Consider the following 57671-nt stretch of genomic DNA (forward strand, 5'->3'; position numbering starts at 1 on the left):
GTCAGGGATACCGACGTTGTTGCAGGCTATCCGGTATCGGTTCGCCCGCTCAAGTTCCGCGTTGGGCGGTCGAACTGACCAAACGCGGCACCAAGCGCTTCGACTTCGGCGACCCCTATCATCTCGCTATCGCCATGAGTTAGTGGGCGTTCTTCGCCAGCTGCCTCGCAGTTGATCTCGCCCTTATTCGACGAGGCAGGAGGAAGCGAGATGCAAGTGCCCTACTAGTTAGGCGATTCGTCGGTGAGGCGAAAGCTCACCCTGGGCGACTTGCGTCGGTGCCGAGCCCAAGGGGTGGGTTGCTGTTCAATCGAGAGCCTCCCTGCAGTCCGGGGACGCGGTCAGTTTCGCCAACGATCGTTATGATCACTCTGAGTCTACAACTTGAGGGCTAACGTCAACACGCGGGAAGCACAATTATCGCGTGTTGAGGTTTTGCTGGCGCGGTTCCGAAAGCTTCGCGCTGAGCCCTGCGTCTCACCTTCTAGGCGGTGTTGCCCTGTTTCCTCATTTCGTCATTTCCCAGCCAGGTGTGCTCGATGTCTCAATCTCTCCGCAAGTTCTTCCGGAGTCTTCAAGGAGGCTAAAGCTTTCTGAAATGCGGTAGCTGCTTACTGTTGCGAGAAGCCGTCAGGTTGGACCTGAAGACCCTAGTCGAGGTCCTCAGCGTTCTGAGAGGCCCGCAGTCGATAGCCGCTCAATTATATGGACCGGAACGATCTTAAGTAAGCCGCCTTCACCGGGACTGGACAGACTTCCTTCGAGTATGTCCAATGCCTCAGAGACCATTCTGTCGCCATTAGGCCGGATCGACGTCAGATTGATACTAGGCCAAGATGCAGATGGGATATCATCGAATCCGGCGATAAGCAGGCTCGCCGGAACATCGATTTTAAACTCCGATCTGGCTATTTCCAGCGCACCAATGGCCATGAGATCATTGGCGCAGAAGATAGCATTCGGACGCCTGTCCCTCGCAAGCAGTTTCCGCATCGCTTGGCTTCCGCCTTCGAAACTGTAGTTGCCGTATTCGATCACTAAATCAGATATGCCTTCCTCAACTAGCCTGCCAACGAAACCTGCGAGCCGATCCTCGCTTGACATGTTTCCTTTCCTGCCGGCGATAAAACCGAATCGCGTGGCACCCTTGCGGATAAAGAGCGACGCAACGTCTCGCCCACCAGCCACGTTGTCGCTGTTTACTGAGTTTACCCATGTATTTCTGAGCCGACTGTTGAATAAAACGACAGGCACGTTCATCTTGGCGCAGCTCTCTGCTACCGCAGGTGAAGAAATGGATGACGCTGAAATTATTCCATCCACCTGATAACCTCGAATGCGGGGTATAATTTCATCCATATATTCACGGTCCTGTACGGAAAAAAGCAAAACCGTATTGCCGCGCTTCTGGATTTCTACTGAGAATCTATCTACGATCGCTGCGTAAAACGGGTGGTTCAATCCGCTGCTGACAACCGCTATCAAGGACGATCGGTTCGTCAGCATGATCCGAGGAATGATGCTAGGTCGATAGCCAAGTTCATCCGCTGCAACCATAACCTTGGCGCGCATCTTCAGGGATACACTTGCCCCGTCTGTGAAAGCACGTGACACAGCGGCCTGGGAGACCCCAGCTTTTCTTGCAACGTCAGTCGCCGACACGTAGCGCTTACTTGCAACGCGTCGCGACTGGCTGCCGGCGCTCTCGTCCTTCATGGCATCCAAAACACCTTCTACCCCAGTCTAAGGTTACCCGATGCTGTCCAAAACAGAAGAGCATGCACAGGCGAGTTGCGTGTGGACAACATAATCTGCAGTATGTATAGCTATGCAAACGCCGGGGCAATCGACAATGTCCTGGAGGCCGACGAAGCGAAGCGGCACGGAACATGAGGGAGCACTCGATGCGGTCAAACAAAGTTCGTGATTGCTGGGCAAAAGGATCAGCCGCCGTCTCTGGGTGGTTGTCAATTGGCAACAGCTACAGCGCAGAAATCGTCGGTATGAGCGGATTCGATGCCGTCACCATTGATCTCCAGCATGCAATGACCGACATCCAGACGATGATCACTATGCTGCAGGCACTCTCGGCTACGCCCGCTGTTCCATTTGTGCGTGTACCCGGTCTGGAACCGAGCGTTATTATGAAGGCGCTCGACGCGGGAAGCTACGGCATCATCTGCCCGCTCATCAATTCGGCGGCGGAGGCGCAGGCGCTGGTAGCGGCGTCAAGTTACCCGCCTCTGGGTGGACGCAGCTTCGGACCTGCGCGAGCGCTCCTTTATGGTGGTGAGGACTATGCTGAACATGCGAATGCAACCGTCGTTCGCTTCGCAATGATCGAGACTCGCGAAGGCCTAGCCGCTGTGGAAGCGATTTGCGCGGTGGAGGGACTTGACGGCATTTATGTCGGACCAAGCGATCTCGGTCTCAGCTTTGGCAAAGGGACATCGACCGATCCAACGGATCCAGAGGTCTGCGAAGCCATGCTTCACTGCCTGCGCGTGGCCAAGGCAGCGGGAAAGCACGCCGGCCTCTTCTGTCCTTCAGGTGCGGTCGCTGCGCGGAGGGCTCGCGAAGGCTTCGATTTCGTGGTGCCAGGCAGCGATGTGAATCTGCTAAAGCGGGTGCTGGCGGAGGAGTTGGCTCAGGCCCGCGCCAACCCCTCCTGAAACCATCATCTGGCAGGACGGAGGTAGTCATCCCAGTCCGGCATCCACCGACGTCCGTAATCGCCGAACGCTTCCCAACCTTCTGCCGTCACCGCGACCGTGTCCTCAAGCTTGATGAACCCACCGCGAGGTGGGCGAGCGTCGCCTCGATGGAGATGACCATCCCGGCATCGAGTGGCTTACCGGCATGGTGGTTCGGAAAGTCACGGGATTTCGATCGCTTAACCAGGGCGCTTCATGCCCGCACCTGGAGATAAACGCTGAGACCATGCGCGTCGGCGAAGCTGAAGAAGAAGAAGCGATAGCCACCGAGCATGTATTGGACGTCGTATTTCGACGTGACCGGACTGCTTCCAGACCGGCCTCCTCCATCAGCGGATCCAGGCGCACGGTGTCGATGGGCATTGCACACATGCTGCCTGCTTCCATGACGACCTCAATTTGGCGCCGCATAGCGCCTTTTCTCAGAGCGTGATCCAGGACGAGCCGGCGGCTTGCGACCGCGCCGCGGCATCGATCATCTGGATGCCGAGCAAGCCGTCCTCAATCCCCGGTAGGTTTTTTAGCCAAGGCTCCGGAGATTTGCCCTCCTTCAAGGCGCCGATAGCAAAAGCCGTCTCGGTGTAGAGGTTGGCGAAGGCGAGGATATAACCTTCCGGATGGCCGGGGCGAAAACGCGCCGACCTGCTCACGAACTCCGAAGTTCCGTCTTGTCCCGTGCGATAGAGGATTTCGGGCCCACCAAGCGGGCGAAAGCGGAGATACTCTCCATCCTCCTCGCGCCATTCAACGGCAGCCTTCTCGCCATAAATCCGCAACGATAGTCCGTGCTGATTGCCGGTCGCGACATAGCTCGACCAGATGCGGCCGACTGCCCCGCCGGTATAGTCCAAGTCCATATACGCATTGTCGAAGACCTCGCGGCCTTCGACAAAGGTCTGCATGCGTGCCGACAGGCGGGTCGGCGTCTGGCCCGTTACATAGCGCGTCAGATGGTAGGTATGGGTGCCAACTTCGCCCAAGATGCCTTCGCGGCCAGCGATGCCTGGTCGGAAGCGCCAATGGCGTTGAGAAATGTCGCCGGGTTCCAGCGCAACCCCGGCCGCGCCGCCAGCGAATTCCGCATCGATCATGCGCAAACGGCCGAGTTCTCCCTTGGCCACGAGATCGCGCGCCAGCCGGGGCATCGGGAAGCCCGAATAGCAATGAGTGAGCACAAAGATAAGCTTGCTGGCATCGACTGCCCTCTTAAGCTGCAGCGCCTGCTCCAATGTTCGGGTGAGGGGTTTTTCACAGATTACATGTATGCCGCGTTCCAGGAAGGCGATCGCGACATCGCTGTGAATATGCGGCGGGGTAGCGATCACCACAGCATCGATCGGATCGGGCCGTGATGCCTCGCGCGACGCCATCTCGCGATAGTCGAGGTAATTTCGGTCGTCGGCCACAAGCAGGGCCTTCCCAGTCGCCGTCGAGACTTCAGGGTTGATCGAGAAGGCACCGGCCACGAGCTCGAACAGCCCATCGGCCTGGAGCGCGATCCTATGCGTCTCGCCGATGATCGAGTCGAAGCCGCCGCCGACCATGCCGACCCGAAGCCGCCGTCCAAAATCTTGCAGGAACTTGGCATTCTCATTGGCCATAGTCATTACTCCGATGATGCATTGCTATGCGTCGCCTGCGGCGAGCACTGATTGATGGGATTGTTCGCTAGTCCATGAACCGTACCGGCTCGACTTGCCGGCTCGTGGCCGAGCGCAGGATGGCGTCGACCGTCTCGGCAACCCGATAGCCATCACGGAAGGTCGCGGCATCCGGATCGAGCGCCGTGTCATGCTCAATGGCCGACAGCATATGATAGGCCTGGAAGGTAAAGGCGTCGTGCCAGCCGATAGGATGTGCACCCTGGATTCCCACGGGCAGAAAAAACTGCCCGTAAGGATGTAAATTGTTGGTCACCGAAACCGTGCGCGGTCCCTGGCGCGGCTCAGTAAAGACGAGTTCGTTCATCCGTTCCATAGAGAAGGCGAGGGTACCCTTGGTGCCGTCGATCTCGATCCGCCCCGTCAGGGCGTGGCCAGCTTGAATACGCGAAGCCTCGAACGTCGCCATCGCGCCTTGTTCCATCACAGCGACAGCGCTAAAGGCGTCATCATTCAATGCCCTGTCGTCACCGTTTGAGTTTTTCAGGCGGGTTTGCGTCCTGCCCGACACCTCCACCACCTCGCCAACGATGAAGCGCGCCACGTCGATATGGTGCGAGCCAAGGTCACCAGTGGCGCCACCCCCGGCAAGGTCGCGGATGAAGCGCCAAGTCAGCTTGCCTTCCGGCTCCCGCATATCGAGCAGCATCTGGCTGCGATAGGCCAGGATCTCGCCAAGTTCGCCACCCTTGACCATATTCCGCGCAAGCCGCAACGCCGGGATAAAGCGGTGCACGAAGGCGCACATGTGTTTCACGCCCGTTGCATCGACCGCTTTCCAGAGTCTGTGCGCTTCCTGAGCCGTTGCGGCTAACGGCTTCTCACTGAAGACATGGGCGCCGCCTTGCGCTGCGACGATCGAAGGATCAACATGGACGGAGTTCGGCCCAGCGTTGACGAAGAGGTCGCAACTTCCCTTGGCGACGGCGCTGCGCCAATCGTCGAGTACCGTGTGTGACCAGCCATAGCGCTGCGCCACGTCTTCGGCCAAGGCACGGTTTGCCTGCGTTTCAATCAAAGTCGTAAGCTCGGGCTTGACCACCCGGTCTCGCGTCATCTGCGCCGTCTTAAACGACAGAGCGTGCATTTGCCCAATGAAGCCGGCCCCTAGCATAGCAATTCTGGTCACGTGCAATGCTCCTTGCGCCGCCGCCTTTGCGGCTCGCGCGTTTTAAACCGAAGAAGACAGCCGCTATTTCACGATCGGCAGCTTGCTGCGGTCGATCGTGGCCGCGGCAGCGACGATGATGAGAACTCCAAAGACGATCTGCTGGGCTAAGATATCCACATTCATGAAGGTCATGCCGAAGCGGACTACCGAGATGATGAGCGCACCGATCATTGTGTAGACGACGGAACCCCGACCCCCCGTGATCGCGGTGCCCCCCACGACGATGGCGGCGATGGAAGGTAGGAGAAATTCGTTGGCGAGCGTGGGCGAGCCGCTCGCAAAGCGCGCGCCGAGGACGGTGCCTGCGAGGCCGGCCATGCCACCCGAAACCGCCATGGCGGTGATCTTGACCCGGTTGACTGGAACACCCGCCACAAGGGCTGCCGGCTCGCCGCTTCCGATCGCGCGGCTCCAATGCCCAAAGAGCGTGTATCGCTCGAGAAAGACACTGAAGATGAGGACCGCTAGCCCAACCAGGATTTGGTTGGGGATCGGACCTGTAGCGCCGACCAGCCAGAAGAAGGTCGTTTCACGCAATTCGGGAGGAAACGGCACCCGCTGCATGCCTGAAACGAGCAGTGCCGCGCTTGCGGCCACGCTGCCGATGGCCAAGGTCGCGATGAAGCTGGGTAGGCGGAAGTAGACATGCACGAGACCGTTGAGCAGTCCGAAGACGACCCCGATGCCAATGGCAAAAGGTATGGAGGCGTGCCCGAGCGACAGTGCCGTCGACGCAACGGCGATGCTGGCGAGTGAGGCCACCGATTGGCCGGACAAATCGATGCCGCCGAGAATAACGACGAAGGTGATGCCCGCCGCGAGGATGAAGAGCGTAGCGGTGTCGGTAGCAAGCGTTACGAGCGTATCGATCCTCAGGAAGGCGGGCGAATTCGTGCCCACAATCAGGACAAGCACAACCAGTGTGGCGAGCGGTATGAAGCGCCGGAATCTTTCGACATGGGTCAGGATCATCAGACCATCGCCTCGATGATGTCGAGTTGCGTTGGCTTCTCTATCCGGGCGTCGAAGCGGGCCGTCGTTTGCCGATCGCGCATCACCAGCACCGTGTCGCAGAGGCCGAGCGTCTCCTCGAGAGAGTCGGCGGTGAGGAGTATAGCCATGCCGCGAGAGGCCAAATCGCGGATCAGCGCGTAGACCTCCTGTTTGGCGCCAACGTCGATCCCGCGGGTCGGGTGATCGAGCAGTAGAATCTTCACGCCCGACTCAATCCACTTCGCCAGCACTACCTTCTGCTGATTGCCACCCGAGAGGCTTGTCGTGGGAAGACGGTAGTCCGGAGGGCGGATCGACAGCCGCTTCACCCAGTCGGCCGCCACCTCGCGTTGTCGCCGCTCCGAAACGAGCCCGCGCCAGCGAAAAGCCCTGAGCGATGGCAGCGAAATATTGTCCATCACCGGCAATGGCATCACCAGCCCCTCGACCCGGCGTTCTTGCGGCACATAGCCAATGCCCCGCGCCACCGCTGTGACGGGGCTATTCAGAGTCAGCCGCTCGCCCGAGACGGTCACTTCACCAAAATGCGGCCGGCCGAGACCTGCGAGCGAGCGCATGACCTCTTCCCGGCCGGAACCGATCACGCCACAGATCCCGAGAATTTCCCCCTTGTGGAGGTCGAAGCTCAGATTCCTATATTCGTTCGTGCGGCTGATGCCTTTGACAGACAGGGCTACGTCCGGCGTGTACGAAGTCCGCTTGCCCTCGCCGTAATAATCATGGTCCAGCGCGCGGCCAACCATCATGCCGTGGATCCTGGATGGCGATGCCTCGCTCTTCCCCAAGTGCCCGACGACCTGGCCATCGCGCAGAATATAAATCCGGTCTGACAGCTCAATCACCTCGTCAAGCCGGTGCGAGACGAAGACGAAGGAGGCGCGGCTGCGCAGCGCGCGTACTCTTTCGAATAGTGTCGCAATTTCGGAGCTCTCGAGCACAGAGGTCGGCTCGTCAAGAAGGACGACGACGCTGTCGGTGGACTGCTCTTCCAGGATCAAGGCCTTAGCCAGTTCCACCATCTGCCGCTCGGCAAAGCTAAGAAGTTCGGTGCGGGCCGCCGGATCGACATCTAGCTTCACCTTCCTGAGCTGGCGTCGCGCCGCCGTATGCATCGCTTTCCAGCCTATTTTCCCGAAGCGTACGAACTGCTTTTCGCGGCCAAGGTAGAGGTTCTCCGCAACTGAAATGTTGAGCAGCAACGACTGTTCCTGATGCACCATGCCGATCCCGGCGGCCTCCGCCTCCAAAGGCGAATGAAGCTTTAGCAACCCCTGTCTATTGGTAAGTGATCCGGTATCCGGCATGTAGACACCGCTTAAAACCTTCAGAAGTGTCGATTTGCCGGCGCCGTTTTCGCCGATCAGTCCGACGACCTCGTTAGGACGAATCTCGAAACTGACATTGCTTAGGGCACGAACGGCGCCGAATGTCTTACATATGCTGTCAACAGTTAAAACATTGCTCATTTGACGGATACGAGCCTCTTGCGATCCAGCGAGATCGCAACGGCTGCGATCGTGAGCAGCCCCTGCACACCGAGTTGCGCCGCAATCGGCGTTCCGGTCAGGATCATGCCGTTGCCGAGCACCGCGATGACGAAGACCCCGACGATGCTATTCTGGATGCCGCCGACTCCGCCGGTCAGTGCGGTGCCGCCGACGACGACGGCGGTGATCGTCGAGAAGAGATACCCTGTCGTGATCTGAATCTGCCCGAGGCCCAGTTGAGCCGCGAGTACGCCACCGGCGAGACCATAAAAAGCGCCAGCAAGAGTATAGAGGGCGATGCGGACACGGCCGACCGAAATGCCTGAGAGCCGAGCGATGTCTTCTCCACCGCCAAGTACAAAGGCCCAGCGGCCGAGGCGGGTAAACTCTTGGATGTAGAAGGCTACGATCAGGGCGCCGATGGCGATCCAGACAGACATATTCAGGCCGAGGATACGCGTGAAGGCGGCACTGAGGATGGTCGGATCTGAAATCGTGATGGAGCCGCCCGCGACGAAGAGGGTGGCGAAGCCGAGACCGACGAAACCGAACCCGAGGCTCGTCAGCAGAGAGGGCACCCGCAGAACCACGTGGACGCTGCCGTTCAGGAAGCCGATTAGCGCACCGGCCAGTATGACGGCCGGGAAGGCGAAAACCACCCAGCGATTGCCGCCAAAATGCAATGCGATTTGGCCAATCGTAACAGCGGCAATCGCCAGGGTGCCCTCAAGCGACAGGTCGATCGAACCGATCAAGATGATGAAAGTCATGCCGCAGACCAGTATCAGCGGCACTGAAGCACTTGAAGCCAACCGAACAAAGTTCTCGATTGTCAGGAAGCGCGGGGCGACAATACCAATGGCGATGCACAGCACGACCAGCATCAGAAGAGGGATGTAGGCTTTCGATCTTGCCAGCATATTCAGTGTGATCACCCAGCGAGAAGACCTGAAGGCAGGCGCCGCGTGAGCGGCGCTCTAAGCTACGGATATACAGCCGGCCGACTCAGCCAGATCAGGTCTGCAAATAATCCCACACCGTCGCGTAATCGACCGTGGGGCTGTTAGCCACCGCCGCCCTCGCAGCTTTAACGTTGCTTGCATCCACGAGAGTGGTCTTGCCGAAGAACTCCCGATGGCCTTTCGGCGCCGTCGTCGGATCGTATTGGCCGGTTGCCGCCTTGTAGGCGAGAGATAGACCCAGGCCGCCCCAAAGATAGGGATGCCAGTCCAGGGTGCAAACCATATCGCCGGCCTGTACAGCATCAAACCCAGGAGGGGTCCCATCGATGGCGCAGACCTTGATCTTGCCATTGAGTCCCTCGCTCTTCAGGGCCTGAATGGCGCCCAGCGCCATTTCGTCGTTCGCCGCCCAAATACCGTTGATGTCGTCACCGTAGCGCGTCAGCCAAGCCTGGGTGATTGAGAAGGCTCGGGAGGACGCCCAGTCTCCCACCTGAAAATCGAGCAACTTCACCTTGCCGGAACTGGCGTCCACTGCTTTCTGCATGCCGGTCTTACGGTCGATCGCCGTCTGGTTACTGGCCATGCCGCCGAGTGCCACAATCTTGCCCTGCCCGCCCATCGCGGCGAAAAGGGATTCAGCTGTCACCTTGCCTGATCTGACGCCATCGAACGAGATGTGCGCCACGTAGGTGCCAGGCGAATCCCAAACATGAATATCGTCCGGCTTATTCCAGATCGTGACCAGATGCGCCCCAGCTTTTTCGCAGGCTTCGATGACAATGCGGGCGTCGGGCGTATCGAGCGGGTCGATCATCAAGGCTACTTTGCCATTGTATTTCGCGAGAATGGCCTGGACGTCACCGATGCCTTTATCGCTATTGCCCCCCGTCAGAAGAGTATTGAGGCTTTTGCCGACAGATCTTGCGAAGACGACGCCACCCTTGACTTGCTGAGATTGTGAAGGACTCGAAAGAGTATTAACACTATAAGCAAGTGCCAAGGTTTCATCAGCGAACGCTCTTCGGGTCGAGATGGCAGGTAGTAGACTTGCCGAACCGACGGCAGCGGCTGCCCGCAGGAATGTGCGGCGGCTTGCATTACCACCCGATACAGCGTCACCCATGATATCTCCTCCCAGGAATTTATTTTCTTCGTTAAACAGCGCCGTTGGCACGTCCCGCTCTGCCGGACGACTGTGACCCTCTACGGCACGTCAACGATGCAACTAAGCTGCCTGGAAATGGATTGCTATGCAAGCCGGCTTTTTTGGCTCGCCCTCGCTAATCCAAACATGTTGTTACGTAAGCCGCGGCCGCATTGCATCTATCGCAGCCTGGAGGGATCTGCATAGCGTTGCAGAATTGGGTTGGCTCGCCGCGGTCCTGCGAACGGGGGCAGCCAATGAACAACGTTCACCGCCCTCACGAACGACTAATATACAAGTCGGGTTTCTCAACCTCGTGCACGAGCACGCGACTCATCGGGTTAGTCCAGGGCTCCTTTTCGCGTGTTGCGAACCAAGCACCCCAATTTGATGGAGTTCGTCGACGATCCCAGACGTTCGATTGCTTTTTCAAGCGCGATTTTGTCAAACAATCTAATTTGACAATTTTAATGTACTATCTTAGGCACTGTCGTACGCGGAGCTCGGGAGGATGGGAATGCCGCACCAGCTCTTGCAACACCTTGGTTCTCCTGACGGGCGCGGGATACGTGCGACCTGGCTGCACAGCGCCTCGCCATTGTCTGCCGAGATGATCGCGCGGCTGGGCTGGGATTGCCTTGTGGCGGACATGCAGCACAGCATGACCGGCTTCGACGAGATGGTGGCCTTGCTGCAAGTGACGACCAATCTCGGCGCAGTTATGCTAGTGCGTCCGCCCACTCTTGACGTCGCCCTCATCGGGCGATTACTTGACGCTGGAGCGAGCGGCATAATTTGCCCTATGGTGAGTTCCGCGGCCGAGGCCCAGATGCTGGTCACCGCCTGCCGCTATCCGCCGCTCGGCTCGCGCAGCTTCGGCCCGATACGCGCGCGCCTACTATTTGGCGACGACTATGTCAGCAAGGCGAACGTCCAGGTATTGGCCATCGCTATGATCGAAACCTTGGGCGGACTGGAGGCTCTAGACGCCATCGCCCGAACCCCGGGCCTTGACGGTATCTTCGCAGGTCCCGGCGACATAGCCTCCAGCCTCGGCCGGCCGCCACGCATGGATACCGACGACAGCATCGTTCTCGACGCTCTTCGTCGGATCGCGCAAGGCGCTGTGAAGGCCAACATTATGGCCGGTCTTGCTTGCGAGACGACTGCCTATGCTAAACGCATGCAGACAGAGGGTTATCGCCTATTTGTCACTGGTTCAGATCTGCGACTCATGACCGCCGCGTCTAAGCGGCTCCTAGCCGAATTCACTACGTGACTAAGAACCCGAACTCGTCGCTGTCCGCATCAGGCCTGGAAATCGTTGAAGCTCTGCGAGACGATATTGTCTTCGGCCGCCTCCATCCCCGCGAACGTTTGGTCGAAGCCGATCTGGTGCTGCGCTTTCGCTCTCATCGGGCCGCCGTGCGCGAGGCTTTGTTGGCGCTAGAGCAGGCCGGCCTCGTGGACCGACAACGCAATAAGGGCGCCTCCGTGCGTGACCTGCAGCCCGAGCGCGTCGAGCAGATCTATGCCGTCCGGCTGCTTTTGGAGACGGCGGCGGTCGAGGGTATTCCCTTGCCTCTGCGGCCCGAGGCATTAGCCAAACTCGTCGCTATCCAGCACGACCACGAAAGGTCGGTTGTGCATCGGGATCTCCGCTGCATCTTCGAGCACAACAACCGTTTTCACCGACATCTCTACGCCCAGCTTGGAAACCCTGTGCTCATTGAGATGATTGATCTCTGCGCAGTAAGCGCACTCACCGTGCGATTTCATCCCTATATGGACCCACACTTTCTTGCCAAGGTCTGCAGCGATCACTGGGCGATGATCGAGGCCTGCCGTCAATGCGATCGCCCGCGTCTCGTCGCACTCGTGCGCGAACATCTGCCCTTGGCGAAGGACCGGTACCTTAAAACTTACTATGCTTCTTTGAGCCAAGACCTCGTTCTAGCCAAGCGCGCGTGAGAAGATGAATGCGAAGGCGGTCGAATTTAGAAGGCAAGCAATGTAAACCAACCTCCAGAACATGGAGTTACCGGCCCGCTGAATTCAACGGGAGCGTGGACGGCCCTCGTGCGCGATTGCACAAATCGGCGAGCGCCGACGTCCTGCGATGCGTTCTACCTGCTCCGCAGGCGCGCGGTCGATGCGAGTAGTAACCTCTTGACGCTTGAAACAGCTACAGCCTAAGGTCTGTCGACAACCGACCGGCGACCGAAGACCGGCGGCGAAATCAAGACGGGGGAATCGTTTCTATGCAGAAGCCATTCGAAGGCTCTTCCGGACAGGACAACAAGAGTCGCTACGCGCGGCGGACGGTCTTGAACGCCGCGATCGTCGGCGGGGGCGCGGCTACCCTGCCCGAGCTCATACGGGCGGCGTGGGGCGCCGGTGCCGCTTCAACTGCGTTTGGCAATCCTCGATGGACCTTCACCTTCATTTCGCAAGCGGCGACGAACCCTTTCTTTGTGCCGACCCGTTACGGACTTGCCGACGCGGCGAATCTCCTGGGGTGCGATTATCAGTGGCTCGGGACATCAACGGAATCGGTCGTTCCAGCCATGGTTCAAACCATGAACAGCGCCATAGCAGCCGACGTTGACGGGATAGCGGTTGCCATGGTTGACGACAATGCGTTCAATGATCCCACTACACGCGCGCTTGAAGCAGGCATACCGGTGATTTCATTCAACTCCGATGTCACGCCAGCCTCTGCCAATCGAAGGCTAAGCTACGTCGGCCAGAACCAGTACACGCTTGGTGTCGCGATCGGCCAGCAGATTTTGAAGTACATCGACTCCGGTCGAATCGCGATCATGATATCGACGCCCGGGGCGTTGAGCCTTCAGCCCAGAGTAGACGGAGCCGTTCACGCCATAAAGGCGTCTGGCCGAGATATAAAGTACGATATTGTCGCGACGGGCACCACCTTCGCCAGTCAGGTCGCTAATGCGAAGGCATATTACCTAGGTCATCCCGAGGTGCGCGGAATGTTCGGTGTCGACCTTGGCTCCGGCGTCGGGGTCGCGGAAGCGATACGAAAATATGACCTCCGCAAGAAAGGGATCTTCGGCTCTACGACCGATATATACTCTGTCACAAACCAGGCGATAGCCGACGATATTCTACAGTTCACGTTCGATCAGCAACCTTATTTCGAAGGCTTTTACGCTTTCATGCAGCTGTTTTTCATCAAGCTTTCGGGCGCGATGGAGGGAGCCGCCCCCATCGGGACGGGTCCGCTTCTCGTAACGAAAGCTAATATAGCTAAATATCTAGACCGTCCATCTAGGTTCATTGGTAACACGGCGGCTGAGGCAGTACTGCCCATGAGTAAGCCCGTTATCGGTCGTTCTTTTCCACCTCAGCCGGAATGACGCAGGGCCTTCGGATTTGTATCATGAAGCAACGTTACGGCTGCCATCAAGACAGAAATTCCAAAAGTGTCGTTGAGCTTATCATCGAAAGCACTGGTATAGTCGCGGTGCGTCTGCTGCCGGCAGGCCACCTCTTACCCCTTGTCCAAGGATAATAGGATCTGTGGCCAACGACCCTCGGGCAGGTATATTGGCACATCAGCCAACGGTGGGGGCACGCCGTATCAAGAACCCTCACAGAAGAAGCTTCGGTGAGTTTCTGTTCCGATATCGCGAACTGAGTCTTTTGCTCGTCGCTCTTTGTCTCGGTGCCTATTTTCAGATTGTGACAGGAAAGCTCCTGTCGGGTGCCAACCTGCTCAACTTGTCGCAGATCATGGCACCGATCGCTATGCTAGCCTGCCCCATGGTCTTACTGATCGCCGGTGGCGAGATTGATCTGTCGGTCGGCCAGACATTTGCTCTGGCACCTTTCCTCGTACATTTTGGTCAACAGGCTGGCATACCGCTTATACTGGCCGATGTGCTCGCCGTAGCTATGGTGAGCATGGTTGGCGTTATTAATGGCGTGGTGACCGTATATATCGGAGTGCCTTCCTTCGTGACCACCCTCGGCACCTTTTTCGGCATCAATGGGTTGACTTTGATCATATCTAACGCGGAGCCCGTGCCTACCCCTGGGACGGGTATGTATGCCATGGTATTCGGCCAGAACTGGTCGCTCATCCTCTGGGCAGTAGCAGCACTAGCAATATTTCACTTCATACTCAGGCATATGCGGTGGGGTCTGTATTGCGTCGCGATCGGCGGCAATTACGAGACCTCGAAGGAAGCGGGGATCAAAGTAGCGCGAATAAAAATTGGGAATTTCATAATGCCAGCGGCGGTTGCAGGCTTCGCCGGAATTCTTGACTCTGTTACGGTTAACATCACTGATCCACTAGCTGGTGGTTCTGCAATCATGTTCTCCGCAATTTCTGCAGTCGTCATAGGCGGGACCGCCCTCGCGGGCGGTTTCGGCACCGTAATCGGCGCTTTCATCGGCGCAGCCGTACTCGCGTTGCTTCAGGATGGGCTCAGCCTGCAGGGGGTAAACGCGAACGCGTTCTCCCTCATTCTTGGTATCGCAGTTCTCTCTGTGATGATCCTAAACGTAACCTTGAGCAGGCAACTACTTGGAAGGAAGCGAGGGTGACCGGTTTATTGCCAGACCCGACTCCGCTCCTTAGGGCAGAGGGGATCGTCAAGCAATTTGGTCCGGTCGTCGCGCTTAACGGGCTCTCGATGGAGCTTCGCTCGGGCGAAGTACTTGGACTCCTGGGCGACAACGGAGCCGGCAAATCAACTCTGCTCAAGATCCTTACGGGTTTTATGCAGCCTGACTCAGGGACCGTGCGATTGGACGGCGAAGTTGTCCGCTTCCGGGATGTCCAGCACGCTCGGTCACTCGGAATCGACATCATTTACCAGGACCTCGCACTTGTCGACCAATTGTCGATCGTTCAGAATATATTTCTAAACAGGGAGTCCACAACCAACGGTCCGCTTAAAGTGCTCCGACGAAGAGCCATGCGCCGGGAGGCTGAAAGCCTCATCGAGCGGGTCGGCGTAAGGCTTCCAAGTCTAGATCAGCCGGTGGGCTCGCTGTCAGGCGGCCAGCGTGCGGCCGTCGCAATTGCACGGGTCGTCCAAACTAACGCGCGGGTGTTGCTGTTGGACGAGCCGCTTGCTGCCGTCGGAGTGCGCGAAGCGCGGATCGTCATCGACGTGGTAAGGAACCTTCGCGCCGCGGGCGTGTCAGTAATCGTCATACTTCACAACTATGGCCACGTTATTGATCTTTGCGAACGCTTCTACATTGTGCGTGGTGGTGAGATAGCGGAGGAAGGCCGAATTGCAGGACACACGTCCGAGTCTCTAATCGCGGCGGTGCTGGCGACTCGCCTCTGAAAGGTCGGGTTGCCTTTCCTAATGAGATCGACGACACCGCCAGCGGCGCCATCAACCGGGACGAATTGAAGAATATTAGCACCGGTTTGCGGCAGCTACTGCTGGCGCAAACCGCTAAGCGCATCCGGCAGGTTACCAATTGAGCAAGGAGTCCTCGGCCTGGCCTTCGAGCCGAAATCGTCGATCGGGCGGCCACCAGTGAGACCAAGGAATCGACTCTAAGACTTCAATAGACTTCCTCGTCGGGCTTCCGTGGACTTATCGCTAACTTCCTCTACAAAACCAGTAACCCGCTTTCCAACCGCGAGGATATGCCTAGTGACCTCTGCCTGTAGGCGGCTCGCCTTACCCGAGCGGATCGCCGCCAGTATGTCGAGATGTTCCTCGTACGAGAGTTTAGTGTGGTCGAGATGAGACCCGGCGAAGTGCCATATTCTAACAAGATGATCACGCAGCCCGACTAGCTGCGCTGCGAGCGTCGCGTTTCCATAACGCCGAACGTAAAGATCGTGGAACTCAAAATCTGCATCGTTGAACGATTGAACCTTTCCTCGCGCAAGATCCTTCGCAATGAGCTTCAACTTCGCCTCCACCATCTGTATGAGGCGCGGATCGATATCCTCGGCTCGACCTGCAGCAAACGCCTCGAGCGCGCATCGAACATCGTAAAGCTCCGATACGCCCCGCGGCGTTATGTTGGCGACTCGTAGCGCGCGCCCACCAGATGTCTCCATAAAAGCCTCTTCTTCAAGGCGACGGAACGCCTCCCTCAACGGCGAGCGGCTTATTCCGAGCCTTCGTGAGATGTCGATCTCATTAACGCCGGTGCCCGGCGCGAGCTCGCACGAGATGATCATCTGCTTTATGCGCAGATATGTCTGTGTCGATACGGTCGCGCTGCGTGTGATGTGCGCCCAGGTCGGCTGCCGCTCCCTGAGCTCGGGCAACCCCGAAGGCTCTTTGTGAACGATCGGCATAGGTTTAGTCATATGGGCTCCGCTCCGTCTTGTGCTATGATACTGACTATTAACTTTGATATGCGGCGCGCCAATCGGTCTGACAGGCGCTGAGCAGGCCACCGCAGCTCCGGCCCGACGGGAACTCATGCAACGATTCCGACAACGTGCCATCAGTGAGCCACTGCGCTCGACGCTCAAAAGTCCTGTCTGAAGAACGAAAACGGCACGGGCTCGCGCAATGCGAGCAATTTGCTCAATAAGACGCCGGAAGTTCCCCATCACCATCAGCGCCGCACGAAGGCGTCCTCAAAACACTCCCACGGCTCCCAACCAAGTAAGCGAACCAGTTGAGTTCTATGCCCTAGGATTTGCCTCCTGTCGACAGTGGACGTGGTGAGCCCCTGCGCCCAATCTCGACCGGCCGCGAGAGAGAAAGGAAGCGGTACGTGGGCAGATGTCCATTGAGGCTGCTCGACTTCGGAGGCGGGGTAGCACCGTCAGTCACTCGACCCTGAGGGAGTAGGCCTCATTACGTGTATGAGGCAGGATTAGGCCAGGCGTTTCATGCGGCCGATCTGTGTCTAGCGAGCCATCGGTTCGCGAAAAAGGTAGCAGCGAAGTTTACTCTTGTGAAATCAAAGTCGAATGCACTTGCACCGATTTCTGCCCTCAGATAGCATGACCGATACTCGATAAGTGGGGAAGTCGGCGGAGAAGTCTTCCCGATTCTCTTGATGGAGCATATCATCTATCATTTCGCGGGCCAGATTACGGTATGAAATGGGAGCGGTCCATATGAAGGCTGTCGTTCTTTCGAACGAAAGAAAACCTGAGCTTCGTGATATCCCCTACCCCTCTCCAAAGGAGGGTGAGGTCTTACTTGAGGTGGATCATTGCGGAATCTGCGGCAGCGATCTCCATGCCGCTACCTCAAGCATATACCGCACCGGCATTGTTATGGGACACGAGTTCTCAGGTAAGATTGTCCAGGCAGCGCATGACGTAGCCGGGTGGAAGATCGGCGATCGTGTGTGTGTAAATCCGAATGGCGCGTATTGCGGGCACTGCTTCAGCTGTCGCAATGGGCAGGTCAATCTTTGCCCTCAAATACTCACCAACTCGGTAGGCGCGGCAACGCCCGGAGGAATGGCAGAGTTCGTAGCGGTTAATGCCCGGACCATTCACCTGTTACCTGCGGGAATGAGCGGGAAACAGGGCAGCTGGGTAGAGCCCATGGCAGTCGCAATGAGAGCTGTCAGGCGATCCCTCATCCAAATCGGCGACGATGCCATCGTCTACGGCGCAGGACCAATTGGCTTGCTGGTCATAGCTGTCCTCCGCAAAGCTGGTGCAGGTTTAATAACGGTTATAGAACCAAGCGCATTTAGACGGAACGTCGCAGTGATCGCTGGCGCCGACCGAGCCCTCAGCCCGGATGATATCGGTCTTTCTGAAGCGTTTCGAGAGCCGGTAGATGGACCTGGGTTCGCTTTCGATTGTGTTGGTTCCCCGACGGTCGTGGATGCCGCAGTGAGAGTTCTTCGGCCACACGGGCGACTTACAATCATCGGCCTCGCGCAGACGCCGAATAGCTTTCGCGCCACTGACCTTATTTTTAAAGAGATCGATATTTGTGGATCCTTTATATACGCAGACGAATTCCAACAGGCAATCCGTCTGATCGCAAGCGGAGGAATGGCAGTCGACAGGTTTACCACGGCGGTGCGCCCGTTAGACGAGGCCATTAATGCTTTCTCAGACCTTTCCAACGCGGCTCAATCCGTCAAGATTCTCCTTACACCCCATGCTCGGGCTTGATTCTTTTGTAGATATGACCGCCGTCACGAGCTTAAGGGGAATCAGCGCGACGAGTATATCGCTGCAGCGAGCCAGGTTGGGCGGATGGCACACGCGCCGGCGAAAGCCGCCCGCCGCAAACTCGCTCTTAGTCATATAAGTCGGCAATTTAGCTGATGACAGGGAAGGTATAGCAGGTCGCGGAAAATTTCGGCTCAGACCCGCCAGAGAGTTGACTTTACGAACAAAGCAGAGCAATTTTGCTTGTTGACAGACGACGGACTACTGGCAGCCTAGACGAAAGGAGCGCATAACAGCGGCCGCGCATAGGGTGTCGCCACTGGATATCAGAGTCATCGATTGGACCGGTAGAGTGCGACGTCGAAAGTGCCGGAGCCGCGGCGCACAAAATGAGAACCGCTTAATTCCGCGCCGTCGCTAATGATGTGCCAAGTCTTAGATAATCCTTCCGCTTGAACCTCAAATCTCGGCGCGCTTCTGTTTCCTGCTAGCTGTAAAGTAATTCAACGCCCAATTGCTCTCGCATAGACTTCTCTAACACCTTCTTCCTATCCCTCGAATAGCTGATGGTAAAAAAGATGATCGGGATAAGCATGCTCGGGGCTGGATTTATGGGCGAGATGCACTCGCTTAGCTATGGCACCGTGCATCGCGCAAAAACTAAGCCCCAGAGAAAGGCTCGACTAATCACGCTCGCCGATACCAACACGGGCCTTGCGGAAGAGTTGCGGCGCCGATACGATTGGGAAGAAGTTGCGGAAGATTGGAACGCTGCTATCGAACATCCGGACGTGCAGTTGTTCATAAACGCTGGGCCTAACGACATTCACGCCGCACCTACTATTGCCGCAGCGAAGCGGGGAAAACACCTGTTCTCGGAAAAGCCATTGGGCCGCAACGCCAATGAGGCACACCAAATCTGGGCGGCTGCAGAGGAGGCGGGGGTTGTACACATGTGCGCCTTCGTCCATCGTTTCGTCCCTGCGCTGCAATTGATGCGCCAGATGATCGCGAGCGGCGAGGTCGGAACGGTCCGTCATTTTCGCAGTAACTTCCTGATGGACATGCAGCATTCCGACCAAAGTATATCGTGGCGCTATAGCACGGGTCGTGCGGGCGGCGGGGCCACCGGTGACCTCGGTTCACATCACATTGATCAAGCTCGCTTCCTCGTCGGTGAGGTGCGCCGGGTTCAAGCTATCACCAGAACCTGGAGCAAGGACAAAAATGGACTGCTTCAGGACGTTAATGACGATTGGTTTCTCGCCGGCGCGGAGCTCGAGAACGGCGCGACCGCAAGCTTTGAGGCTTCAAGAGTAGCCGAAGGCCATCAACTGACGGGCCGCATTGAGGTTGATGGTACACGCGGCACGCTTCGGTGGGAAATGGAGCGGCTAAGTGAACTCTATTTATCTGAACCCGGAAAGGGTCCGCGCCGGATTATGGTCGTTTCCCCAGAACATCCGTACAGCGACTTCTGGCTCCCGGTCGGAATTCAGGGTTCCTTCGCCATTGGCTGGCGCGACTGTTTTTCTCACCAAGCCTACCATATGCTCGCAGCAATAGACGGCGCGCAGTGCGCCCCACTGGGCGCAACTTTCGAAGACGGTTACAGGGTCGCCGAAATTGTCGATGCAATTATCCGTTCGGGTGAAAATGGGCGCAATGAAGATGTGCTGTTCCGATCGGCAGAAGAACCAGGATGAGATCCCGCCGCAATTTACCGCCGGGAAGAGCTGACGAGCGAATGGGCCCCAGGCTCGTGTTCGCTCAGGACCACGCGGTCATTACGTCACCTTCAGAAAAGCTTCTGCAGATGATCGAGAGGGTCGCGGGCTCCAATCTATTGGCCGATTTTGGGTCGCGCTCAAGATGTAATCTTTTGCTCAAGAACCCCTAAGCTTCAGGGGACCAAGCTTCAAGCATCAGACCTAATGCTACAACGATTCTCAGGAAGCCATAATGTCGAAGTCTACTATCCCAATTGGAGTGCCGTTCGACACCAAACGTCTCGATTCCTTGATGGAGGAAGATAACCTCGATGCGGTGCTTATTACCTCAAAGCACAACATCCAGTACATGCTCGGCGGCTATCGCTTCTTCTTTTATAGCTTCGCGGACGCACACGGACTGAGTCGCTATTTGCCAATTCTGATATATGTAAAAGGTCGCCCAGAGGATGCCTCCTATGTCGGCAGTCCAATGGAGAAGTATGAGGAGGAGCTCGGCAAGTTCTGGATGCCCGAACTCCATTTCGGGAACATGACGGTGGAGCAATACGCTGCAACCGCTGTTACTCATCTCAAACGTCTCGGCCAGTCCGTTCGACGTTTAGGCGTCGAAATGGACTTCCTGCCTCATACAGCTTTTGCCACGCTGAAAGACGGCCTGCCCGAATCGCAAATTGTCAATGCGAATCTGACGCTTGAAATGCTCCGCGCAGTCAAGACGCCTATTGAGCTTGCAATCCTTCGCGACGCGTCTGAGAAGGTCGTCGACGCGATGATTGCTACCTTCGCCCAGCACCGGGTAGGCTCAACGAAAGGTGAGATCATCGCGACCTTGAAGAAAGAAGAGACCGCTCGCGGGTTGCACTTCGAATATGGTCTCGTAAACATTGGAAGGTCCTTCAATCGGGCCCCTTCGGCGCAGATATGGCAAAAAGGGGAAGTACTTGCGCTTGATTCTGGAGGGAATGACAGGGGCTATATCGGCGATCTCTGCCGAATGGGGTTTCCCGGTGTACCGGACGAGGAGCTTGTCGACCTGCTCGCCCATGTCGATGAGGTCCAGCAAGCCGCCCGAAGACCGATTCGGCCCGGCGTAAAAGGAGGCGACATTTATGCCGGGCCAGAGGCGATCCTCGCGCGTTCACCATACCGCGATCAGCTCGATTTTGTAGCACATGGCATGGGAATCGTCGGGCACGAGGCGCCGTGGCTCAGTGATCGGAGCCCAGTGCCATACCCCGCTCACCACGCCAACAAGCCGCTCGTCGCTGGGATGGTGATCTCTATTGAGACCACGCTGTCGCATCCCCGTCGAGGATTTATAAAACTGGAGGACACAGTGGCGGTAACAAACGAAGGATGGGAGGCCTTTGGCGACTACGGTCGGGAGTGGAACCGCGCGTTGCCATGACGGGCTCCGCCTCCGATCTGGATGCCCGTGAAATGTTACGCCCAACGGTGAGAAGGTTGAGTTACGCTGGATCAGCGGAACTCGTGCCAGCCTAAGGTAACCTTCGAGAGATGAGGGGCTGAGATTTCATCGATCACCCAGCTCAAGATTAGACATTGAAATTTGAAACTAAGCTGGGCCCGTGAAGGTCCAACGAGCCGAGGATGCATGGGCGTGGGGTCGCGGCAACTTCTCGAGTAGGGGACCGAGCAGACTGATTGTCTCACTCCTACGAGGCTACAGATCGAATTTGGCCTTCTGACGCTATCCAATGGCGCCGCGTAAACCCGACGACGGTGCGGGCGGAAAGTGATGATGTTTCGCCCGGCGCAGCGCGGCTCAAATCGCCTTGAGCCGAACTTTCGGCGCCATCCAGTTGATTTTGAAATCATCGACATAAAACCGTTGGCCGCTTAAGCGTCGGATCGCGATATTCAAGAGATGAATCACGGTGGTTAGCGGTAACTAAAGCAATCTTCCGCAGGCGCATGGCTTTTGCAGTCAGCTACGCCTTGACGGGTCAGATCGCCTAAGCGTAGCGTTGTCGACACACGACCGGCGAACGACAACCGGCGACAAGAGCAATTTGGGGGCTATATTTCCGGACACGATCAGTACTGCAGCGTTGAAGATTCCCCTAAGCCGCTATCGATGGCGAGTGGTTCTGTGAGCTGCGGCGGAATTTGGTTGCTAAGCCGCCCCCCGAACTCTACGGGCGGTGTCGGGTACCGGGATGGCATTAGATCCCGCGTCAGCGACGTCCGCCTGTCTAGGGGAGAACCTTACGATGATCTTCTTCAAAATGCGCGAAGCTTGGCGGCGGTGTCGCCAACACCTCGACGCAGGTGGGCGCAACCTTTGAACTATGCAAATCAGTATAGCCGGACACATTGGCTTGGCTCGCCACGTTCCCCAATCTGGCCCACCAGGCCGTGGTCTTGGCGGAAAGCAGACAACACAGTGAACGAATGCCAGAAAAAGGCGTGCGACGACTTAGATCCAATTAAGGAATGCGAGAATGAAGGCGGTGCGGTTTCACGGGAAAGAAGACATCCGAGTAGAGGAGGCCCCTCCCCCGGGAGCGCCAGGAAGGAAGCAAGTGGTTGTCAAACCACTGGTTTGCGGAATATGTGGCACGGACCTTCACGAATACACGGCTGGCCCTATACATACTCCGCTTCATAAGCATCCCTTCACCGGCGCAGTCTTGCCTCAAATTCTCGGCCACGAGTTTTCGGCGACGGTGACGGAGGTCGGGCGGGAGGTGACCCACGTTCGCGAAGGCGATCGCGTCTCAATTCAGCCCTTGATCATGCCCATGGATGACTACTACAGCCGACGCGGTCTCAACCACTTGAGCCCAAGGATGGCCACCGCAGGCCTAAATTATCCGTGGGGTGGCTTGGGCGAGTATGCAATCGTGAATGACTACAACGTCAATAAATTGCCTGACTCGGTAAACGATCAACAGGGAGCGCTTGTTGAGCCGGCAGCAGTAGCATTGAACGCTGTCGAGCGCGCGAAAGTACATGGGGGCAGCTCCGTCCTCATTACCGGTGGCGGCCCGATTGGCGCACTATCCGCACTGGCGTCTGCAGCACTTGGCGCTTCGAAGATCTTTGTAAGCGAGCCCAACCAACAGCGACGCAAGCAAATTGAGGCGCTTGGAGTGACAACGATGGTGATTGACCCCAAAAGCGATGACATGGTTGAACTGCTACGTGAGCAAACCGAAGATGGGGTCGGTGTAGACTCTGCCGTCGAATGCTCGGGCACTGAAGCCGGCCTGAACGCCTGTTGCGGGGCCGTTCGCAATCATGGAACGGTCGCCCAGGTGGGTCTTCACGTGAGGAAGGCGCTTGTCGACCCCGCCTTATGGGCACAAAAAGATCTCTCGATTGAGGCCACGTGGGGATACCCAATTACGATCTGGCCTCGAATCATTGGAATGATTGAGCGCGGTGTCTTCCCCATTCAGAAAATTGTCACGAGCCAGATTCCCGCTGACCTGATCGTGGAACACGGCTTCAAGAGGCTGCTCGATCCAGCCGGCAATGAAATGAAGGTCCTTGTGAGGATGAGTTAGATGCGGGGCAATGCCGCCTCTGAGGGAACGCACGGTCACGGTGCCGCGGTTCTTCTTCGATTAATGGCGGGGCGAAACCGGGTGGGTCACTAAGTGACTTCCATCCAGACCAATGAAGAGCATGGCAAACACTGCCGGAGTGCTCAACGAGGAGATTACGAGATGCAACTTGGCCTCTTCATGATGCCCCTTCACAGCCCCGATCGAGATTTCACCGCAATCTTGAAAGAAGACCGCGACGCAATCGTACTAGCTGACCGTCTCGGCTACGACGAGGCCTGGGTCGGAGAGCATTACTCCTGCAAGACCGAGCCGATAGCAGATCCACTCCAGTTTATGGCTATGGCGGCGGCTATGACGAACCGCATAAAGTTCGGCAGCGGCGTGATAAATCTGCCGCAACACCATCCCGCCCAGGTTGCAGGGAATGTCGCGCAGTTCGATCATCTCGTTGAGGGTCGGTTCATCATGGGAATTGGGCCGGGGGGGCTCGGCTCAGACTATGAGCTATTCGAGACATCTGAAAAAGATCGCGGAGAAATGATGGTGGAGAGTATCGATATGATCCACGCAATCTGGCGATCTGATCCCCCCTACAGGATCCACGGGAAATACTGGAAAGTGGTAATTGAGAAGCAGGTGCATGATCATCTCGGCATAGGTCCGATGCATAAACCCTATCAGAAGCCATTTCCGCCCATTGCAGTGTCGGCGATGAGCCCGAATTCCAGCACGGCGCGACTGGCCGGCCAGCGCGGCTGGGGCCTAGTTTCTGCGCACTTCACGCCAGGTAGCCAGGTGCGATCCCATTGGAGAGCCTATACCGAAGGTGCTGCGGAGGCCGGGGTCCGTTCGGAGCGGGCTAATTGGCGCGTCGTTCGGAGCATTATTTGTACTCGGACCGACGCCGATGCTGCCGCTTATCTCTCCAATGAGACCTGTAGTCCCGGCTGGCACTACAAATATCTTCGAGACAACCTAGCGACTTTCAACATGACAAAGATCCTGAAGTCGGCCGGCACGATGACCGATGATGGGCTGACGGTCCCTAATATGTTGAAGGACCTTGTAATCTCAGGGAGCCCTCGCCGGGTGCTGGAAGGGCTGATCACGCTGGTGGACGAAATTGGTGTATTCGGCACTTTACTCGTGGCGCACAAGGATTGGGACGACGCGACGCTTCACCGCGAGTCAATGCGGTTGATCTCTGAAGAGGTGATGCCGCGATTGAACCAGCATATTGCAACAATGGCCGCGGAGTGATTCCCGGCAGCGGCAGGGGAGAACAAGCATCCAGCTGCCTCCGAACGGCGCCTTACACGGAAGCTTGAGCGGCGCCCTCCCCTCTTTCGGAAGAAACCTTTCAGAGCAGATGGCCGCGCTATTGAAGAAGCCCGTCGTCAATCGGTTGATCGGGCAACACATCCATGCTTTCACCAACGTGATCAAGCTCGACCGCGCCTTGCAAGAAGCGGTTTCTCGGACTTTTACAACGGGCGACGGCGTGTCCAGTAAAAGACGCGAGGAGGTCTCGGCAGCCGCAGATGAGCTTGGTTATCGGCCTAGTATCATTCAACGCATAATGTTGACAAACGAGTCCTCGCCGGTGCCGTTGTGAGCGGAGGGCTCACTCGCCCGTTCTATAGATCAAACATCGATAAGTTTTCAACAAAGATTCAAAACGCGACAAGACCGTCCTGCCGGCTTCCGTGCGCGATCGTGAGTATAGGCTAATCCGGCTATATCGGAACGCTAGCCGAAGAAGGGTACATCGACCCCGCAATTGAGTTCGGAAACTAAACCTTCGACGGCGGAAGACAGGTAGTGCAAACCTTGCTTTCGAGTGGCGATCGGTCGAATGCGAGTTTCTGTGCGAACGATCTTATGGTGATCGGCGGGCTCGAGACTGCAAATTCGAAGTTCAAGCTTAAAGTGCCATGTGACCTGCTCATTGGCTCATTGCCGGTTTCGACGACATTTCCTCGGCGTCATGCCCGGGCATCAATTTAACGACTGTTCAGTCGTATGGTGACAGAATGGCACTTCAAGCATTGCACACCTCGACAACAACCTCTCGGCTTCTGGAGGCCAAGGTGGGCTACTGAAGATCGTCCCGGCCCAACTTGTCGAACGGGAAACGACGAACAGTCTTGTGTAAGTCACAGGATGATACGTGCTACTCATGGGGACGACCTAAATCGTGGGTCTTCTACTTCAGGATCTGCTTCGACTTTTGAAAGCTCTACCCAGCCTGATTGGGGAAGAAAGCGACGGCAGGGGATGAACTATCAAGCGCTTCCGGATTGTCAATTCGGACGTCAGGATTATTCTAACAAGGAGGATGCGATGCTGGGTATAGGACTAATTGGTGCGGGGCGCATCGGTTCGCTGCACGCTGAGAATATTCGCCGAAGTCGAGCATGCAGGCTAGTTACTGTGTTCGATGCGAATCAGAACAGTGGACAGGCGCTCGCATCTTTGCACGGAGCGAGTGCCGTCCCTTTGATCGAAGATGTGCTGCTGAATACAGATGTCTCAGCCGTCTTTGTCTGCTCGCCAACGGACACCCATGTCGACATTTTGAGACGAATCGCGCCAACCGGCAAAGCGATTTTCTGCGAGAAGCCCATCGATTTGAACATCAGCCACGTCAGGAATTGTCTGTCAGTTCTCGAGGAGCGCTCAGTCCCCTTCACGATTGGGTTCCACAGGAGATTTGACCCCCACCATCGTGCCCTTCGTGATGCCGTCCACAATGGAGCTGTCGGTGAGGTCGAGCAAATACGTATCGTGAGTCGCGATCCTGCTCCCCCGCCGATCAGCTACATCAAGCGTTCCGGCGGAATATTTCGTGACATGATGATCCATGACCTCGACCAGTGCAGATTTCTGCTGCCCGAACCATTAATTGGCGTCTTTGCCAAAGGCAGCTCGCTAATTGACCCGGAAATCGAAAAGGCGGGCGATTACGATGCAGCCACCGCTACGTTTTGGACCACACGCGGAGTAACCTGCAGCATACAAAATAGTCGCAGATGTGCGGCTGGCTTCGATCAGCGAATCGAGGTGTTCGGCAGCAAGGGGACTCTTTCCTTAGAAAACGTTGCAGTCAACAGCCTAAGTCTAGGCGATGGATCCGGCTTCTTATCATCGAAACTCCCGGAGCATTTTCCCCAACGATACAATGAGGCTTATCGCCTTCAACTCGAGGCTTTCGTTGATGCCGTTTCGTCTGGCCGGCAGCCGGATACTCGCGGGTATGATGGCCTCATGTCTTTAGTGCTAGCCGATGCGGCTGAACAGTCGGCCCGAACAGGATCTTCCGTCGTTATACCCTCTTGAAGTAGTTATGAAGCACTTGAGCAAAGCGAGTTCACCAACTGGATTGTAAGCCCACCGGCGTTGGCGGTTGCGAGCCCCTTCCGCTTGCCGGCCACACCAAATTTGGCAGTTTGGCGATCAGAGTGACAAGCCTTTCCGCGGCAACGTACAACTTCTATAACCGCTCTCCCGAGCCGACACCACCAGATATCTCTTTCAACATCGGAAATACCACCGGCCGAACATCATAGGTAGCGCATCTACGCATCCCGCATCGAACCTCCGCCGGCCAACCTCGTGAGGATGAGTGAGATGAGGATGATCGCTCCATACGCAGCGTCGATCCAGAAAGCCGCTATTTGCGCTAGAGTAAGAACGTTCTGAAGAACACCGAGCAGCACGACGCCAGTTAGAGCACCGATTAGGCTACCGCGGCCGCCGTTGAGGCTAATTCCGCCGATCACGGCAGCGGCAAAAACGTAGAAGATCATATTTTGGCCTTGGCTAGCGACCACCGACTGTATCCGACCCGTCAGCATGAGGCCGGCCAAAGCCGCCAGAGCACCGCCCACAATATAAACGCCAAACGTCACACGCTCCACTTGGATTCCCGCAACACGAGCCGCTTCAGCATTGCCTCCGATGGCGTAGAGCGCTCGTCCCAAACGGTGGTAGCGCAAGAACATGGCGAACACGACGTATAGGACCCCCGCGATCCATATCGAAAGAGGAATGCTAAACAGAGTTGCCGATCCTATGTAATTGAATTCATCGGGTAGATCGAAAAGGGTCTTCCCGCTGGTCAAGCCGAGCGTCACTCCTCGCAGCAAGATCAGCATAGCTAGTGTAACAATGAAGGCATTGAGCTTTAGCTTCGCAATCAAGAGTCCGTTCACGATACCCACGACGATACCCACGCCAATTACGACAACGATCGCGAGATACCCGTTCAGTCCTAGGCCGGATCCACCTATCCCTGTGTCCTTTACAATCAGCCAAGCGCCAAACATCGGCGCCAGACCTACTGTCGATTCTAGCGACAGATCAAATTTACCCGTGAGCAAAATCAAAGACTCTGCGATCACCAAGACCGAGAGTTCCGAGGATTGTTGCAGGACGTTGAGAAGGTTTTCCGACGTCAAGAAGGCGTTACTTACTGTTGAGCCGATGATTACAAGCACCAGGATGGCGGGCAGTAGAGTCAGTTCTCGGATATGACGCACTAACGTGTTATGCCCTCGCTTTCTGTCAGCCGATCGTATTACGAATTCATCAAGGACTTCGTTATTCATTTCCTCCGAGTCCCTCCATAGCCGCAACGATCTGGGTATTCTGCCGTTCGGCACCAAATTCAGCGACGATCCGGCCCCTGAACATGGTCAACACCCTGTCGCAAATGACCAGCTCGTCAAGATCATCCGTGACGACTAAGATGGCAGTACCTTTTGCCCGTACGCCTTCGACTATCTCGAAAAGCGCTGCCTTCGAGGCAATGTCCACACCCTGGGTCGGATGGCTCAGAACCAAGACTTTCGGGTCGGATGCTAGTGCGCGCCCCGTTATCGCCTTTTGCTGATTTCCCCCACTGAGCTCTCCAATTGGCTGCTCACAGGAGGAAGAAACAACGCCAAAGGCATCAATGATACTCCTAGCCAGGCGATCGCGCCTCTTTCTTGATACCAGACCCCACGACCCCAGCTTCTGCTGTACGGTTATGGTCAAATTCTCCGATAGCGCCATTTGGGGTAGGATCCCGCGGGCGTGTCTGTCGCGAGGCACATACCCCACCCCTTTATCGCGCGCGCTGATGACGCCGCCGCTGCCTATTACTTCGCCGTCGATCAAGATCTTGCCGGATCGAAGCTTGGTCAGCCCTGCGATTGCATCGGCCACTTCCTCCTTTCCTGAGCTTGCGAGACCAGTCAGCCCGACGCACTCCCCTTTGACCAGATCGAAACTGACTTCTTCTGCCGCACCGGCAATCGTGAGGTTTTGGACCTCAAGGACTGCTGGCTCCACAGGACCCTCACAACCTCGCTTGCCATCTCGGATTCTAACAGTATTCGCCTGAGCTACCATAGATCGTCCAACCATGGAGATGATTACATCATCCCTGGACATCTCGGATATCGGTGCGTCTGCGACCACCGCCCCGTCTCGGAGTACGGTGACACTGTTGCAAATTTCGTAAATCTCTTCGAGATGATGGGAAATATATAGGAACGCCACTCCACTCTTCTGAAGGCGGACGATCCGTTCGAATAGCCGCGCAACCTCGCGACCCTCAAGTTCGGCCGTTGGCTCATCGAGAATGATAAAGCGAGTCCCTTGCAGTAGCGCACGGGCTATTTCAACGACCTGTCGTTGTTCAACGTTTAACCGTGATGCCTCGACTTCGACATCAATCTCAAGTCCCCAGTCCTCGAGCGCGCGCCGTGCCGCGCGATTAGTAGCTGACCAACTTAGCCAGTTGCCTACTATGGAGGGCTGCATGTTTAACATCAAATTTTCTGCAACAGTAAGCCCCGGCACAACCGTAGACCGCTGATAGACGCATGCAACCCCGGAGCGCCATCCGGCACGGTCGGCAAGCTTTGGCGCGTCGTTACCACCGAGGCGAACCCGTCCCGAGTCAGGTGAGACCAGTCCTGTCAGAATACTCACAAGCGTGGACTTTCCCGCGCCGTTACGTCCAACAAGGGCGCGTGATTCCGTCGATGCAAGATTAAGTGAGACGTCTCTCAGGACCCGGTTGGCTCCAAATTGCTTCGACACCCGTATAGCCTCAGCCACCGGTGTATCCGGCCCTCGCTCGGCGGGTTGACCGATATTCTGCCGTGCCATTACGATCACCCGCTACACGTGTAAGCCTTACTCCTTTACCTCATTTCCCCACAGACTTTTACTGTCAACGTTTCCCTTGGTCACAACGGTCGCTGGAAGCAAATCCATTAAATTGCCGTTGAAGTCAACGATATGGCTATCGTGGTCGGTCGGCCCAGCCGAGAAGGTTTTGCCGTCAACAGCAGCCTGCAAGTATTGGAGGCCATATTTGACATATAGCTCCAGCGGTTGTGACACAGTTGCATCAACCCAACCCTCGCGGATCTTTGTGAGAGCGAAGGGCGAGCCATCAATGCCATACAGGTAGATGTGCCCGGGCACTCCGGCCTTCTTGAGCTTGCCAGCGCTCTTGAGTACGTTCAGCACGCCCGCGAGGCAGACGACGTCGGAGCTCATGTAGATTGCGCCGAGGCCCGGGGTCGTCGAGACCACAGTTTGAGCTGCGGATGTACATTTGTCCGACTTCCAATACATTGGCTGAGCATTTATTTTGATTGCCCCAAAGTCCTTCTTGACACAATCCCTGAAACCGTTCGCGCGATCGCGGCCATTCAAGGATGCTTGGTCACCCATCAGCAGCAGCACTGAACCCCTGCCGCCAAGTGCCTTCCCCAAGAGTTCGCAGTCCTCCGCTGCCATCCGATAGTTATCGGCACGAACAATCATGGCGACCTTGCCTCCCGACGGACCGGTGTCGATCGCAACCACGGGCACCTTACGCTTAGCGGCGAATTTTACGGCTGGGATAATTGCCTCACTATCAGTAGGCACGACGATCAGACCTTGCGCACCTTCGGAAATCAAGTTGTGAACGTCCGCTATCTGTTTGCCGGCGTCGCCATTCGCATTCGTCAAAGGTAACGTCTTGATCCCCGCCACCTTCGCAGACTGCATCATAAAATTGACTAACAGAGCCTGAAAAGGGTCGGTGAGGAAACCGGCGGAATAGCCCAATATGAAGGGTTTGTGAGCACCGTCGGTTGATGAAGCGCCTGCCTGGCAACAGAGACCAGAAGCTATTATTGCTGTGGCGCCGACAATGCGGAGCCACGACGAAGGCCAAATCTTCATTGTCCCCTCCCTTGGGAAGATTCTCTTCCCGCACCGCTCTCTCGACAGTCTCAAGCTTAGCCGTGTATCGCCAAGCCAAGGTTATTACACAGCGACAACGCTGCCTTGATCTCCGAGAGGTATACGGTAGCGCCTCAACACCATGCGGTAAACCGCCAATGTTCTGACTTTGCCAAGGGCAGTGGGACGCAGTTCATCCCTGGCAAGCCCCGCGGTCGGGATCGTGTCCTGGACTTCTGGGCCCAATGGCCATTGGCCGGCCCAACGCCCACATCAGGAACCGCGGACCCTCCGTGCAGACAGTTTGGGGCAGACCAGGATGCGACGGCCGTCAACGAACTGGCGCGTTGTCGGCTCATCACAGTTACCCGGTGGTCGCGCGCTGCTCGTCTCCCGCGCGCATTCCATAGGCAGCAAGCGTTAGCCTTTCCGCGATCGCAGTCAGCGTGCGAGTCGTTCGGTTAACAATGCGCGCCGGCTCGCATTTCAGGCAAAGACAGGCGCCCGCTTAGACTGCGAGTTCTTCATAGCGATCAGTTCGCCAGCAGCGGGTTCTTAAGTATATCAGCCACACCCGAAAGAAGCGCAAAGAAAGTGGCACGTTCCCTCAAAGGGCGGTTCATGCTCGGAACAAATCACGTTGTTCGATCGGCTCACGGAACACGTTGACGGTATCCGGGCGACGGTGCCGGCAGTCCGCTCGAACGAGACGCCGCTACATCTGCGGATTAGGCACCTTCAGTTTCTCTCACACGGGGTTTGTCAATCCGCCGAAGTGAGGCATGAAGAGGGGATTGGAAGCAATGATATGGCCCGGACATGCCCCATGTCCTGCGGCAAAGGTCGCAACCCTCAAAAGCGTCTCCCCACATTAGTTAGCGATCGCCCATTTCTAAACCAGCGATTCGGACCCATGCCCCTCCTAAGTCGTTCGATTGTACTGCGGCTTGGACAAACTCGACGCCGCGCATTCCGTCGAGAACCGTCGGCATTTCGATCAGTCCCTCCGGGAGGATGCGTCCGCTGCGTCTTGCATCTACTGCCACCGCAAACTCCGTATAAATGTTCGCCCAGGCGTCCGTCAGCGCCTCTGGGTGGCCCCGCGGCATCCTAATGAGGCGCCCGGCCGCCCGACCGACGTCAGCGCCTTCTCCACGCATGATTGTCTGGGCCGGAGCCTGCACGGGAGTGAAGTGCACATACTCAGGCGTTTCCTGGTTCCACTCGATTCCAGCAACCTCACCGAAAATGCGCAGACGTAGGCCGCAGTGGGTTCCGGCGGCAGCCTGGGAGACCATCAAGGTGCCGGGCACCCCGCCTTGGAACCGCACCTGCATGAAGGCCGTGTCTTCGAGTGGCTTCGGCGCGCCCGTGACGTGAAATTCGGCTCGAAGCTCTGTCATCTCAAGACCCGAGGCGAAGCAGGCAAGATGATGCGCGTGCGTCCCGATGTCGCCGGTTGTAAAGGTCTCGCCGGCTTTCGCAGGGTCAAGACGCCACTCGGCGCCCTTGCTAAATTGGGCAGGTGGCTGAAGTGCCCATTCTTGGAAGTATTCGACATGAATCTGCTTGATTTGTCCGACACGACCTGCCCGCACCATCTCACGGATTTGCCGCACCATGGGATGCGACGCATAGGCATAGGTCACGGCAAAGACGAGACCGCTGCGTTTCTGCTGCTCGACCAGATCGCGCGCCTGCTCAACTGTGTTGCACAGCGGCTTGTCGCAGATGACGTCAATGCCCCGCTCCATGAAAGCAGAGGCTATCGCGTGGTGCGAGTTGTTCGGCGTGGTGATCGCCACCGCATCAATGCCATCGAGGCGCTTTTGCTCGGCCGCTGCCATATCGCGATAGTCCGTATAGATCCGGTCGCTCGGCAATAACCAGTCAGCGCCCGACTGCCGCGCGGTCTCCGGATCGGAAGACAATGCCCCTGCCACGACCTCCCATCGGTTTGACAGCCGCGCCCCCATCGCATGAACCTCGCCGATAAATGCGCCCCGGCCTCCGCCCACGAAACCTAGGCGCAGACGGCGGGTGGCGCGCGGCAATCTCTTGGGGAGCTCCTCCTGGTTGGGCTGGCCCACATCGACTGACATAATTGATCCTTCAGAGGCCGCGAGGTGATCGAGCTGCGTCGCAAGTGCTGAGTCGTCTCACGCTGATCCTACGAAACTTGGGAAGATCAACAGCCCACTTCCAGACGAGTGCTCTCAAGAGTGCTAATGCAAAACTGAAGCACTGCGTTCGAGGAAAGAATGGCCTCCTCAGCCGGAATAAGATAATCCTCATTCTCTATACTTATGACGTCATCGTACCCGACGGACTTAAGTGTCTCGGCAATGCGGAGCCAAGATCTCACCGATTCGCCGTGGCCAAGTGTCACATAGTTCCAAGCACGCGCCCCGACTGGAGTCACGGGGCTTGTATCGATAAGCCCGTTAGCCTTTGCTTTGGGCTCAATACGTGTATCTTTGCCATGCACGTGATAGACGCACTCCCCAAGAGCCTCGATAGCTCGAACCGGATCGCCTCCCATCCAAAGTAGATGGCTTGGATCGAAGTTAACCCCAATCGTAGGCCCGACTGCTTCCCTAAGACGGAAGAAGCTTGCATTGTTGTATACGCATTGCATTCCGTGCTGCTCCAAGCACAATTTGATGCCTCTACGGGAGGCTAACAGGACTAAATCCTGCCAATAGGGGATTACCCGCTCCTTCCACTGCCACTCGAGAACCGAGGTGGTCTCGGGTGGCCACGAGGTGGTGATCCAATTTGGTGTGCTATCACCTGGCGCCGCCGGGAGACCCGACATCATCACCACTCGATCGACCCTGAGCAGCGTCGCGAGCTCGATAGTTTTGCGGGTGACCTGCTGGTGAGACATTCCGCTCTCTCCAGGGTGAAGCGGGTTGCCTGAGCAGTTAAGCGCTGAAATCTCGAGGTCACGATCCCTTATCTCGCCGAGAAGCTTATCTCGCTCAGTTGCGATCACAAGTAGCTCATCAAGACGAAGATGCGGTGCTGAAGACCAACATCCCGTACCGAATTCAACACACGCCATTTTCATCTCTGCGATGCGGTCAAGGCAAGCGGTTCGGGACAACTTGGCGAGGCCGTCGGCGACGAGACCAATCTTCATGTTGAGGCCCCAGATCCGGTGTGCGCGGCTCGCTCAACTTCCGTGAGCATGATGGGCCTCCCCTCCTCAGCAGATAACTGGATGGCTTCGAGAGCATTGACGGCTTGCACCCCGTCAAAAAGAGTTCCCCCTTTTATTGGTTTACCAGTTGCGATCGATTCCAAGAATTCCGCGATCATGAAGCCGAAGACCTCTGCATATCCGACGGCGACCCCGTCATGTGGAACGGGCAGATACTCGGAGATGAACGGTGAGGCAGGGCGATTGCCAACGACTGAAAACGAGCCGGGGCGCACCCCGTCACGTTTAGCAATATGATACTCCCCAGGCACGGCAGAGTTGAACCGAACAGTGCCCTCTGTACCGCTTACCATGAAAGAAAGCGTATTGCCTAAACCAACGGCCACACGACTCGCCGAGAAAGTGCCCTGACAGCCGTTCTGAAACAATAGAAGTGCTGATGTAACATCATCATTATCGACCGCGCGCATTTCGCCGGAGAGAGGCGCGTGGCTATGCCCAGCTGTCGCCGCGAGGGCGACCCCTCGGCTGGAAATCGTGGTGGTCTTCAAAGCGCCGACCACTTTCTCGATGTCGCCGCACAAATAGCGCGCGACATCTATGGCGTGCGTCCCTACATCTAGAAGCGCCCCTGGACCCGCCAGAGCTTTCACGTAGCGCCAGCTGTGGGGCAGCAAAGGATCAGCCGCGTAATCTGACTGATACTGAATTGCCAGATGAACGGGTCGACCAATCTCTCCGCCTTCTATGAGCCGCTTCACCTCTGTTACCGCCGGAAAGCGGCGGTAATTAAAGACCGTCGCGGCGGACACGCCTGCGTGCTCAGCCTGTAGATATAGACGTCGGGCTTCAGCTGCTGAGAGGGCAAGAGGCTTCTCGCAGATCACGTGCTTTCTCGCCGCAAGAGCAGCGGCGACGACTTCGGCGTGTAAAAAATTCGGAACGCAGACGCTCACGATCTTGATTCGCTCGTCCGACATGACTGTCGTCCAATCGGCCGCGGTCTCCGGCACGCCGTAGGTCTTTGCCAACCCCCTCGCGAGTTCCTCTCGTGCATCGCAAACGATCTGTAGCTGGAGGCCGGGGCATACGCCTAGAAACCGAGGGATATGGCTGCGGTAACCAGATGCGTGCGCAGCACCGATCATACCTGCGCCGATAATAGCGATACCATGGTCAGTCATGGCCGAGCTCCTGGAGCGCTCCAGTTCATCGGAGCGCTGTTTCAAACTTCCTAGCCGCTGCGGATGAACGCAGCAAGGCCTGCGTAAACTTTACTGTCTTTTCAAGGGGAGTCGTCAGTCAATGCGGCGCCCGATGCGCTCGTCGTTCAACCTGCTCAAGAGGTAGATTAAGACCAGAGGAGTTTCGGGAAATCAGCTGCGGCGGGATCAGAACACGTTGTATTGGGCCATTTGGTTTCTGGATGCGCCTTATCAAGGCTTGCAGCGCTTGTCGCGCGATTGCAGCTACAGGCTGGCGCACCGTCGTCAGTGAAAGAACAGCGGTCCCCGCAATTGGCATGTCATCGTAGCCGACGACGGCAACGTCGTCAGGCACCTTTATATCGTTGCGTATAAGCCGACTGATGACGCCTACCGCCGACAGGTCGTTGGAGGCGAAGATTGCCGTTGGCAGAGGCGGGTTGCCGAGCAGAATTCCTACGCCGGTGTCCCCTGCATCTACGCTGTGGCTCCCTGGCACGATGTTCGGCTTTAAGCCATGTTGCTTCATCGCAAGAATATAGCCCTCTCGACGGCGATCCACCCCCGCTTCCTCTCCTCCGTCAACGTGCGAAATGCGCTTGTGACCTCTACTCACCAAATGCTCGACGACGAGAAATGCTCCTTCACTATCGTCAGTACACACACTGTCGACTTCTATGTCTGTGATGTGCTCCCCGAGATATACACTAGGCAGCAGCTCAGCCACGGCCTTCGTAACCGAGCGATCCCTTGGCGTTCCAATTAGCACAACGCCCGCCACACGATGCGTCCGAAGCACGTCTACGGTCTCGCGGACGGCCTCGTCACTCATTGAGTTGATGGAAAAAAGAACGTCATACCCTTGAGCGCGAGCCATTATGTCGACCTGCTGCGACAGCAAAGCATGGAAGGGGTTCAGAATGTTGCCAACAACTACGCCAATGGATCGGCTGCTGCCGGAAGCAAGGTTTCGGGCTAGAGCATTCGGCCTGTAGGAGACGTCCTCCGCCGCCTTCTGGATTCTCTTTCGTGTTTCTTCTGAGACGCCACCCTCTCCACGCATGGCAAGGGAAACAAGCGACCTCGACACTCCGGCCCGTTGAGCCACATCTGACAGAGTCGGCGACCGTCCGTGCCATTTCTCAGCCATACAAGCCCCTCATTCGCCCTGCTTCAAATGTATTCGGAATCAGCTTGGCACGCGAGAACAAGCTTGACAGCACCTTAGTCACCAATTATCGATACTGGAGCGCTCCAGTGCAGAGGCTACGACGCACAGCGTGTTCTGACAAGCATGAACATAGGCGGATGGGTCCGAGGGTCGATCCTCGCCCCAAAAGAGCCGCATAAGGGAGAGTTAGATGGTCCTAAAGAGAAACGTGGCGGCTTTGGCAAGCGGCATCATTCTCGGCTCGTTAGCATATCAATCAACGAGTCTAGCCGCCGAGAAGCCACACTATGTCTTTGCCATGGTCAGCCACGGACAGGCAGGAGACTCATTTTGGGACATTATTCGAAAAGGCGCGGAGGCGGCCGCAGCGAAGGATAATGTCAAACTGGTATACCTCACCGATTCGACGGCGTCGGGCGAATCCAAACTGCTGGTCAACGTCACTCAGCAGCATGTTGATGGAGTGGCACTGACGCTCGCATTCCCGGGTGCGATGGAGTCCGCGGTCAGACAGACAATAGCTGCGAACATCCCAATTGTGGGCTTCAACGCCGGCACTGATAATTGGAAGCAAGCCGGCCTCATGGCCTATGTAGGGGTCGACAATCATTCCGCAGGCATGGCCGTCGGGAATGAACTTAATGCCGAGGGCGCGACGGACGCCATATGCATCAACCCTCTTCAGGGTGCCGTGCAACTCGAGGCACGTTCTAACGGCATCAAGGATGCCTTTCACGGCAAATTCAGCGTGGTCTACACGCCAGGGTATGATATGGCCGCGGCGCAGTCTCGCTTGGTCGCGAAGCTTCAGCAGGACCCGAAGATCGACTATGTCGTAACCTTGGGGGCCCCCTTCGCCCCGACCGCTCTTACCGCCGTCAGCATGTCCGGTCATAAAGCGAAGGTAGGCACTTTCGATCTCACGCCGGTTGCGGCTCACCTCATCCAGCAGGGCAAACTTCAATGGGCAGTTGATCAGCAGCCTTTTGTACAAGGATATGAGGCGATTGATCTACTATGGCTTTACAAAACGAATGGTAACGTTGTCGGAGGTGGGCAGGCAGTATTGACCGGACCCGCCTTCGTTACGAAGAGCAATATCGACATGGTTGCAAAGTTCGCCAACGCGGGGACCCGCTAGCCGGCGGTCCCTCAGCACTGGGTATGGACGCAATATCGCAACGACACGCGGCAAGAAGAGGCGGTCGCCACGTTGCCGCGCGCCGAGCATGCTTGACTGCGTCGCGTCCATCCTGATTCCGAAATAGATCGGGCAGGCGTTTTTAAATGGAACGCCCTCATCTTGCGCCCAGGGATCTGCAACGAACGGTCGCGACCGGGCTAAGCGCTCATTCGGACCAGTTCCGTGCAGTCGTGCGCATCTCCCAGCCGGCCGACCATATGCAGCGTCGCTGGACAGAGGTTACGAACCCGCTTGGGAGGGACCCCTCATCGATATAGAGTTTCACGAGCACCCTCCGCCGCCCAACCAGGACGCGCGCTGCGACGTACTATCGCGCCCGCACGCCTAGCTATGACGGGAACGCGACCGATTGCGAGCTAAGCAGCTAGTCTCCCAGGCCAGCGTTCGCTAATACCGGATCCTGATCCGATCCCAACGCACGCTAGTCTAGCTGCAACTGCCCATAACCGACTTCCAATTCTGGGGCGTGGCAATTGTCTGGTTGGCGATTGTCATTGGCGGAAGCGGAATCTTGTTGCGAATGTTGTCGTTGAGCACCCGCACCGCCGCTGCGCCATTGACGCTACCGCTGAGAAACAGTGCAGCTTTGTTGCCCGTAGGGGAACCTGCCTGCCAGTCTTTACAGGTGAGATAAGCTCCAAGCCCGACGCCGATAATCTGTTCCGGCCTGAAGCCAGCGTTGGCGAGCGCAGTAACCCCGCCCGTCTCGCTTTCGTCGTTGCAACCCCATACGACCCAGTGCTTCACGTCGGGATGCGCTGTCACAGTCGCGGCAGTGCGGTTCTGCGCGTCAACATTGGAATTATCAGTTCCGATTTCGATCAAAGCGAGGGTGCCACCAGCCGACTTCGTGAAGCCAGTCATTTGCCCCTGCTGCCGGATTCGGCAATCCGACACGTCCTGTTTGAACGCGGCGAGAATCCGTGTGTTCGCTGGCGTCCAACCGGCGTCTTTAAACAAGCGGCCAGCTTCCAATCCCACCTTGTAGCCCATCTGGTAGTTGTCAAAACCGACGTAGGCTGATGACTTGCCAGCACCGCTTTTGATCGGATCGTCGACCGCGATCAGCGGCACGTTCGCCTGCGCAGCCATATCTATGACCTGCGGTCCGATTTGTTGGTCGGGCACGACGATCGCGATGCCGTCAACCTTCTGCCCGAGCATCGTACTCATCGCACTGATGGCTGCGTTGGAATCGAGGCTGACGTTGATGACGTCGAGTCTAATGTTCCCGAGAGCCTTCGCCTCTTTCCTTGCCCCTTCTGCCTCATCGACAAAATATTGCTGGTCACCTTGCTTCTGGATGAGAGCGATCGTAATCGGCTTGAGGTCAGCCGCTTTTCCCGAAACGGCGACGCCGACGACGCCGCTAATGGTTACTAATATTGTCAAGCCAATCAAGCGCGTTGCTCGATGAAGAAGGGACACGTTTTTCTCCCAATTGATTTCTGCTCGGCACGCCTTGCGTTCTGGGGTCTAACGCCCCGCGTGTGCAAGAGGAGCACACAGCGGGGCGATTGCGAACAGGCCATTTGATATAGCAGGCTCTTTTTTCGTGCTCGTCGCGGCTTTGCCGATCGACGGCGGCTTGTCGCGCACTGTCCCGCCAGCCAACGCCAACTGGTACGGATCTGCTTATCGATTGGCCCCATTGCCCGCATGTTTATGCTGGAGACGCGCATGCCGAAGAGCCAACCACTACGCGGTAGCCTTTCAAGGACATAGCGTCCCATCCAGCTGAGCACGTCGGTAAGGTGGTGTTCGAAGGTGTCCGACACACCTGGGCATCAGGCGAAGAAACGACGGCGTTTGAACTTGGGCCTCTGCGGCCTGCTACTTCTTTCTAGGGCAACCGGGAGATGCCGTGGCGCCGTGGGTGGCGGTGCGGTGACGAAGGTGCCGAGTGCGGGATCGTCGGCCTGCAGGGTCTACAGGCAGTCGTCGAGGGGCCACTGCCTACAGCGCGGAAGGCCAGGATGACGGCCGGGTCCTTCACCGATGGCACCGCCAAGTGGAGCGCCCTGAGGCCTGGTCGACCACGTCGGCTCGCCTCTTCAATCGCGCGGCCGTCAGAGGACGTCGTGCACCTCTTCCATTGTGGTATCGGCGACCTTCTTGTCGAACACGATCTCGCCGCGCGACATTCCCACGATGCGGTCGCAACTGGCGAACACGTGATGGATATTGTGACTAATGAATATGGTCGTAACCGATTGGGCTTTGAGGCCTTGCACAAAGGAGATCACTTTGTTTGTCTCCTTAACCGATAGGTGGTTAGTCGGCTCGTCAAGAATTAGGATTTTGGATTTGAAGTGCATCGCCCGAGCTATTGCGACGCCTTGCCGCTGACCGCCAGAAAGTTCGCCGACGAGTGCATCCGGTGAACGCAGATGAAGATCGACATTTGCAATTGCGGTCACGGAATCCCGCCGCATCTTGGCGCCGTCGAGGGCGCCAAAGCCCAAGACAGACCACTTCTTCGGCTCCCGGCCAATGAAAAGGTTCCGCGCGATCGTCATCGTCGGAACCATCGAGTTATATTGGTAGATCGTCTCGATACCGAGCCGCATTGCGTCTTTTGGGTTGCGCATGGTCACTGAGGCCCCGCCGATGCGGATTTCACCTTTGTCAGGTGTATGAAAACCTGAGAGGATCTTGATGAGAGTAGACTTCCCCGCGCCATTGTCTCCGACCAGCCCTACGATCTCGCCCGTGAATATGGATAAATCAATGTTCCTCAGCGCGTGAACGCCGGAATACCACTTTTCGAGGCCTCTGCAGTCGATGATTGGAACATCATACATACTCATGATGAAACCTTAATCTTCCGTGCCATCCGACGTAGCCAAGTGTTGCCGATCACGGCCAGGATCGTCAAAAACCCGATAGCGAACATGAACCAATTGGCATCGACCTGGGTCATAATCAGCCCATTATCGATGACGCGGATGAGCAGCGCGCCGACGATGGCGCCAAGGACAGTGCCGATCCCGCCCGTTAGCGCAGCACCGCCAATTACCGCCGCCGCAATTGCCTGAAGCTCAAGCCCCTGGCCAATAGAAGGCAGAGGCGAGCCGAGACGCAACACCTGCATGATGCCCGCTAAACCCGCCAGGACCGCGCACAGCATGAAGCAGAAGACCTTCACTCGCCAAGTCGGGATACCCATGGAGATTGCAGCCTCCAGGTGGCCGCCTGTCGCCTTGATCCAGTTGCCGAGATTACTTGAAGCCATCAGCCAGCTGGCGAGCATGGCAACCACCAGAAACCAGATAAAGGATAGGCGGAAGATAGAGGCCGGACCGATAAATTTGGTGAAGATCCAAGCCGGTGCATCGTCTGGTATCATCGGCGGGAAGCCACCCGAGATGACCACGGTGACGGAGCGGGCCATAAACATCATGCCGAGCGTCGTGATGAAGCTGGGAATACCAAAGCGCAACGTCACCAAGCCGTTTATCAGCCCGATAAGACAGGCTGCGCTCAGGCTGATCGGCACGGCCAGCCAGAAAGACACACCGTCGTTCAGTAAGATCGTCATCAGCATCGGGGCCAGCGCAAAGACCGAGCCGACCGATAGGTCAAATTCGCCACAGATCATCAGAATAGTGACGCCGACGCCGATCATCCCGACTTCCGGTAAAAGCCCAAGGACACCGCGAAGATTCTCTACCGACAGGAACGAGCCCTGGGACCGGATCTGGAACATGGCAATGAAAATGACGAGCAGGACCAGTGCCGCGAGCTCGGGCCGCTCCAGATAGATCTTGAACAATGATCGGCTGGTTCGACGACTTGGCGCGGCCTTCGCTTGCTTTGACTCTGCCGCCGGGGCCCGGTCCACCTCAGCGCAGGCCCTGTTTCGACAGCGCCATGACGTTGTCTACCATGTCGGCCCTGACCAACGCGCTACCTGTGTTGATATCGGCTGGGGTCAACTTTACGGTCTTGGCGAGGTAGGCATCCATGACGCTCATGAAACCCTGCATATAAGGTTGCTGATCCACCTGCATCTGGATGTAACCAGCCTTGATCTCCTGAAGCGCCTGGGGAACCAGATCAAAGCCCGCCAGGAGAACTTGTTTTGGTGGAAGTCCCCGATCCTGCAAGACGTGGGCCACGGCGTAGTCGTAGTTGCCCGTATCGAAATAGGCCGTAACATTTTTGTTGCTGGAAAGGTAGGCGCCGACGCGGTCGGCGACGGTTGCGGGATCCATGCCCGCATCGATACGGGTGATTTTGATGTCTCGGCCCGACTGAGTGGCCTTGTAGGCCTCTAGCCCTTTCATGATACCGGCGGCACGTTGCTCCGACCAATTTTGGCCCGGCGCGTTAACGCCGACCACGATGTTAAGTGGACCGGTCTTCGCGAAATTCTTAGATTGCGCAAGTGCGAGGGCCTCACCGGCTGGGATAAACCCTTGTCCCACGAAGGCTTGGCGCAGGCTCATGGCGGGCTCGTCGGTAGCGTCCACGTTCGTGCTCACCACGATGACGCCCGCGGCCTTCGCACTCTGCAAGATGCTATTGAATGCGCGATTGTCGACGATCGTGGTGATCAGTATATCGGGCTTGCGCGCGAGCGCCGCCTGCATATTTGCGGCCTGTTGATCCACTGATCCCTCGTTTTGGACGAAGATCATCTGGCAGTCGGCCTGAATCAGACTACACGCCTTCTCGAAGCCACGCTTGACCGCCTGGGAGAAGTTGTTGCTGGTCGACCAATGATCTGTGAATATGATTTTCAGCGGCGCGGCGTGAGCCGATGTCAGGGCGGCGGCACACAGTATGCCCACCACGCCAGCGACCCCGAGCGACATTTTCATACGGACTTTCTCCCTCTTCAACCGCTAAATTTTCAAGCGGCTGTTCTTTCTTCTATGGGACGTGGATCGCCATAGGCGCAAGGCCCACGTGGATGTCGTGCCTTTCCCGTCGAGTTATTTCTTTTGCCGCGCCATAAATCGCTCGTTCATTCGCTCGGTGCATTCATCCGATCCGTCATGGAAGGTGCCGAAGAGAATATCCGTCGGGATTGCTCCGGCACTGCCATAGTTACACTCGAAATACTTGTGGTGTAGGTAGTGATAGTAGTCGTCCGTCTTGAGCGCGATACCCTCGCGAACGACTACGCGCTCGAAACCTGAATGACCTTGGGCTGGTGCAAAGCTCAAGTGCTGCAGGTGGAAGATCACGTGCAGCGGATTTGAGGGAATAATCCAGTGGATGAGCACGCCTGAATAGTACAGGACGTGCTCCACGGGGTGCATCGCCAGGCCCGACCAGGGTCCGACGTTGACGTTCTTGTGGTGTAGTTTGTGCACCGTCCGATAGAGCGGCGGCCAATGGATGATTCGATGGACGAGATAGAAATGAATTTCCCGGAACAATGGGATTGCCAGCATCAACAATACGAACCAAATTGGATGCTTGTGCCAGCTCAGGTAAGGAAGCCAGCCATTGGCTTCGCCCCACAGTGTCAAGATCTCATAAGCTGACCAGATCGGCACTGCGCTGGCAAAGGTCCAAAACATATTGTCCAAGACTTGGTTGCCAAACAAGAAAGTCTGATTGCCCGTCGCCGGCCAGCGAGGATGGTATTTATAGTCCTGTCCTTGCGACTTCTGTATGTATAACCGCAGGTGCCAAGCGCCGACGAAAAGAAACAAGATCACCGCGTTCCGTGCGAGAATAAGCAGCATCCAACTCGGTTTGAGCGTCTCCATACGAGATAGGTCGGGCGTCAAAAGGAACCAAGTGATCGCGGCTATACCCAGATAAAGGGCATTCCAAGGGTAGAGATACCCCGGATAGGCGAAAAGGAACTTCAGAGCCGCCACGGGGCGCGGCGGCCAGATGGCCACTGGCGCCTGCTGCAAGGCCTTTTCCGGACGCCAATGGTCGCGCCGCTCGCGCGCTCGGACCTTTGCCGTCTGGCTCCCTAGCCCAATGTCCGACATGCCAAAACTCCCTCAGGGCCACTTTTACCAAGCGGTCATTGTGCAATGCGCGGTTCGGCCGCGAACCAAGCCCGCAGCTCCAAAATAAGGCCATTGCGATGACGACCGCAACGTGAAATGATATTTTCTACCAAACTATCAGAGTAGCCAAGAGTGAGTGACGAATTCTATCAGAAAGGGAAACGTGGGCGGCCGACCGTGTTTGATCTCGCGCAGGCGGCGAAGGTCAGCGTGGCGACAGTTGACCGGGTCATCAATGGGCGCCTTCCGGTGAAGCCAAGCACTGCAAAGCGGGTGCAGGAGGCGGCGCAGACCATCGGCTTCCATGCTGCGGGGACAATCAGCCGACGTAGCATGGGGCTGCATCGACCATTACTTCGCCTCGGCTTTGTCCTCCAGCGGCGCACAACCCAGTTCTATCGCAATCTGGGAACGGCTTTGGAAACCGCTTCCCGTTCTTCACCAAAGGTCCAGGGTCAGGCGGTAGTTGAATTCTTGGAAGACCTCTCGCCTGCCTCCGTCGCGGATCGTGTACGGCGAATGGGACAGCGCGTCGACGCATTGGCTGTAGTGGCCGCGGATCACCCCTTTGTCTCGCGCGCGATTTCCGATCTCCATGAGCAGGGCAAACCGACAATTGCACTTTTAAGCGATCTTACGGCGCCGGTCGGTTACATCGGATGGAACTGGCGGAAGACGGGCCGCACCGCTGGCTGGGCGATGCCGAGATTGGCGGGAAGGACCGGCAAGGTCGCCATTGTGCTGGGCAGCCACCGGTATCAGGGACATGAAATTTGCGAGGTCAGTTTCCGTTCGTACCTTCGAGAGCATGCCGCCGAGCTTCAGCTTCTGGAGCCGCTCGTAAGCTTGGAGGAGCCGCGGCTCGCCTACGAAAGCGTTCTTGACCTTCTACGCCGGGTTCCCGATCTGGGCGGCATCTATGTCCCCGGCGGCGGCATGGAAGGGGTTCTTCAGGCCTTGCGGGAAGTTGAGACCATCCGGCACGTCGCCGTTATCTGCCATGAACTGACTGACGAGACGCGAGAAGGGTTGATCGACGGTACCATCGATCTGGTCATTTCCCATCCGCTGACGTTGTTGGCGGAAGCAGCCGTGGAAGTCATGCGAACCGCGGTAGAGGACTGCCGCGAGCAGGCCATGTCTGCAAAATCTAATCTGGAGGGAGGTCTTGGAAGGTCAAGACGCCAAGGCGTGATGGAAATCTTCGTGCCCATGGAGCTCTACACGCCTGAAAACGTTTAAGCTTGCAAGTAAACACCGACCCATTGCTCCTGCAGAAGTCTCAAATACCTTCCTACGCGACGCAATGATTCCCACGCGATCATAAATTGCAAAAAGCTTTCGCGCCTTATACCTGCTTTCGCCCAAATGGAACATTTCGAGGTTGGTTGGATTGCGCTAGGCGCCGGCTAGCCAAGCAACAGGATTTTTCAAGCGGGCCCCTCGCGCTCGGTTCGCCTTCCCGCGCAGTTGGTCCGTGGCGAGGGGATGTCGGGAATCTGGGGCCTCACCCCTTCTTGCCCAGCCGCATAACGCTCGCCCGTCGAGTTAGCTTTTACGGACGCTGTCACCGCGCGCGCTTACGCCTCTTGGAAAATAGGCGGATAGCGCTGCCTCCTGTTCGGCTGCACTCTGAACCACCTCAGCCTGGGTGGCTCGAATTCTTGTGATGTCGAGCCGTTTAAGGAGCACCCGGATAGCAGGATCTTTGCCGGACGAGACGAGGCAAGCGAAAGAAAGCGTTTCGAGCATCGCCAGCGAGCGTTTGTTGGTCATAGGAACGACGACAACCTGCAGGGCGTCGAGAGGAATGCCGATCCCGACCCGGTGCCAAACGGCGGCGTCGATATAGCCACCGAGTATTGCGGCAGGCACGTGGGAGTACGGCACCTCTACATATTCAACGCCTCCAGCATAGGCGTCGAATTCTGCTCGTGTCAGTTCAGCTTGATCAAAAGATTGCGGATCGATACCGACACGTAGTGGGCCGCTCTTGTAGCCAGAGCGCACGAGAACCAAAACTGACTCCCGGGCGTAATAGGTATTCGGACCGAGCTCGAGAAGTGCAAGGTCGGCTTCTGTCTCGGGAAAGTAATGTCCTAGCGCGGCCTTGGACAAGAGCGCCAAATCGCACGCCCCATGTTCGAGCAGACCGACACGCGCTTTCGCACCGCGTACGTGAACGGCGCTAAGTCCAATCCCGAAGTCGGCAAAGGCCTCTGACAATCCGCTTTCGAGACCTCTGAACTCTGCAGCCTCCGCGAGGCCAATTGCCGCGCTAACGGCACCTCGTCTCGCGAACTGCCAAAGTCTGCCTATATCGAGCAACGTGATAAAGGTGCCCATGTGGCCGCGTGGTCTGCAGGAGACCGCGTGACTGCGCTCAAGCTCGAGCAGCGCCTTCTTGACCGTCCCGGTTCCAACCCGGAATTTGTCGCTGTACTGTGCCAAGGTCGGTAGGCGTTCCTCGGCTTCCCGCCCGAGAAGATCGTTTGCAAGGGCGCGGACGGTCTTTGCGTGCGCAGAGTCAATGTCATCCGAGACTGTCAACATAGATTTTTTCGCCATCGTCATTCTCGTATGTTAGCTTGGTGGCATACGGCGCCGGGAGAGTGCATGGTAGGCACCGTATAGTGCATCGAGCGCCTCGGCATAGTCGCCGGTCATAGCAGAATAGATGGCGTGGGCATCTGGCGAAGGCCGAACTGCCGCCTCATTGTACAGTTCTTCGACTGCTGCGGACGCCGCCAGCGATTTTCCTGCGCCCGCCGCCGCCAGAATGGCGCAGCCTCGCGTCGCGGGGCTATCGTGATCCAATACGCGGAAGGGAATCCCGAGAACGTCGGCCTTAATTTGGGTCCAGAGCCTACTGCGGGCGCCCCCACCAAAGGCAATGACCAAGGAGGGTTCCGCGTATCCGTCCGCCTGGCGGCGCCGTTGGAGGGAGAGGCTATGGCTGTAGGCTAACCCCTCGAGCATGGCCCTATAGAGGTGCTCCCGTCGGTGGGCCCAGTTGAGTCCGATCCAGGCCCCGCGGACGTCGGGTCTCGGCGGCAGCGCCTGACCGCCAAGGTGGGGCACGAAGATTAGATTTTCCGAGCCGGGCGGGAGCAAGCGCGCTGCCTCCTCGAGCCCATCGCGAAGCTCCGCCAGCCCAGCGATTTTCTCGTCCAGGCGGATGCCATTGAGCACCGAATTGAGAAACCAGCCGTTATTCAGTCCGCCGCCTGCGACAAAGCTCTGCGTTACCCAGATATCCGCCCCCGCGGCTTTGATCGTTTCATAGGACCCGCTGTTGTCAAAACCGAAGCTTGCCGAGGTAACGGCAAAGACGGCATAGGTGCCTGCCACATCTGCCGCCATTCCCGGCTGCACTAAGCCGGCACCGAGGAACCCGGCAAGCTGGTCTCCGCAGCCGGCATAGATCGGCATTCCGGCCACCAATCCCGTGCATGCTGCCGTTGAGGCATCGAGGGTTCCGATCCTAGACTCTGAGGGCGTGATCGAAGGAAGGCAATCCTCGTCGATGCCAAGGAGGCGGCAGAGCTCGCCAGACCAACGCTCCATCTTCACGTCGGCCAGTCCAGTCATCCAAAGGTAAGTCGGGTCGATGAAGCCGTCGCTGCCGCTCAGACCCGCGAGCTTAGACGCGACAAAAGAACCCGCTGTCATAAACTTTGCAGTCCTTCTGTACACGTCAGGCATTTCGTCACGGATCCATTGGATTTTTGCAGCGAACACAGGCTGGGCGGATCCGGTTTGTTCGCCGATGGCCGAGCCGTGTTTGCGCACGCCGTCCATGAGCCACTTGCTCGCGCGCTGGTCGAGCGTCGTCGTATAAGGTCCGGTAGGCTGACCATCCATACCGATGGGAATGGTTCCGCTCATCATCCCGCAAACGGCCAGCCCCGCGAAGCGAGAGGGGGCAAGGTCGCTTAGAACAACGGCCGACCTAATGGCGCGGCATGCCGCATCGTATAGAAGCCCCCCATCATGCTCGCTGACGCCGTCCACAGGCTGATGCGCGACGTAGTGAGCGCTTCCGGTCGCGACCGGATGCATCAGAGTCTCATCGAAGATGCCGACCTTCACCCCGGTTGATCCGACGTCAACGCCGATAAAAACGGCTCCCATCATCCTGATCTCCCACCCGTCCGGTGTGCCGGATCCTTATCGAGCCGCAGGGCGGTTGTCGCCAACGCCCACTCGACGGCGGTATACACAATATTTAGGATATTGCATATTGATCTTGCCCTGCTTAGGCTGCGTCATCTGACAGCCCCCGCGCGAAGGCCTTCTAACAGGAGCGCATATGAGGACCCCAGATACCGATCTCCCTGCACTCCTCCAGCAGATGGCAACTCCATCGGATGAGGAACGAACGGCATCGTTCGCGCGCGACGCGTGGCCCATCGCTGCCAAGTGGAGCCGGTCAGAGCTTGCTGAACACGTGCCTGCCGGCGTTCTCCGACCCCGGGACGACGAAGACGTGATGAAGATGGTGACGGCCGCCAGGGCGGCCGGAAGGTCGGTCGTCGCTGTTGGCGGAGGTTCCGGAGTTTGTGGGGCAGCGATCCCCGACGCCCGCTCGCTGATCATGGATATGAAGGGGCTCGGAGAGATTCGGGCCTTCGATCAGATCGGCATGACTGTGTCTGTCGGCGCGGGCGTTTTAGGAGGCGTCTTGGAGGAGTGGTTGAGCGAGAAGGGCTTTACTTGCGGCCACTACCCGCAATCGCTCCACATCTCGACTGTAGGCGGATGGCTTGCCACTCGCGGAACTGGGACATTCTCTAACAAATATGGTGGCATTGAGAAGCTCGTCCAGGCGCTGAAGGTCATCTTGCCGGACGGAACGAGTATGTCGCTTGGGCATGCTCCCCGCTCAGCGGCCGGCCCTAATCTAATGGAGCTGTTCTTCGGTTCTGAGGGCACGCTCGGCATCGTCACTGAAATAACGCTCCGCATCTTCCCTAAGCCTCGGAGCCAGATCTTTGCCGCGTTCCGGATGCCTTCGCTGGATAGCGGCGTCCAGGCGGTTCGAGAGTTTTTTTTCCAAGAGTGCACGCCTGCCCTGGTCAGGCTCTACGATCCGGAGGAGTCCCAACACCTCTATGATGCCGCGGGAGAGGTCCATGGTGGAGCGCTACTCCTCCTGGGCCACGAAGGTCATGAACGCATCGCGGAAGCCGAAGCCGCCGCTTGCGGCATCATCTTATCCGGCCTCGGGGCAACGATCCTCCCGGCACGAGTTGCAGAAACCTGGAACGCCGGCCGGTACCGCGCAGCGTGGCTGGATGCGAACCAGCTCAGTGACACTATAGCGGATTCGATCGAAGTTTCCGTAGGATGGGCGGAACTCATGACAATCTATGACGACGTCATGGCCAAGATCAGACCGCTCTGTACTGTCGCGATGGGCCACTTATCGCACTTCTACCAGACCGGGGGAATGATCTACTTCATCTTCCAAATTCAGGATCCCGACACGGCTTCCCTGAAGAGTCGCTATGCGCGCGTCTGGTCAATCGTCACGGAAGCGGCCTTGGCCTACGGGGGAACGACGACGCACCACCATGGCGTCGGTCTCGCCAGACGAAGTGTTTTCCCCAAAGAAATCGGCGAAGCCGCAGCGGCGTTCCTCCAGACCATCAAATCAGCCGTCGACCCTGACAACATCTTAAACCCCGGCAAACTGGCATTTCGCTGATGCAGGCCGACGAACGTCAAAGGGAGAGAACATGGATTCGCGAACGGGTAAAAAGATCCGCTTTGGAAGGCTTGTCGATCCTGCGTCGCAGCGTGGAGTCGTGGTCGCCTATTCTCACGGCGTTCTTCTAGGGCCTTTTCCAGGAGGACGGACGCGTTCAGAGATTAAGCAAAAACTCGGCCATCTAAAGGACGCGGATGGAATCGTGCTCGGCCCAGGCGTCGTTTCAATATATGAAGACGCATTTATCGGGCGTGACCGTCCCACTCTCATCGTCCATGCAGACTGGGAGAATTGGGACAGACCGCATATGCGCCCGTCGCGAGGGGCGGCGCAGACCATTGTAGATGTCGAGCTTGCTGCTGCTTCAGGCGTCGATGCCTTGATGTCTTACATGTTTATCGGACACGACGACACGCAACTTGAACGGTTGGAAATTGAGCGCAATGCGCGTCTTGCGCAACTTTGCGACAAGCACGGGCTAGTGCTCATTGTTGAACCCCGGTCAGTTCATGAGCTCACAGACAGAAAGCTTGCCTTCTCTAAGGAAACTGTTTCGCTCTACTGTCGTATGGCCGCTGAGCTTGGTGCCGATATTATCAAATGCCTGTGGCCTGGCTCGGAGGAAGTGCTTGCCGAGGCAGTGAACGCCTGCCCGGTCCCGATCTTTCTCGCCGGCGGCCCGGCGGAGGGTGGCCACCTGTCGACGTTCAAACTCGCACGCACAGCGGTCGAGGCCGGATGTGGCGGCCTTATTTTCGGGCGCCGCTCATTCGAAAACGAGGTCATCCCACAGGTCATCCAGGGCCTCAAGGATATCGTTCAGCGTGATGTGACGCCGGAGGATGCGATGAAACGCTTCGCCTGACGAAGCGTTTCAGGGTCCTAATAAGAAGAATAAACACTAGGGAGGTAACGATGAATAAAACAGCGACTGGCTTAGTCCTCAGCATTGCTCTCGTTGCAGCTACAGCCCATGCCGCCGATCTCAAGAACGTGGGTATAACACTCGGCTCGATGGGTAACCCTTTCTTCGTATCCTTGGCCAACGCCGCCAACAAGCAAGCCGACCAGATCAATCCAAAGGTGCAGGTCGTCTCAGTGGGCGCAGACTATGACCTGGGAAAGCAATTCAACCAGATCGAGAACTTCATCGCGAGCGATGTCGATATCATACTGCTGAACGCCAGCGATCCGGTAGCAATCGCGCCTGCCGTCAAAAAGGCGACGGCTGCTGGAATTCCCGTCATCGCCGTCGGGGACCGCGCACTGGGATCCAATGCAGTCGTCATGACGGATAATAACCAAGCAGCGCGTCTCTCTTGCCAGTTCCTGGCCGACAAGATCGGCGACAAGGGAAACGTAATTATAATCAATGGCCCACAGGTTTCCTCAGTCGTTGAGCGCGTGAAAGGGTGCAAGGCCGTCTTCTCGAAATACCCGGCCATCAAGCTACTCTCGTCCAATGAAGACGCAAAGGGCTCGCGCGACGGTGGACTGGACGTCGCGGAGGCGCTGCTCACGAGATACCCGCATATCGATGGAATATTCACGATAAATGACCCGACAGCCATCGGCGCCGACCTGGCAGCGAAACAGCTTCATCGATCCGAGATGATAATTACATCTGTTGATGGTTCACCCGACATCGTGGCGGCACTCAAATCGGATACGCTGATCCAAGCGTCCGCCGCGCAGGAACCCCGAACGATGGGTATCGAAGGCATAAAGATCGGATGGGCAATCATCAATGGCAAAAAGCTCACAAACTCGACTGTCCTCATTCCCTCCAAGCTCGTTACGCGGGCTAATGTAGGTTCATACGCAGGATGGTGACGCTCGCTGGGGCTCTGGCATCCGCTGCGGAGATGTGCAAGCGCTCTCCGCAGCCACGGGGAAGCTATAACATCTCGGCTGCCCCACTGTTGCCGGCCTGCCGATCGCGGCGTGGATCGGCAGCGTTGATCCTGAGGCGGAGGCATCGTTCACCCTTGCCTCCGTACCGCTGTCGTGGTTGGACCTTCGCCTCCCAAGCGGGAATACGTTATCGGCGCAGACAGTGCGTAACCCGATGAAGGTTTCGGTAGCGACACTTTGCTAAGAGTGCCGAGTGCCCATAGTGCAGCCACTGGCCGCGCGACAAAGGCGCTTGCTGCAAGTCGGCTGCAGCTCCTAGTTCACTTTTACTGCGACGGCCCTGAAATACCTCTCCACGTCTAAATGTTCGCCATGACGGGGCAAAGGTAACAGCGATCGTTCCGACGGCGTCGCGAACATTTGCAAGACGCTGGGCTAATTTCATGGTGTCGAGACTGCGGTATTTGCGACCGCGGCAAGCCATATCGCCACGGCTTCGGCGCCTGGGTCGGGTTTGCCCGCCACACGATCGCCGAGGTAGCTCGACCGACCCCGCCGAGGTGACATGTCAGCGGTCGCGGCGGCGCCGTCCTGAGCGGCGGCGAAACTGCGTTTGAGTGACGTATCGAGATCAAGACCGGAGAAAAGCGCCGCCTTTAAAGCTTCGGCGGCTGGCACCATGGCGTCCAGCATGGTGCGGTCCCCAGGCCGGGCGTCACCAAGTTGACCGATCGCGGCGCCTTGGGCAAATGCTTCGGCCCAAGCTGCAGCATCGGATAGCGAGCGCTTCCGCGATCTCCCTAGTGGCGGCCGCTGCTCGCCGAATCATCATAGGGGAGGTTGTCCTGACGGATGCGACAATTTCCGGCTGTAGCTCGAGCATCAGGATCCGCACGTCGTTGAGGCTGGGCCTGTCACTTCCTCCGGAGACTGATTCTTAGTTGCGATAGTACCGGGGCTGACGGCCAAACGTGGATCTCGGCCCTCTCGGGGCGCACAAAGTGGGACAGACCGATGCCGCCTTATTCAAGAACGGCCACAGCCTCTATCTCGATGAGCCACGCCGCCATCGCCAGAGAGCTTACACCGATCAGGGCGCTCGTCGGCGGCTTGCGGCCGTTGTAAAACGGCTCCTTAGCGCCCGTAATAATTTCGCGATGCTGAGGTTCAAAGCCCACGACGAATGTCGTAGTCTTGACAACATCAGAGAAGTCGGCCCCTGCCGCTGCGAGCGCCAGGCTTAAATTACGCATCGCTTGGCGCGTTTGCGCGGCCAAATCACCTGCGCCAACGAGGTGGCCGTAAACATCGACCGCGACCTGCCCTGAGGTGTAAATCACGCTCGACCCCGTCGCGATGGCCACCTGAGAGAAAGTGGAATTAAGCATTAGCCCATCGGGCTCGATAAATTTGATCACTTCCAGTGCTACCTTTGATGTGGCTTTCGGTGCGATGTCCTGCTCGGCGGTTTCCCTGAAGCGATCAGCCGCGACAACGAGCGCCGGCGGCAGGACTGGTCGAGATCCTATCTCACATCGGCCCTCACGCGCTATCTGCGGGACATCGCTGACGATCCGGACGAGATCGTCGCCCAGGATTGCGTCCCGCCGGCTCCGGAGCTTGCCTTCGAAGAGATGCTCCAGGAAAGTCGGCGTCCGGCCTTCGACCTCGGGCCGTGCGAGCGGCAGAATCTGGATGGTCTTCATCCGACCGGCCAGGCTGTAGGCGACCCGCGGCAAAGTCAGGACATTCGCCGAACCAGTGAGCAGGAAGCGACCCGGCCGATAGTCCTCATCGACCGTCTTCTCGATGGCCAGGAGCAGGCCAGGGGCGCGCTGGATTTCGTCGATGATGGCCCGATCGAGGCCGCGGATGAAGCCCGCGGGATCGGACTGGGCGGCCTCAAGGACTGTTTGAAGATGCGGCGACCTATGTCGGGGTGCGGGTCGATCAGTTGCGACGCCTGGTGCGCACCGGAGAGCTACTCCCCCCATCGTATAGCCTCGGGCCGAGATCGCAACGATGGGACCGACACGCGCTGGATGCGGTGTTCGAAGTGAAGCCAGCCAAGCCAAATCATGCAACGCCATCTGGAATGGCCGGTGCGCTCCTCGCCGGACGAGAACTCACTCAGCGTGGCACGCAAGTTGCCCGCCGAAAACGATGTGTAGAAGCCGACCGCCACGTTCCCGCTCTCGCCGGCGCGAGTGGAACGAACCCACTCGTTCAGTTCATCCAGCTCCTTTACGATATGACGTGCTTTGCGCAGGTAGGTCTGACCGTCCACCGCCAGGCTTGCACCGCGCGTTTTTCGATCGAACAGCACGAGGCCCAAACGCTTCTCCGTCTCCAAGATATGTCGGCTGAGCGTCGCCTGCTTGATGCCGAGCCGCTGCGCCGCTCTGCTGAAGCTGCCGGCTTCGGCCGCAGCGATCAGATAGCGAAGCTGGCGAAACTCGATCATTCGGCCCCGGACCCGCCCGTGATGCGAACCCACTGATCACACGTGCAGGCCCAAAGCGCATGTGCGCCAAACCGGAGATGGACGAGCGGGTACAAGCTCATCTCTTGCAACCTAGCCAGGCATTTTGCCCATCCTTGAGCCAGGCAAGCGTTTCCTCCCAGAAGTCGTTTGCGCGCTCCTCTCGGAACAGATTGAAATGTCCCATAGACTGTTGACAATAGTCGTGGGGATTTAGCGTCACCGTCGTGCGAACAGATCCCGTGTAGTAATCTAGAGCCCGGTTAATTGCTGGCTCTGTACCAATCTCATCGTCAGACACGACAATGGCGAGGATGGGCGCGGTGAAACTCGCAATGCGGTCGATCACCGCCGAACGCTCGTGACGCGGGTAGCTGTTCTCAAAACGTGGTCCGCGGAAGCTCCATTCATAGGCCACACCAGCCGGCAGATCTTCAAGCCAGCCTAGACGCTTTCCCGGAAAGTAGCCGCAGCAGGCAGTTAAGAGAGCCATGGCAACGTGCCATTTCATGACCAAGGCGACCCACCGCCCGGAAGCATAGTCTCCTAGCCAAGCGTATTGCGCCCCCACGGTCAGCAAGCGATCAATCTCAGTGACGCTGCGGGCGAGTCCCGGGATGACGCCGCCGAAGCTGTGTCCCACCACGTTCAAAGGGCCGACAGTTTTGCGATGGCTCATGAAACGAACAGCGGTTTCGAAGTCGCGCTCGCCCCAGTCCCGCCATCGAAATCCGCATCCCCTCAAGTCGGTTGGCCGAGAGGCCCCGATGCCACGATAGTCGTAGGTAAGAACCTCAAACCCATGGTTCGCTAGAAAGCGCGCGTACCGATGATAGAAGCGAGCGCGCACGCCAGTAGCGGGGTTGATGATAACCTGCCCGGTCGGAATGCAACTGGACCGCCACAGATGGCCGCCTAAGACGACGCCATCATGCATGTTAAGCTAACGGCTGAGCCTTGATCAGCACGCAGATCTAACCCTTCGCTTTTTTTGCCGACAGCGGGCATGCAACGCCTTTCGCCTTAGCGTGCTGGAAATTTTAGACCGTTACGACCAGGCCGACGATCGCTTGTTCGAAGCTTGGGCGCGCGCGCTGCACGCCGAAATCGCGGGGGCCGGAGGGGTTCCGATCACGAGCAAGGTTCGTCGAGTCATGGATTGCCTCAGATGATCATTTCGTCGGGCTCGATGAGCAGCGCCGCTATTGTCCTGAGCGCCTTTTCAAGATCGTCTCTATTCGTGGTCGCCATGACGGACAGCCGAATCCCCCCTCCGCTTTCACCGCCGACGAACGATGCGTCGGGGGGCGTAAGCCGGACTCCGCGCTCGCTGGATAGACGCGCCAGCTTTCCCGCCTGGACAACAGGCATCGGGAGCCACAAATGCGGAGCGCCGTCGGGCATTGGGACGGAGTCCAGCGCCAACACCCGCTGGGCGAGTTGGACCCGTGCCTTCGCCTCAGAGCGCAAGATCGCGGCGACGATCGTGTCGGCGCCTACTTCGATAAGCGCGCAAGCCAATTCGAGGCCGTGTGGAGAGGCGCCCCACACGACTGCGCCGACCGCTTTTGCTATGCTCCCGATGCGATCCGCAGGCGGTGCTATGATCCCGACGCGGAGCAGGGGTGTCAGGCACTTGGATATACTATTGAGATAGTATGTTCTGGAGGGCGCAAGTTCTTTGAAGGTGGGGCCGCCCTTGGCGGCATAGACCGAATATATGTCGTCCTCGACGATCCGGGCGTCGTGCTTCTCGGCAATTGCCAAAACTGCCCGTCGGCGCTCTTCGCTCATCTCGAACCCGATAGGATTGTGGCAAACCGGTGTGAGATAGATGACCTTGGCGCCGCTCGCACCGAGGACACGGTCAAGATCATCCGGGTCGATGCCGCCGCTGTCGTGAAGTACCGGCAGCATCTCCATATCCAGCGCCTTCGCCGCAGCGATAGCGCCTGGATATGTCGCGCCCTCAGTGGCGATATGACGGGACGTTGCCCGCAGGTCCTGAAAGGCCAGATAGATGCCGTGCTGAACGCCGACTGTGGCGATCATTTGGTTTTCATCCAGTTGCAGGCGGGTTCGCGTCAGCCATGCGGCAAACGAACGGCGCTGCTCTGCCGTCCCGCGCTGAGCCGCATAGCCGCCATGCGGGAGAGCGAGGGATCGATGCATCGCACGCTCGGCTGCCTCGCGAAACTTCTCTTCGGGGATGACCTGAGGCGGTCCGTTGACCGCTAAGTCGATCGTACCGCTGTTGCCTGGAACGATCCTTATATCGTTCACGAATGTGCCGCGACCAACTTCCCCGCGCAGGATGCCACGTCCGTTGAGCAGTTCGAGGGCCTTGGTGACGGTCCCGATCGCGACACCGGCCTGTCGCGCGAGTTCGCGGTGCGTAGGCAGGCGATCGCCCGGCTGATAACGGCGTTCACTAATGAGTTGCTCCACGGCTACCGCGAGCCGCTCGTGCAAAGCCCCCGGGACATCCGGGAGCTGGATCCTGATCGCCTGAGCGCCGCGCACATAGCCTCGCAATACAATTTCGTGAATTGTACTACATCGCAGCTTCCGCCCACGAGGCATAGCCCGAAATTGCGCTCTCCTCCCGGATGGCGCATGGCATCGGACCAGACGCGCCGGAGCAATGCTCCTGACTGAACCTTCAGCCGCGAGCACAGACGCCCGTAACGATGGCGGCGCCGGTTCGGCGCGCTCCCGCATCTCCATCAATACGGCTCGCCGTTTTTGTGCGTGAAGCGCCAGCCATCTCCGTCGCGCTCCGCAGCCAGATCGTCGGCGGGGTAACTAACTTCATCGCCTCCGCTTCTGTCACCGATTTCGATGTAGCTCGCGTCGTTTGGCGAGCGGTTTTCGAGATGATGGCTGGCACCTGAGGCCGGAAACCCGACGCACATTCCGGCACTCATCGAGTAAGTGTCAAGCCCGCTCACGAGCGTCAGTTCGCCGCTCACGACGTACACAAACTCGTCCTGTTTGCTGTGCTGATGCTGAAGCGCGGAGGCGGCTCCCGGTGCGAGCATCGTGAGATTTACGCCGAAGTTGGCCAACGCGAACAGGTCGCCTAACGGGCGTTTCGTTCTCCCGGCCATCCGCTCAGCAAATATTGGCGGGTAATTGGAAGGCTTGGTGCGCGGCGATGCCCGAACGGCCAAGATGGGAGCACGCTGTTGGCTTGCTCCGGCGTTGCGGTTCTCTGCGTCGGACAACCCTGCTCGCGAGTCTTGCAGATTCTGATCCATCCCAATCCTCGGCTGTCAGTGTTTGTCCATCAGCAAGCGGAATCATCCGGCGGAGCCAAGGTTACACAATTGCTCATTATGCTCAACGATATTGTATCGATTGATCGTAGAGATGCTGCCGTCTCGTATGAACGCGCGCTCGACGCGGTAAAGGCTTCGGCACCGCCGTGGCCCAGGATATCGCTCGCGCTCGGGGCGGCGAGAAGGTGTTGTGGGCTGACTAGCAAGCTCTTCAGCGACCATTTGCGTCGAGACCGTCGTCTCAGCCCATTTCGCGCGCCGTTGCGGGAGCGTGGCTTCGTCGCCTCCACTCAATCGCTAGTGCTCGCTCCTGGAAAAGCACCTTCCCGCCGGAATTGCTTCCGGTAGAGATTGGGCGGGATACCCACGTGCGTGACGAAATGGAGCCGGAGATTGGTCGCGGTTCCCATCCCGACTTCTTCGGCAATACGCTCCATCGGCAGGCCCGTCGTTTCTAAAAGGTCGCGGGCAACAGAAATCCGTTGCAGCGTCAGCCATGCCGCCGGGCTGGTTCCCGTCGCCTCCTGAAAGCGTCGTGCCAACGTGCGCTGGCTCATTGCCGCTGCATCGGCCATTTGGTCGATTGTCCAGGACCGCGAAGGGTCGGCCCGGAGTTGATCGAGAAGGCCGGCAAGCTTGTTTTCGGGCCATGAGGGCACCGGCCGTTCGATAAACTGTGCCTGTCCTCCAGCACGATGGGCCGCAACCACCATGCGTCGTGCTACGCTGTTTGCAGCGGCAGCGCCGAAATCTTTGCGGACCAAGTGTAGCAAGAGATCGATACCGGCCGCAGAACCCGCGGAGGTGAACACCTGACTATCCTCGGTGTACAAAATGTCAGCATTG

46 protein-coding genes and 2 pseudogenes (1 of these 48 running past the window's edge) are annotated in these 57671 nt (G+C 57.6%); 18 read left to right on the top strand and 30 right to left on the bottom strand.

Annotation, left to right across the window (positions count from 1 at the left end):
* Positions 1-663: 663 nt before the first annotated feature.
* Positions 664-1716 carry a LacI family DNA-binding transcriptional regulator gene (locus tag GSQ92_RS28520; protein WP_159014740.1) on the bottom strand — a complete coding sequence of 351 codons (1053 nt, stop codon included), beginning with the start codon at positions 1714-1716 and terminating at the stop codon, positions 664-666.
* Between the two features lie 188 nt (positions 1717-1904).
* On the opposite strand from GSQ92_RS28520, the gene GSQ92_RS28525 reads away from it, so the two are divergent.
* On the top strand, positions 1905-2672 hold the full coding sequence (locus GSQ92_RS28525) for an HpcH/HpaI aldolase/citrate lyase family protein (protein WP_159014741.1): 768 nt from the start codon (positions 1905-1907) through the stop codon (positions 2670-2672).
* Between the two features lie 464 nt (positions 2673-3136).
* Here GSQ92_RS28525 and GSQ92_RS28530 read toward each other — a convergent pair whose 3' ends face one another.
* The 7 genes and pseudogenes from GSQ92_RS28530 to GSQ92_RS28555 form a co-directional block, all read right to left on the bottom strand.
* Positions 3137-4315 (bottom strand): Gfo/Idh/MocA family protein, encoded by a 1179-nt coding sequence (locus GSQ92_RS28530; RefSeq protein ID WP_159014742.1) that lies wholly within the window; start codon positions 4313-4315, stop codon positions 3137-3139.
* A gap of 67 nt (positions 4316-4382) precedes the next feature.
* Complete coding sequence (locus GSQ92_RS28535) at positions 4383-5489, bottom strand: Gfo/Idh/MocA family protein (RefSeq protein ID WP_256367148.1); 1107 nt, start codon at positions 5487-5489, stop codon at positions 4383-4385.
* A 78-nt stretch (positions 5490-5567) separates the two neighbouring features.
* On the bottom strand, positions 5568-6518 hold the full coding sequence (locus tag GSQ92_RS28540) for an ABC transporter permease (protein ID WP_159014744.1): 951 nt from the start codon (positions 6516-6518) through the stop codon (positions 5568-5570).
* On the bottom strand, positions 6518-7306 hold the full coding sequence (locus tag GSQ92_RS32115; RefSeq protein WP_408832791.1) for an ATP-binding cassette domain-containing protein: 789 nt from the start codon (positions 7304-7306) through the stop codon (positions 6518-6520). Before GSQ92_RS32115 ends, GSQ92_RS28540 begins: the two co-directional genes overlap by 1 nt.
* Before the next feature lie 204 nt (positions 7307-7510).
* A pseudogene (locus tag GSQ92_RS32120) lies at positions 7511-7957 on the bottom strand (ATP-binding cassette domain-containing protein); the annotation flags it as partial.
* 65 nt (positions 7958-8022) lie between these two features.
* The gene (locus GSQ92_RS28550; protein WP_159014746.1) at positions 8023-8982 is read right to left on the bottom strand and encodes an ABC transporter permease; all 960 of its coding nucleotides are present in this window, start codon (positions 8980-8982) and stop codon (positions 8023-8025) included.
* 79 nt (positions 8983-9061) lie between these two features.
* Positions 9062-10186: a sugar ABC transporter substrate-binding protein gene (locus tag GSQ92_RS28555; protein WP_159014747.1), complete on the bottom strand. Its 1125-nt coding sequence runs from the start codon at positions 10184-10186 to the stop codon at positions 9062-9064.
* Between the two features lie 487 nt (positions 10187-10673).
* Between GSQ92_RS28555 and GSQ92_RS28560 the strand changes: the two genes are divergently transcribed.
* The 5 genes from GSQ92_RS28560 to GSQ92_RS28580 all read left to right on the top strand — a co-directional run bounded on the left by GSQ92_RS28560 (position 10674) and on the right by GSQ92_RS28580 (position 15489).
* Complete coding sequence (locus GSQ92_RS28560) at positions 10674-11435, top strand: HpcH/HpaI aldolase/citrate lyase family protein (RefSeq protein ID WP_159014748.1); 762 nt, start codon at positions 10674-10676, stop codon at positions 11433-11435.
* The gene (locus GSQ92_RS28565) at positions 11432-12127 is read left to right on the top strand and encodes a GntR family transcriptional regulator (RefSeq protein WP_159014749.1); all 696 of its coding nucleotides are present in this window, start codon (positions 11432-11434) and stop codon (positions 12125-12127) included. Before GSQ92_RS28560 ends, GSQ92_RS28565 begins: the two co-directional genes overlap by 4 nt.
* A gap of 290 nt (positions 12128-12417) precedes the next feature.
* On the top strand, positions 12418-13539 hold the full coding sequence (locus tag GSQ92_RS28570; protein ID WP_159014750.1) for a substrate-binding domain-containing protein: 1122 nt from the start codon (positions 12418-12420) through the stop codon (positions 13537-13539).
* A 163-nt stretch (positions 13540-13702) separates the two neighbouring features.
* On the top strand, positions 13703-14734 hold the full coding sequence (locus GSQ92_RS28575) for an ABC transporter permease (protein WP_254066730.1): 1032 nt from the start codon (positions 13703-13705) through the stop codon (positions 14732-14734).
* Positions 14731-15489: an ATP-binding cassette domain-containing protein gene (locus GSQ92_RS28580; protein WP_159014751.1), complete on the top strand. Its 759-nt coding sequence runs from the start codon at positions 14731-14733 to the stop codon at positions 15487-15489. The genes GSQ92_RS28575 and GSQ92_RS28580 overlap by 4 nt, the downstream gene beginning before the upstream one ends.
* Positions 15490-15707: 218 nt before the next feature.
* Here GSQ92_RS28580 and GSQ92_RS28585 read toward each other — a convergent pair whose 3' ends face one another.
* Positions 15708-16466 carry a GntR family transcriptional regulator gene (locus GSQ92_RS28585; RefSeq protein WP_159014752.1) on the bottom strand — a complete coding sequence of 253 codons (759 nt, stop codon included), beginning with the start codon at positions 16464-16466 and terminating at the stop codon, positions 15708-15710.
* Between the two features lie 777 nt (positions 16467-17243).
* Between GSQ92_RS28585 and GSQ92_RS28590 the strand changes: the two genes are divergently transcribed.
* From GSQ92_RS28590 to iolG, 7 genes are all read left to right on the top strand, one after another.
* A complete protein-coding gene (locus tag GSQ92_RS28590) occupies positions 17244-18266 on the top strand; it encodes a zinc-binding dehydrogenase (RefSeq protein WP_159014753.1) in 1023 nt (340 codons plus the stop codon).
* A gap of 566 nt (positions 18267-18832) precedes the next feature.
* Positions 18833-19972, top strand: a complete 1140-nt coding sequence (locus GSQ92_RS28595; RefSeq protein ID WP_159014754.1) for a Gfo/Idh/MocA family protein — start codon at positions 18833-18835, stop codon at positions 19970-19972.
* 256 nt (positions 19973-20228) lie between these two features.
* Positions 20229-21407 (top strand): Xaa-Pro peptidase family protein, encoded by a 1179-nt coding sequence (locus GSQ92_RS28600; protein WP_159014755.1) that lies wholly within the window; start codon positions 20229-20231, stop codon positions 21405-21407.
* A gap of 1057 nt (positions 21408-22464) precedes the next feature.
* Positions 22465-23532: an alcohol dehydrogenase catalytic domain-containing protein gene (locus GSQ92_RS28605; protein ID WP_159014756.1), complete on the top strand. Its 1068-nt coding sequence runs from the start codon at positions 22465-22467 to the stop codon at positions 23530-23532.
* 162 nt (positions 23533-23694) lie between these two features.
* Positions 23695-24795: an LLM class flavin-dependent oxidoreductase gene (locus GSQ92_RS28610; RefSeq protein WP_159014757.1), complete on the top strand. Its 1101-nt coding sequence runs from the start codon at positions 23695-23697 to the stop codon at positions 24793-24795.
* Positions 24796-24859: 64 nt separating this feature from the next.
* The gene (locus GSQ92_RS28615; protein ID WP_159014758.1) at positions 24860-25150 is read left to right on the top strand and encodes a LacI family DNA-binding transcriptional regulator; all 291 of its coding nucleotides are present in this window, start codon (positions 24860-24862) and stop codon (positions 25148-25150) included.
* Between the two features lie 662 nt (positions 25151-25812).
* Positions 25813-26874: an inositol 2-dehydrogenase gene (iolG, locus tag GSQ92_RS28620; RefSeq protein WP_216857013.1), complete on the top strand. Its 1062-nt coding sequence runs from the start codon at positions 25813-25815 to the stop codon at positions 26872-26874.
* Between the two features lie 239 nt (positions 26875-27113).
* On the opposite strand, the gene GSQ92_RS28625 is transcribed toward iolG, so the two are convergent.
* The 7 genes from GSQ92_RS28625 to GSQ92_RS28655 all read right to left on the bottom strand — a co-directional run bounded on the left by GSQ92_RS28625 (position 27114) and on the right by GSQ92_RS28655 (position 36289).
* Positions 27114-28145 carry an ABC transporter permease gene (locus GSQ92_RS28625; RefSeq protein ID WP_159014759.1) on the bottom strand — a complete coding sequence of 344 codons (1032 nt, stop codon included), beginning with the start codon at positions 28143-28145 and terminating at the stop codon, positions 27114-27116.
* Positions 28138-29697: a sugar ABC transporter ATP-binding protein gene (locus GSQ92_RS28630; protein WP_159014760.1), complete on the bottom strand. Its 1560-nt coding sequence runs from the start codon at positions 29695-29697 to the stop codon at positions 28138-28140. Before GSQ92_RS28630 ends, GSQ92_RS28625 begins: the two co-directional genes overlap by 8 nt.
* Before the next feature lie 27 nt (positions 29698-29724).
* The gene (locus GSQ92_RS28635; protein WP_159014761.1) at positions 29725-30768 is read right to left on the bottom strand and encodes a sugar ABC transporter substrate-binding protein; all 1044 of its coding nucleotides are present in this window, start codon (positions 30766-30768) and stop codon (positions 29725-29727) included.
* Positions 30769-31643: 875 nt separating this feature from the next.
* The gene (locus GSQ92_RS28640; protein WP_159014762.1) at positions 31644-32870 is read right to left on the bottom strand and encodes a Gfo/Idh/MocA family protein; all 1227 of its coding nucleotides are present in this window, start codon (positions 32868-32870) and stop codon (positions 31644-31646) included.
* Positions 32871-32956: 86 nt separating this feature from the next.
* Positions 32957-33913, bottom strand: a complete 957-nt coding sequence (locus GSQ92_RS28645; protein ID WP_159014763.1) for a sugar phosphate isomerase/epimerase — start codon at positions 33911-33913, stop codon at positions 32957-32959.
* Entirely contained in the window at positions 33910-35118 is a 1209-nt protein-coding gene (locus GSQ92_RS28650; protein ID WP_159014764.1) for a Gfo/Idh/MocA family protein, read from the bottom strand. Before GSQ92_RS28650 ends, GSQ92_RS28645 begins: the two co-directional genes overlap by 4 nt.
* Positions 35119-35236: 118 nt before the next feature.
* Positions 35237-36289 (bottom strand): LacI family DNA-binding transcriptional regulator, encoded by a 1053-nt coding sequence (locus GSQ92_RS28655; RefSeq protein WP_159014765.1) that lies wholly within the window; start codon positions 36287-36289, stop codon positions 35237-35239.
* Positions 36290-36500: 211 nt separating this feature from the next.
* Here GSQ92_RS28655 and GSQ92_RS28660 point away from each other — a divergent pair, with 211 nt between their 5' ends.
* Complete coding sequence (locus GSQ92_RS28660) at positions 36501-37451, top strand: substrate-binding domain-containing protein (RefSeq protein WP_159014766.1); 951 nt, start codon at positions 36501-36503, stop codon at positions 37449-37451.
* 489 nt (positions 37452-37940) lie between these two features.
* Here the strand turns inward: GSQ92_RS28660 and GSQ92_RS28665 are convergent, their stop codons facing one another.
* The 5 genes from GSQ92_RS28665 to GSQ92_RS28685 all read right to left on the bottom strand — a co-directional run bounded on the left by GSQ92_RS28665 (position 37941) and on the right by GSQ92_RS28685 (position 43474).
* Positions 37941-38942, bottom strand: a complete 1002-nt coding sequence (locus GSQ92_RS28665; RefSeq protein ID WP_159014767.1) for a substrate-binding domain-containing protein — start codon at positions 38940-38942, stop codon at positions 37941-37943.
* Positions 38943-39583: 641 nt separating this feature from the next.
* Entirely contained in the window at positions 39584-40324 is a 741-nt protein-coding gene (locus GSQ92_RS28670) for an ATP-binding cassette domain-containing protein (protein ID WP_216857014.1), read from the bottom strand.
* Entirely contained in the window at positions 40321-41358 is a 1038-nt protein-coding gene (locus tag GSQ92_RS28675) for an ABC transporter permease (RefSeq protein ID WP_216857015.1), read from the bottom strand. The genes GSQ92_RS28670 and GSQ92_RS28675 overlap by 4 nt, the downstream gene beginning before the upstream one ends.
* Before the next feature lies 1 nt (position 41359).
* Entirely contained in the window at positions 41360-42340 is a 981-nt protein-coding gene (locus tag GSQ92_RS28680) for a substrate-binding domain-containing protein (protein ID WP_159014769.1), read from the bottom strand.
* Positions 42341-42454: 114 nt separating this feature from the next.
* Entirely contained in the window at positions 42455-43474 is a 1020-nt protein-coding gene (locus tag GSQ92_RS28685; protein ID WP_159014770.1) for a sterol desaturase family protein, read from the bottom strand.
* Between the two features lie 153 nt (positions 43475-43627).
* Here GSQ92_RS28685 and GSQ92_RS28690 point away from each other — a divergent pair, with 153 nt between their 5' ends.
* A complete protein-coding gene (locus GSQ92_RS28690; protein ID WP_159014771.1) occupies positions 43628-44737 on the top strand; it encodes a LacI family DNA-binding transcriptional regulator in 1110 nt (369 codons plus the stop codon).
* Positions 44738-45043: 306 nt separating this feature from the next.
* Here the strand turns inward: GSQ92_RS28690 and GSQ92_RS28695 are convergent, their stop codons facing one another.
* Together GSQ92_RS28695 and GSQ92_RS28700 are read right to left on the bottom strand one after the other, a co-directional pair.
* Positions 45044-46063, bottom strand: a complete 1020-nt coding sequence (locus tag GSQ92_RS28695; RefSeq protein WP_159014772.1) for a YhfZ family protein — start codon at positions 46061-46063, stop codon at positions 45044-45046.
* A 15-nt stretch (positions 46064-46078) separates the two neighbouring features.
* The gene (locus tag GSQ92_RS28700) at positions 46079-47632 is read right to left on the bottom strand and encodes an FGGY-family carbohydrate kinase (RefSeq protein ID WP_159014773.1); all 1554 of its coding nucleotides are present in this window, start codon (positions 47630-47632) and stop codon (positions 46079-46081) included.
* A 217-nt stretch (positions 47633-47849) separates the two neighbouring features.
* Here GSQ92_RS28700 and GSQ92_RS28705 point away from each other — a divergent pair, with 217 nt between their 5' ends.
* From GSQ92_RS28705 to GSQ92_RS28715, 3 genes are read left to right on the top strand one after another with little or no spacing between them, the layout of a single operon-like run.
* A complete protein-coding gene (locus GSQ92_RS28705; protein ID WP_256367149.1) occupies positions 47850-49205 on the top strand; it encodes an FAD-binding oxidoreductase in 1356 nt (451 codons plus the stop codon).
* 31 nt (positions 49206-49236) lie between these two features.
* Entirely contained in the window at positions 49237-50073 is an 837-nt protein-coding gene (locus tag GSQ92_RS28710; protein ID WP_159014775.1) for a class I fructose-bisphosphate aldolase, read from the top strand.
* Positions 50074-50123: 50 nt separating this feature from the next.
* Positions 50124-51041, top strand: coding sequence for an ABC transporter substrate-binding protein (locus tag GSQ92_RS28715; protein WP_159014776.1), 918 nt, complete (start codon positions 50124-50126; stop codon positions 51039-51041).
* Between the two features lie 462 nt (positions 51042-51503).
* On the opposite strand, the pseudogene GSQ92_RS28720 reads toward GSQ92_RS28715, so the two are convergent.
* The 7 genes and pseudogenes from GSQ92_RS28720 to ftrA all read right to left on the bottom strand — a co-directional run.
* Positions 51504-51827 (bottom strand): annotated as a pseudogene (locus GSQ92_RS28720) (DAK2 domain-containing protein); the annotation flags it as partial.
* 257 nt (positions 51828-52084) lie between these two features.
* Positions 52085-53152: a Rid family hydrolase gene (locus GSQ92_RS30615; RefSeq protein ID WP_371418615.1), complete on the bottom strand. Its 1068-nt coding sequence runs from the start codon at positions 53150-53152 to the stop codon at positions 52085-52087.
* On the bottom strand, positions 53044-53526 hold the full coding sequence (locus GSQ92_RS28740; protein ID WP_159014777.1) for a LysR family transcriptional regulator: 483 nt from the start codon (positions 53524-53526) through the stop codon (positions 53044-53046). Before GSQ92_RS28740 ends, GSQ92_RS30615 begins: the two co-directional genes overlap by 109 nt.
* A 97-nt stretch (positions 53527-53623) precedes the next feature.
* A complete protein-coding gene (locus GSQ92_RS28745) occupies positions 53624-54481 on the bottom strand; it encodes an alpha/beta fold hydrolase (protein WP_159014778.1) in 858 nt (285 codons plus the stop codon).
* Between the two features lie 227 nt (positions 54482-54708).
* Positions 54709-56079, bottom strand: coding sequence for a PLP-dependent aminotransferase family protein (locus tag GSQ92_RS28750; protein ID WP_159014779.1), 1371 nt, complete (start codon positions 56077-56079; stop codon positions 54709-54711).
* Positions 56080-56270: 191 nt separating this feature from the next.
* Entirely contained in the window at positions 56271-56804 is a 534-nt protein-coding gene (locus GSQ92_RS28755) for a cupin domain-containing protein (RefSeq protein WP_159014780.1), read from the bottom strand.
* Positions 56805-57115: 311 nt separating this feature from the next.
* On the bottom strand, positions 57116-57671 hold the 3' portion of the coding sequence (gene ftrA, locus GSQ92_RS28760; protein WP_159014781.1) for a transcriptional regulator FtrA. The gene runs 446 nt beyond the window's last position; only the last 556 of its 1002 coding nucleotides appear in the window; the start codon falls outside the window, past its right edge — the gene reads right to left on this strand; its stop codon occupies positions 57116-57118.

It is taken from the genome of Acidisoma sp. S159 (genome assembly GCF_009766125.1).
GTDB lineage: Bacteria > Pseudomonadota > Alphaproteobacteria > Acetobacterales > Acetobacteraceae > Acidisoma.

Excerpts from the sequence above, each read along its gene's own strand:
- GSQ92_RS28520 (WP_159014740.1), bottom strand. The coding sequence starts at position 1,716 with ATGAAGGACGAGAGCGCCGGCAGCCAGTCGCGACGCGTTGCAAGTAAG.
- GSQ92_RS28525 (WP_159014741.1), top strand. The coding sequence starts at position 1,905 with ATGCGGTCAAACAAAGTTCGTGATTGCTGGGCAAAAGGATCAGCCGCC.
- GSQ92_RS28530 (WP_159014742.1), bottom strand. The coding sequence starts at position 4,315 with ATGGCCAATGAGAATGCCAAGTTCCTGCAAGATTTTGGACGGCGGCTT.
- GSQ92_RS28535 (WP_256367148.1), bottom strand. The coding sequence starts at position 5,489 with ATGCTAGGGGCCGGCTTCATTGGGCAAATGCACGCTCTGTCGTTTAAG.
- GSQ92_RS28540 (WP_159014744.1), bottom strand. The coding sequence starts at position 6,518 with ATGATCCTGACCCATGTCGAAAGATTCCGGCGCTTCATACCGCTCGCC.
- GSQ92_RS32115 (WP_408832791.1), bottom strand. The coding sequence starts at position 7,306 with ATGATGGTTGGCCGCGCGCTGGACCATGATTATTACGGCGAGGGCAAG.
- GSQ92_RS28560 (WP_159014748.1), top strand. The coding sequence starts at position 10,674 with ATGCCGCACCAGCTCTTGCAACACCTTGGTTCTCCTGACGGGCGCGGG.
- GSQ92_RS28570 (WP_159014750.1), top strand. The coding sequence starts at position 12,418 with ATGCAGAAGCCATTCGAAGGCTCTTCCGGACAGGACAACAAGAGTCGC.
- GSQ92_RS28585 (WP_159014752.1), bottom strand. The coding sequence starts at position 16,466 with ATGCCGATCGTTCACAAAGAGCCTTCGGGGTTGCCCGAGCTCAGGGAG.
- GSQ92_RS28590 (WP_159014753.1), top strand. The coding sequence starts at position 17,244 with ATGAAGGCTGTCGTTCTTTCGAACGAAAGAAAACCTGAGCTTCGTGAT.
- GSQ92_RS28595 (WP_159014754.1), top strand. The coding sequence starts at position 18,833 with ATGGTAAAAAAGATGATCGGGATAAGCATGCTCGGGGCTGGATTTATG.
- GSQ92_RS28600 (WP_159014755.1), top strand. The coding sequence starts at position 20,229 with ATGTCGAAGTCTACTATCCCAATTGGAGTGCCGTTCGACACCAAACGT.
- GSQ92_RS28605 (WP_159014756.1), top strand. The coding sequence starts at position 22,465 with ATGAAGGCGGTGCGGTTTCACGGGAAAGAAGACATCCGAGTAGAGGAG.
- GSQ92_RS28610 (WP_159014757.1), top strand. The coding sequence starts at position 23,695 with ATGCAACTTGGCCTCTTCATGATGCCCCTTCACAGCCCCGATCGAGAT.
- iolG (WP_216857013.1), top strand. The coding sequence starts at position 25,813 with ATGAACTATCAAGCGCTTCCGGATTGTCAATTCGGACGTCAGGATTAT.
- GSQ92_RS28625 (WP_159014759.1), bottom strand. The coding sequence starts at position 28,145 with ATGAATAACGAAGTCCTTGATGAATTCGTAATACGATCGGCTGACAGA.
- GSQ92_RS28630 (WP_159014760.1), bottom strand. The coding sequence starts at position 29,697 with ATGGCACGGCAGAATATCGGTCAACCCGCCGAGCGAGGGCCGGATACA.
- GSQ92_RS28635 (WP_159014761.1), bottom strand. The coding sequence starts at position 30,768 with ATGAAGATTTGGCCTTCGTCGTGGCTCCGCATTGTCGGCGCCACAGCA.
- GSQ92_RS28640 (WP_159014762.1), bottom strand. The coding sequence starts at position 32,870 with ATGTCAGTCGATGTGGGCCAGCCCAACCAGGAGGAGCTCCCCAAGAGA.
- GSQ92_RS28645 (WP_159014763.1), bottom strand. The coding sequence starts at position 33,913 with ATGAAGATTGGTCTCGTCGCCGACGGCCTCGCCAAGTTGTCCCGAACC.
- GSQ92_RS28650 (WP_159014764.1), bottom strand. The coding sequence starts at position 35,118 with ATGACTGACCATGGTATCGCTATTATCGGCGCAGGTATGATCGGTGCT.
- GSQ92_RS28655 (WP_159014765.1), bottom strand. The coding sequence starts at position 36,289 with ATGGCTGAGAAATGGCACGGACGGTCGCCGACTCTGTCAGATGTGGCT.
- GSQ92_RS28660 (WP_159014766.1), top strand. The coding sequence starts at position 36,501 with ATGGTCCTAAAGAGAAACGTGGCGGCTTTGGCAAGCGGCATCATTCTC.
- GSQ92_RS28670 (WP_216857014.1), bottom strand. The coding sequence starts at position 40,324 with ATGAGTATGTATGATGTTCCAATCATCGACTGCAGAGGCCTCGAAAAG.
- GSQ92_RS28680 (WP_159014769.1), bottom strand. The coding sequence starts at position 42,340 with ATGAAAATGTCGCTCGGGGTCGCTGGCGTGGTGGGCATACTGTGTGCC.
- GSQ92_RS28685 (WP_159014770.1), bottom strand. The coding sequence starts at position 43,474 with ATGTCGGACATTGGGCTAGGGAGCCAGACGGCAAAGGTCCGAGCGCGC.
- GSQ92_RS28695 (WP_159014772.1), bottom strand. The coding sequence starts at position 46,063 with ATGGCGAAAAAATCTATGTTGACAGTCTCGGATGACATTGACTCTGCG.
- GSQ92_RS28700 (WP_159014773.1), bottom strand. The coding sequence starts at position 47,632 with ATGATGGGAGCCGTTTTTATCGGCGTTGACGTCGGATCAACCGGGGTG.
- GSQ92_RS28705 (WP_256367149.1), top strand. The coding sequence starts at position 47,850 with ATGGCAACTCCATCGGATGAGGAACGAACGGCATCGTTCGCGCGCGAC.
- GSQ92_RS28710 (WP_159014775.1), top strand. The coding sequence starts at position 49,237 with ATGGATTCGCGAACGGGTAAAAAGATCCGCTTTGGAAGGCTTGTCGAT.
- GSQ92_RS28715 (WP_159014776.1), top strand. The coding sequence starts at position 50,124 with ATGAATAAAACAGCGACTGGCTTAGTCCTCAGCATTGCTCTCGTTGCA.
- GSQ92_RS30615 (WP_371418615.1), bottom strand. The coding sequence starts at position 53,152 with ATGGCGTTGCATGATTTGGCTTGGCTGGCTTCACTTCGAACACCGCAT.
- GSQ92_RS28740 (WP_159014777.1), bottom strand. The coding sequence starts at position 53,526 with ATGATCGAGTTTCGCCAGCTTCGCTATCTGATCGCTGCGGCCGAAGCC.
- GSQ92_RS28745 (WP_159014778.1), bottom strand. The coding sequence starts at position 54,481 with ATGCATGATGGCGTCGTCTTAGGCGGCCATCTGTGGCGGTCCAGTTGC.
- GSQ92_RS28755 (WP_159014780.1), bottom strand. The coding sequence starts at position 56,804 with ATGGATCAGAATCTGCAAGACTCGCGAGCAGGGTTGTCCGACGCAGAG.